General features: G+C 70.7%; 48 protein-coding genes and 2 tRNA genes (2 of these 50 running past the window's edge). 23 read left to right on the forward strand and 27 right to left on the reverse strand.

Going from position 1 to position 57,671, the window contains the following annotated elements:
• A protein-coding gene (locus tag SCK26_RS18680; RefSeq protein ID WP_318202445.1) for an RES family NAD+ phosphorylase crosses the window boundary here: on the forward strand, positions 1 to 118 show its 3' portion. Its footprint begins 551 nt before the window's first position; 118 of the gene's 669 nt are visible here — the last part of the coding sequence; the start codon falls outside the window, past its left edge; the stop codon is at positions 116 to 118.
• Positions 119 to 209: 91 nt separating this feature from the next.
• Here SCK26_RS18680 and SCK26_RS18685 read toward each other — a convergent pair.
• Positions 210 to 282, reverse strand: a tRNA-Ala gene (locus tag SCK26_RS18685).
• A gap of 182 nt (positions 283 to 464) precedes the next feature.
• Between SCK26_RS18685 and SCK26_RS18690 the strand changes: the two genes are divergently transcribed.
• Entirely contained in the window at positions 465 to 1,013 is a 549-nt protein-coding gene (locus tag SCK26_RS18690) for a helix-turn-helix domain-containing protein (protein WP_318202446.1), read from the forward strand.
• Between the two features lie 98 nt (positions 1,014 to 1,111).
• Positions 1,112 to 2,461 (forward strand): serine/threonine-protein kinase, encoded by a 1,350-nt coding sequence (locus SCK26_RS18695; RefSeq protein WP_318202447.1) that lies wholly within the window; start codon positions 1,112 to 1,114, stop codon positions 2,459 to 2,461.
• Positions 2,462 to 2,477: 16 nt separating this feature from the next.
• Here SCK26_RS18695 and SCK26_RS18700 read toward each other — a convergent pair whose 3' ends face one another.
• Both SCK26_RS18700 and SCK26_RS18705 read right to left on the reverse strand, forming a co-directional pair.
• Positions 2,478 to 3,764, reverse strand: a complete 1,287-nt coding sequence (locus SCK26_RS18700; protein ID WP_412080858.1) for a hypothetical protein — start codon at positions 3,762 to 3,764, stop codon at positions 2,478 to 2,480.
• Between the two features lie 283 nt (positions 3,765 to 4,047).
• On the reverse strand, positions 4,048 to 4,176 hold the full coding sequence (locus SCK26_RS18705; protein WP_003999697.1) for a DLW-39 family protein: 129 nt from the start codon (positions 4,174 to 4,176) through the stop codon (positions 4,048 to 4,050).
• A gap of 350 nt (positions 4,177 to 4,526) precedes the next feature.
• Here SCK26_RS18705 and SCK26_RS18710 point away from each other — a divergent pair, with 350 nt between their 5' ends.
• A complete protein-coding gene (locus tag SCK26_RS18710; protein ID WP_318202449.1) occupies positions 4,527 to 4,925 on the forward strand; it encodes a DUF6344 domain-containing protein in 399 nt (132 codons plus the stop codon).
• A 186-nt stretch (positions 4,926 to 5,111) separates the two neighbouring features.
• Entirely contained in the window at positions 5,112 to 5,903 is a 792-nt protein-coding gene (locus SCK26_RS18715) for a glycosyltransferase family 2 protein (protein ID WP_318202450.1), read from the forward strand.
• Here the strand turns inward: SCK26_RS18715 and SCK26_RS18720 are convergent.
• Complete coding sequence (locus SCK26_RS18720) at positions 5,884 to 6,150, reverse strand: ferredoxin (protein ID WP_318202451.1); 267 nt, start codon at positions 6,148 to 6,150, stop codon at positions 5,884 to 5,886. The two genes, SCK26_RS18715 and SCK26_RS18720, sit on opposite strands and share 20 nt — an antisense overlap.
• A 479-nt stretch (positions 6,151 to 6,629) precedes the next feature.
• Between SCK26_RS18720 and SCK26_RS18725 the strand changes: the two genes are divergently transcribed.
• Together SCK26_RS18725 and SCK26_RS18730 are read left to right on the forward strand one after the other, a co-directional pair.
• Positions 6,630 to 10,820 (forward strand): hypothetical protein, encoded by a 4,191-nt coding sequence (locus SCK26_RS18725; RefSeq protein WP_318202452.1) that lies wholly within the window; start codon positions 6,630 to 6,632, stop codon positions 10,818 to 10,820.
• Between the two features lie 240 nt (positions 10,821 to 11,060).
• The gene (locus SCK26_RS18730) at positions 11,061 to 11,492 is read left to right on the forward strand and encodes a hypothetical protein (protein ID WP_318202453.1); all 432 of its coding nucleotides are present in this window, start codon (positions 11,061 to 11,063) and stop codon (positions 11,490 to 11,492) included.
• A gap of 79 nt (positions 11,493 to 11,571) precedes the next feature.
• Here the strand turns inward: SCK26_RS18730 and SCK26_RS18735 are convergent.
• From SCK26_RS18735 to dnaA, 9 genes are all read right to left on the reverse strand, one after another.
• Positions 11,572 to 11,648: transfer RNA gene (locus SCK26_RS18735), tRNA-Ile, on the reverse strand.
• Positions 11,649 to 11,760: 112 nt separating this feature from the next.
• The gene (locus tag SCK26_RS18740) at positions 11,761 to 12,480 is read right to left on the reverse strand and encodes a DUF3566 domain-containing protein (protein WP_318202454.1); all 720 of its coding nucleotides are present in this window, start codon (positions 12,478 to 12,480) and stop codon (positions 11,761 to 11,763) included.
• Between the two features lie 18 nt (positions 12,481 to 12,498).
• Positions 12,499 to 15,093, reverse strand: a complete 2,595-nt coding sequence (gene gyrA / locus SCK26_RS18745) for a DNA gyrase subunit A (protein WP_318202455.1) — start codon at positions 15,091 to 15,093, stop codon at positions 12,499 to 12,501.
• Positions 15,094 to 15,135: 42 nt separating this feature from the next.
• On the reverse strand, positions 15,136 to 17,217 hold the full coding sequence (gene gyrB / locus SCK26_RS18750) for a DNA topoisomerase (ATP-hydrolyzing) subunit B (RefSeq protein ID WP_318202456.1): 2,082 nt from the start codon (positions 17,215 to 17,217) through the stop codon (positions 15,136 to 15,138).
• 374 nt (positions 17,218 to 17,591) lie between these two features.
• Positions 17,592 to 18,128 (reverse strand): DUF721 domain-containing protein, encoded by a 537-nt coding sequence (locus SCK26_RS18755; protein ID WP_318202457.1) that lies wholly within the window; start codon positions 18,126 to 18,128, stop codon positions 17,592 to 17,594.
• The gene (gene recF / locus SCK26_RS18760; RefSeq protein ID WP_318202458.1) at positions 18,125 to 19,246 is read right to left on the reverse strand and encodes a DNA replication/repair protein RecF; all 1,122 of its coding nucleotides are present in this window, start codon (positions 19,244 to 19,246) and stop codon (positions 18,125 to 18,127) included. The genes SCK26_RS18755 and recF overlap by 4 nt, the downstream gene beginning before the upstream one ends.
• A 31-nt stretch (positions 19,247 to 19,277) precedes the next feature.
• Positions 19,278 to 20,153 (reverse strand): phosphogluconate dehydrogenase (NAD(+)-dependent, decarboxylating), encoded by an 876-nt coding sequence (gnd, locus tag SCK26_RS18765; protein ID WP_318202459.1) that lies wholly within the window; start codon positions 20,151 to 20,153, stop codon positions 19,278 to 19,280.
• A 233-nt stretch (positions 20,154 to 20,386) separates the two neighbouring features.
• On the reverse strand, positions 20,387 to 21,517 hold the full coding sequence (gene dnaN / locus SCK26_RS18770) for a DNA polymerase III subunit beta (RefSeq protein ID WP_318202460.1): 1,131 nt from the start codon (positions 21,515 to 21,517) through the stop codon (positions 20,387 to 20,389).
• Positions 21,518 to 22,694: 1,177 nt separating this feature from the next.
• The gene (dnaA, locus tag SCK26_RS18775; protein WP_318202461.1) at positions 22,695 to 24,617 is read right to left on the reverse strand and encodes a chromosomal replication initiator protein DnaA; all 1,923 of its coding nucleotides are present in this window, start codon (positions 24,615 to 24,617) and stop codon (positions 22,695 to 22,697) included.
• Between the two features lie 371 nt (positions 24,618 to 24,988).
• On the opposite strand from dnaA, the gene rpmH reads away from it, so the two are divergent.
• The 9 genes from rpmH to SCK26_RS18820 all read left to right on the forward strand — a co-directional run bounded on the left by rpmH (position 24,989) and on the right by SCK26_RS18820 (position 31,857).
• A complete protein-coding gene (gene rpmH, locus SCK26_RS18780) occupies positions 24,989 to 25,126 on the forward strand; it encodes a 50S ribosomal protein L34 (RefSeq protein WP_003956500.1) in 138 nt (45 codons plus the stop codon).
• A gap of 21 nt (positions 25,127 to 25,147) precedes the next feature.
• The gene (gene rnpA, locus SCK26_RS18785; protein WP_318202462.1) at positions 25,148 to 25,519 is read left to right on the forward strand and encodes a ribonuclease P protein component; all 372 of its coding nucleotides are present in this window, start codon (positions 25,148 to 25,150) and stop codon (positions 25,517 to 25,519) included.
• Positions 25,516 to 25,881: a membrane protein insertion efficiency factor YidD gene (gene yidD, locus SCK26_RS18790; protein WP_078637607.1), complete on the forward strand. Its 366-nt coding sequence runs from the start codon at positions 25,516 to 25,518 to the stop codon at positions 25,879 to 25,881. Before rnpA ends, yidD begins: the two co-directional genes overlap by 4 nt.
• Before the next feature lie 3 nt (positions 25,882 to 25,884).
• Complete coding sequence (gene yidC, locus SCK26_RS18795) at positions 25,885 to 27,156, forward strand: membrane protein insertase YidC (RefSeq protein WP_318202463.1); 1,272 nt, start codon at positions 25,885 to 25,887, stop codon at positions 27,154 to 27,156.
• A 15-nt stretch (positions 27,157 to 27,171) separates the two neighbouring features.
• A complete protein-coding gene (locus SCK26_RS18800; RefSeq protein WP_318202464.1) occupies positions 27,172 to 27,684 on the forward strand; it encodes a protein jag in 513 nt (170 codons plus the stop codon).
• Positions 27,685 to 27,799: 115 nt separating this feature from the next.
• Positions 27,800 to 28,516: a 16S rRNA (guanine(527)-N(7))-methyltransferase RsmG gene (gene rsmG, locus SCK26_RS18805; RefSeq protein WP_318202465.1), complete on the forward strand. Its 717-nt coding sequence runs from the start codon at positions 27,800 to 27,802 to the stop codon at positions 28,514 to 28,516.
• A 354-nt stretch (positions 28,517 to 28,870) separates the two neighbouring features.
• Complete coding sequence (locus SCK26_RS18810; protein WP_318206043.1) at positions 28,871 to 29,944, forward strand: ParA family protein; 1,074 nt, start codon at positions 28,871 to 28,873, stop codon at positions 29,942 to 29,944.
• Positions 29,941 to 31,041 (forward strand): ParB/RepB/Spo0J family partition protein, encoded by a 1,101-nt coding sequence (locus SCK26_RS18815; protein WP_318202466.1) that lies wholly within the window; start codon positions 29,941 to 29,943, stop codon positions 31,039 to 31,041. Before SCK26_RS18810 ends, SCK26_RS18815 begins: the two co-directional genes overlap by 4 nt.
• A 198-nt stretch (positions 31,042 to 31,239) precedes the next feature.
• Positions 31,240 to 31,857, forward strand: coding sequence for a GNAT family N-acetyltransferase (locus tag SCK26_RS18820; protein ID WP_318202467.1), 618 nt, complete (start codon positions 31,240 to 31,242; stop codon positions 31,855 to 31,857).
• A gap of 50 nt (positions 31,858 to 31,907) precedes the next feature.
• On the opposite strand, the gene trxA is transcribed toward SCK26_RS18820, so the two are convergent.
• The 7 genes from trxA to SCK26_RS18855 form a co-directional block, all read right to left on the reverse strand.
• Positions 31,908 to 32,240 (reverse strand): thioredoxin, encoded by a 333-nt coding sequence (trxA, locus tag SCK26_RS18825; protein WP_318202468.1) that lies wholly within the window; start codon positions 32,238 to 32,240, stop codon positions 31,908 to 31,910.
• 48 nt (positions 32,241 to 32,288) lie between these two features.
• The gene (gene trxB, locus SCK26_RS18830; RefSeq protein WP_318202469.1) at positions 32,289 to 33,257 is read right to left on the reverse strand and encodes a thioredoxin-disulfide reductase; all 969 of its coding nucleotides are present in this window, start codon (positions 33,255 to 33,257) and stop codon (positions 32,289 to 32,291) included.
• 153 nt (positions 33,258 to 33,410) lie between these two features.
• Positions 33,411 to 34,346 (reverse strand): zf-HC2 domain-containing protein, encoded by a 936-nt coding sequence (locus tag SCK26_RS18835; RefSeq protein WP_318202470.1) that lies wholly within the window; start codon positions 34,344 to 34,346, stop codon positions 33,411 to 33,413.
• Entirely contained in the window at positions 34,343 to 35,092 is a 750-nt protein-coding gene (sigM, locus tag SCK26_RS18840; RefSeq protein WP_318202471.1) for an RNA polymerase sigma factor SigM, read from the reverse strand. The genes SCK26_RS18835 and sigM overlap by 4 nt, the downstream gene beginning before the upstream one ends.
• Before the next feature lie 26 nt (positions 35,093 to 35,118).
• A complete protein-coding gene (locus SCK26_RS18845; protein WP_318202472.1) occupies positions 35,119 to 36,840 on the reverse strand; it encodes a protein kinase family protein in 1,722 nt (573 codons plus the stop codon).
• Between the two features lie 118 nt (positions 36,841 to 36,958).
• A complete protein-coding gene (gene murJ / locus SCK26_RS18850; RefSeq protein ID WP_318202473.1) occupies positions 36,959 to 39,298 on the reverse strand; it encodes a murein biosynthesis integral membrane protein MurJ in 2,340 nt (779 codons plus the stop codon).
• Positions 39,299 to 39,343: 45 nt separating this feature from the next.
• Positions 39,344 to 41,713: a DUF6049 family protein gene (locus SCK26_RS18855; RefSeq protein WP_318202474.1), complete on the reverse strand. Its 2,370-nt coding sequence runs from the start codon at positions 41,711 to 41,713 to the stop codon at positions 39,344 to 39,346.
• Between the two features lie 296 nt (positions 41,714 to 42,009).
• On the opposite strand from SCK26_RS18855, the gene SCK26_RS18860 reads away from it, so the two are divergent.
• Positions 42,010 to 43,452, forward strand: a complete 1,443-nt coding sequence (locus SCK26_RS18860) for a CCA tRNA nucleotidyltransferase (RefSeq protein ID WP_318202475.1) — start codon at positions 42,010 to 42,012, stop codon at positions 43,450 to 43,452.
• Between the two features lie 124 nt (positions 43,453 to 43,576).
• Here SCK26_RS18860 and SCK26_RS18865 read toward each other — a convergent pair whose 3' ends face one another.
• From SCK26_RS18865 to SCK26_RS18875, 3 genes are all read right to left on the reverse strand, one after another.
• On the reverse strand, positions 43,577 to 44,839 hold the full coding sequence (locus tag SCK26_RS18865) for an MFS transporter (RefSeq protein ID WP_318202476.1): 1,263 nt from the start codon (positions 44,837 to 44,839) through the stop codon (positions 43,577 to 43,579).
• A gap of 99 nt (positions 44,840 to 44,938) precedes the next feature.
• On the reverse strand, positions 44,939 to 46,021 hold the full coding sequence (locus SCK26_RS18870; RefSeq protein ID WP_318202477.1) for an inositol-3-phosphate synthase: 1,083 nt from the start codon (positions 46,019 to 46,021) through the stop codon (positions 44,939 to 44,941).
• 43 nt (positions 46,022 to 46,064) lie between these two features.
• Positions 46,065 to 46,748 carry a PadR family transcriptional regulator gene (locus SCK26_RS18875; RefSeq protein ID WP_318202478.1) on the reverse strand — a complete coding sequence of 228 codons (684 nt, stop codon included), beginning with the start codon at positions 46,746 to 46,748 and terminating at the stop codon, positions 46,065 to 46,067.
• A 788-nt stretch (positions 46,749 to 47,536) separates the two neighbouring features.
• Between SCK26_RS18875 and SCK26_RS18880 the strand changes: the two genes are divergently transcribed.
• Both SCK26_RS18880 and SCK26_RS18885 read left to right on the forward strand, forming a co-directional pair.
• The gene (locus SCK26_RS18880; RefSeq protein WP_318202479.1) at positions 47,537 to 49,864 is read left to right on the forward strand and encodes a transglycosylase domain-containing protein; all 2,328 of its coding nucleotides are present in this window, start codon (positions 47,537 to 47,539) and stop codon (positions 49,862 to 49,864) included.
• A 143-nt stretch (positions 49,865 to 50,007) separates the two neighbouring features.
• On the forward strand, positions 50,008 to 51,561 hold the full coding sequence (locus SCK26_RS18885; RefSeq protein ID WP_318202480.1) for a glycosyltransferase family 87 protein: 1,554 nt from the start codon (positions 50,008 to 50,010) through the stop codon (positions 51,559 to 51,561).
• Between the two features lie 90 nt (positions 51,562 to 51,651).
• Here the strand turns inward: SCK26_RS18885 and SCK26_RS18890 are convergent, their stop codons facing one another.
• The 3 genes from SCK26_RS18890 to SCK26_RS18900 form a co-directional block, all read right to left on the reverse strand.
• Positions 51,652 to 52,683, reverse strand: a complete 1,032-nt coding sequence (locus SCK26_RS18890; protein ID WP_318202481.1) for an alanine racemase — start codon at positions 52,681 to 52,683, stop codon at positions 51,652 to 51,654.
• Between the two features lie 85 nt (positions 52,684 to 52,768).
• Positions 52,769 to 53,887 carry a lipid II:glycine glycyltransferase FemX gene (locus SCK26_RS18895; RefSeq protein ID WP_318202482.1) on the reverse strand — a complete coding sequence of 373 codons (1,119 nt, stop codon included), beginning with the start codon at positions 53,885 to 53,887 and terminating at the stop codon, positions 52,769 to 52,771.
• A 118-nt stretch (positions 53,888 to 54,005) separates the two neighbouring features.
• The gene (locus tag SCK26_RS18900; protein WP_318202483.1) at positions 54,006 to 54,320 is read right to left on the reverse strand and encodes a hypothetical protein; all 315 of its coding nucleotides are present in this window, start codon (positions 54,318 to 54,320) and stop codon (positions 54,006 to 54,008) included.
• A 273-nt stretch (positions 54,321 to 54,593) separates the two neighbouring features.
• Between SCK26_RS18900 and rpsF the strand changes: the two genes are divergently transcribed.
• From rpsF to rplI, 4 genes are all read left to right on the forward strand, one after another.
• Positions 54,594 to 54,884, forward strand: coding sequence for a 30S ribosomal protein S6 (gene rpsF, locus SCK26_RS18905; RefSeq protein WP_003991486.1), 291 nt, complete (start codon positions 54,594 to 54,596; stop codon positions 54,882 to 54,884).
• An 80-nt stretch (positions 54,885 to 54,964) separates the two neighbouring features.
• On the forward strand, positions 54,965 to 55,552 hold the full coding sequence (locus tag SCK26_RS18910) for a single-stranded DNA-binding protein (protein WP_318202484.1): 588 nt from the start codon (positions 54,965 to 54,967) through the stop codon (positions 55,550 to 55,552).
• A gap of 81 nt (positions 55,553 to 55,633) precedes the next feature.
• Positions 55,634 to 55,870 (forward strand): 30S ribosomal protein S18, encoded by a 237-nt coding sequence (rpsR, locus tag SCK26_RS18915; protein ID WP_003949403.1) that lies wholly within the window; start codon positions 55,634 to 55,636, stop codon positions 55,868 to 55,870.
• Positions 55,871 to 55,888: 18 nt separating this feature from the next.
• Positions 55,889 to 56,335, forward strand: a complete 447-nt coding sequence (gene rplI, locus SCK26_RS18920; protein WP_030938854.1) for a 50S ribosomal protein L9 — start codon at positions 55,889 to 55,891, stop codon at positions 56,333 to 56,335.
• Positions 56,336 to 56,527: 192 nt separating this feature from the next.
• Here the strand turns inward: rplI and SCK26_RS18925 are convergent, their stop codons facing one another.
• A protein-coding gene (locus tag SCK26_RS18925; RefSeq protein ID WP_318202485.1) for an MATE family efflux transporter crosses the window boundary here: on the reverse strand, positions 56,528 to 57,671 show its 3' portion. It continues 194 nt past the right edge of the window; only the last 1,144 of its 1,338 coding nucleotides appear in the window; its start codon lies beyond the right edge, outside the window; the stop codon is at positions 56,528 to 56,530.

Consider the following 57,671-nt stretch of genomic DNA (forward strand, 5'->3'; position numbering starts at 1 on the left):
GCTCGACGCCCTGCCGTACCGCAGCATCCCGGACCTCGGCTCCCCGGCCGGCATCGAGGAGACCAACCAACTCCTGGAACCCCTCCGCGCGGCCGTCAGACACCCTCTGCACCGCTGACGCGGCGGCATCGTCGGCCACGGCGTGTCCGCCCACACCGGCAAAAACCCCTCTGACCGGCGTTTCCGCAGGTCAGAGGGGTTTCATGAAGTGGAGCCTAGGGGAGTCGAACCCCTGACATCCGCCATGCAAAGACGGCGCTCTACCAACTGAGCTAAGGCCCCGGGAGGCAGCGACCGGCCGGATGGAACGGGTTCCGGCGGGTGCCGCAGACCAGAGTACCGGGTCACCCCCCGTATCCCGCAAAAAGATTGGGGGTCCCCGTGGATGACCACCCTCCGTAGGATGCTCGACGTGGTTCGCTACAGCGAACCGCGGTTTTCAGGGGAAGCGATGGGGAGACGCAATGGACGCCGCACAGCAGGAAGCCACCGCGAGAGCGCGGGAGCTGCAGCGGAACTGGTACGGGGAGCCGTTGGGGGCGCTCTTCCGTAAGCTCATCGACGATCTCGGGCTGAACCAGGCGCGGCTCGCGGCGGTCCTCGGCCTGTCCGCCCCGATGCTCTCCCAGCTGATGAGCGGCCAGCGCGCGAAGATCGGCAACCCCGCCGTCGTCCAGCGGGTGCAGCTGTTGCAGGAGTTGGCGTCCCAGGTCGCGGACGGCAGCGTCAGCGCGGCCGAGGCGACCGGGCGCATGGAGGAGATCAAGAAGTCGCAAGGGGGATCCGTGCTCAGCAACACCACCCAGACCACCGGAAGCTCGGGCGCGCCCACGGTCAAGCGCGTGGTCCGGGAGATCCAGTCGCTGCTGCGCTCGGTGGCCGCCGCGGGCGACATCATCGACGCCGCCGACGCGCTCGCGCCGAGCCACCCCGAACTCGCCGAGTTCCTCCGGGTCTACGGCGCCGGCCGCACCGCCGACGCCGTCGCGCACTACCAGTCCCACCAGAACTGAGCCACGGGCCGGCGCGCCGCGAGGACTGATCCGGCCGGCGCACGGGCACGGGGCACAGCGGGGGGCGCACAGGGCCAGGAGGAGGAGCGGCGGCTGCCATGGGTGAGGTCTTCGCCGGCCGGTACGAGCTGGCCGACCCGGTCGGACGCGGTGGCGTGGGCGCCGTATGGCGGGCCTGGGACCACCGCCGGCGGCGTTACGTGGCCGCCAAGGTCCTCCAGCAGAGCGACGCCCATTCCCTGCTCCGCTTCGTCCGGGAGCAGGGCCTGCGCATCGACCACCCGCACGTCCTCGCCCCGCACAGCTGGGCCGCCGACGACGACAAGGTGCTGTTCACCATGGACCTGGTCACCGGCGGCTCCCTGGTCCACCTGGTCGGCGACTACGGCCCGCTGCCGCCCGTCTTCGTGTGCACGCTGCTCGACCAGTTGCTGTCCGGGCTCGCCGCCGTCCACGCCGAGGGCGTCGTCCACCGGGACGTCAAGCCCGCCAACCTCCTCCTCGAAGCCACCGGCACCGGCCGTCCCCGGCTCCGGCTGTCCGACTTCGGCATCGCCATGCGGCTCGGCGAACCCCGGCTGACGGAGACCAACCTCGTGGTGGGCACGCCCGGTTACCTCGCTCCGGAGCAGATGCTCGGCGCCGAACCCGACTTCCCGGCCGACCTGTTCGCCGTGGGCCTGGTCGCCCTCTATCTCCTCGAAGGCGCCAAGCCGGACACCAAGGAACTCGTGCGGTACTTCCTGGAGCACGGCACGCCCGGCCCGCCCAAGGGCATCCCGGAACCGCTCTGGGGGGTCGTCTCCTCGCTGCTCCAGCCCGATCCGGCACGCCGTTTCCGGACGGCCACGGGGGCGCGCAAGGCGCTCGCCGCCGCGGCGGAACTCCTGCCGGAGCCGGGTCCGGACGACGAAATCATCGAGATATTCGACCAACTCGGGCCCCTCCCGCCCGGCTTCGGCCCCGACGGCCCGCTCCGGCGGGCGTCCGGCGTGGCCTTGGAACCGATCCCGGGCCTTCCTCCGGCAACCGCCTTTGCGAACACCCCGGAAGAGGCCCGGCACACCGGTACGGGCCCAGGCCCGGGCCCGCGTACCGGCACGAGCCCCAGCGCGTCCACGCCTCCCACCGGGACCCTGTCGGACACCGGAAGCTTCCGCCTGCCCCCGCCCCGGCAGACCCCCGTCCCGCCCGCACCCCCGGCACCGCCCCCCTTCCCGCCGCCAGGACCGCTGCCGGACTCCCCGCCGGCCCCGCCCGCCGGCCCCGCCACCGCCGCCTACACCGCCCGCGACCCCCGCCCGGCGCCCTCGCCTCCGTCCGGCCGGCGCCGCCGGGCGCGGCGCGCGCTGCGCCGTCCCGGGCCGCCGGCGAAGGCCGTGATCCCGATCCTGCTGCTGGCGCTCGTCTGCTACGCGGTGGGTTTCTGGGCGCTGACCCGCCGCTGAGCGGTCCGCCCGGCCGTCACCGGGCCCGCGCGTGCGCCCGCCGGGCCGCCACCGTCCAGCCGCCGAGGACCAGCAGCAGCGCGGTCCCGGTGCCGATCCCGCCGACGGCGACCAGCCGCATCGTCCCGCCGCCGCCTCGCCCGCCGTCTCCCGGACCCGGGTCCGCGCCCGTGGCCCCGTGCGCGAAACCTCCGGCCAGTGCGGCGGCACGGTCCTGGTCGGTGACCGTGAAGACGTCCTGCGGCACGGGACCGCCGTCGTATCCGGGAGCCGCGTGGGCCCGGCCGTCCACCCGCACCCGCAGGGTCACCTCGTACGGCCCCGGCCCGAACGGCTCGGCCAGCCGGGTGCTGAGGTGCACGACGAGGTAGTAGTCACCGGCGAACCGTACGGAGGTCACGCCGGCCGGGACGGCGTACCGGTTGGCGTACTCCACCGGCGGCAGCGGCCGCAGGGCGGTGGTCCTGGCGGTGCCGGTGTAGCCGGTGGAGGCGTCGTCGACCAGGGCGCGGACGGGGTTGTGGAGGGAGAGGGTCAGGGCGCCGCCGACATAGCCGTGGCCCCGGGCGCCGCCCAGCTCGGCGGAGGCGTGCAGCCGCCGTCCCCAGTCCATCGGGACCTTGTAGAACCGGGTCTCGCCCGGTGCGAGGGCCGTGCGCCAGACGCCTTGGCCCGTGGGGCGGGCGGTCGCGAACCCGGTGCCGCCGGAGCGCTCCAGCGGCCGGCCGGAGGGGGGTTCGGGGGTGGCGGAGTCCCAGGTGCGCGGCGGGGCCGTGGCACCGGAGCGGACCAGGCCCGGTTCCGTGACGGGCGCGATCTCCAGGTCCCAGCGCCCGTCCCGGTCCGCCGCGCCCGGGGCGCCGGCGTCGAGCCGTTCGACGAGCAGGTAGTACGTGCCCCCGCCCCGGCACAGCGCCTTGCCGGTCTCGCGCTGGCCCACGGCCGTGACCGGGCGCGGGCTGATCCCGGCGCCGAAGCGGGCGGAGGAGTAGGAGCAGGAGGTGCCGTCGGCGTCCCGCAGCGAGACCCGGATGCCGTCGGTGGCGGAGACGGCGGCGTCCGGCGGCGGTACGGCGGTGACGGGGACGTAGGCCGTGTCCGCGGCGGTGAGCCGGAGCCGGTAGTAGAGCCCGGCGTTGCGGGGCAGGGAGCTGCGGTAGGTGTGGCGGGCGTCCAGCAGGGCCGCGCCCGCGGTGCCGGGCGCGCCCGCGACGCCACGGGCGCCGGGCGTGAAGGCGTACCCGTCACCGGCCCGCGCGGCGGCCGGCCGGGCGGCCACGGTCCAGAGAACGAGCAGCGCGATCACCACGCACCGGACCGCTCCGGTCCGCCCCCAGCCCCGCACGCGCCGCACCCCCAGTCGTCCGACAACCGCACCGCGGGCTCATCCTGCCCCGGCCGGCCCCGCGCCATCCGGGCAACGCGTACACCCGTCCGGAACGCCCGGCCCGTCCGCCGCCGTCCCGGCCCGGCCTACCCCGGCCCGCGGGTCCCCGCAACACGGGACGGCCGCCGGAAACGCAGAACCCCGGCCGCTCGGGCGACCGGGGTCTGTACAGATTCGGTATCGGCTTCGGTACCGGGACTCACGAACCCGTGGGCACGGAGTCAGTCGCCTCCGTCCACAGGTCCTGTTCGGCGCGATCCGCCTGGATCTGGCGGTACACGAGGAGCCCGCCGATGGCGGCCAGTGCGACCAGGAGCAGCTTCTTCACCGCGCGACCTCGTCTTTCCTTGACGTGAGGGACCTCTGGCGCCCGACTATACACACCGACCGATATCGGTCGGTGACCTGCGTCGGCGCCCAACTCCCGCCCCCGGCGGCCCACTAGACGGGGCCGGACGCCGTCCCGGCCGGAGCGTGACCGCACCTCCACGGACGGTTACCTTTGCTCCCGCTTCGCTCGCACTCATCGGCTTTTGGGGTTTTTCTTCCCTCTTGCGTCCATACGAGTGGTGTTCATCGGAACATCGACGCGCCACGGGCGTCGGTCCACCACATCGCGACCCTCATACACATCATGAACAAAGTACGCAAATCGCCCGACCCGAAAGTGAGGGGACCATGACCCGGACCAAGGTCATGAAGCTGTGGACCGCCATCGTCACCGCCTTCCTCGCGCTGTGCACGGCGCTCGGACTCGTCTCCGCCGGCACCGCCGCCGCCGCCCCGGCCGGACCCCGGACCGAGACCACCGGAACCGGCACCGGCACCGCGCACCGCACGCCCGTGACGATCCCGGCACCGCACCACTGGGCCTGGTCCCATGCCAGGGCCCTGCCCCCCACGATGAAGCAGCGGATCCGGGCCGAGGCCCACGGAAAGTCCCCGAGCTGCCGGCACCGGCCGCTGGACGAGACCGAACAGACCGATCCGGAACTCCAGAAGCAGCCCCGGGCCCGGGCCCGCAACCAGAACGAGACACCGGCCCCCGACCACGCCCCGGCGGCGCTCGACTGCTGAGCCCCCGCCCCTCACGCAGTACCGCAACGTCTCGACAACAAGGCGACTTGCGTACGCACCAGTCGACACGGAGGACCCCCGGCCGATCCGGCCGGGGGTCTCGCGCTGTTTTCGGGGCCCTGGCGTTCCCGGACCCGGCGTAGGCCATGCTGGCAGCGACGACACGCCCCTACCCACGGAAAGGTGGTGAGCGCTGCCGTGAGCCGGCGCGTCACCGTAGTCACCGCTGTCCACGGCCCGTCCGCCCGGTTCCTGCCGGACGCGTACGCCTCCCTGTGCGCGCAGCGGCTGCCCGCGGGCTGGGAGTGGGAGTGGGCCGTGCAGGAGGACGGTACGACGGACGAGGTCCGCCCGTACGTCCCGGACGACGCGCGGGTGACGTTCCGCCAGGGCCGGCCGGGCGGTCCCGGCGTGGCCCGGACGATCGCGCTGGCCCGCGCCGAGGGCGCCTACGTCAAGGTGCTGGACGCCGACGACCGGCTGACCCCGGGCGCGCTCGCCCGCGACCTTGCCGTGCTGGAGGCGCACCCGGCCGTCGGCTGGGCCACATCCCGCGTGCTGGACCTGCTGCCCGACGGTTCCACGGCCGGCTTTCCCGGCGACCCCGACGACGGCCCGCTCGAACCCGGTACGGTCCTCGACCGCTGGGAGCGCGACGGCTTCCGCCTGCCGGTCCATCCGGCGACCCTGTGCGTCCGGCGCGAACTGCTGCTGGCGCTGGGCGGCTGGATGGCGCTGCCGGCCTCGGAGGACACCGGGCTGCTGCTGGCGCTGGACGCGGTGAGCCGCGGCTGGTTCTCGGCGCAGGCCGGGCTGCTGTACCGCAAGTGGGACGGGCAGGCCACGGGTCAGGCGGCCCATGTCGACCCCGCCGAGCGGACGGCCCGCACGGCGGTCGCGGCGGCCCGGGCCCGCGCGCTCGCCGGCCTCGGCTGGACCTGGCCGCCGGCGCCGCCCGCTACTCCCGCACCCGCGTAGCGTCCCGCTCCCCGGACACCTCGGCCCGCTCCACGGACACCTCGGCCCGCTCCACGGGCGCGATGGCCTGCGAGGGGCACGCCTCGGCCGCCGCCCGGACCGCCTCGCGTATCCGCGGATCACCGAGGGCGCCGGCGGCTGCGGGACGGACGACGCCGTAGCCGTCCTCGAACGCGAACACGGCCGGCGCCCGGTGCGCGCACTCGGCCGAGCCGTAGCACAGGGAGCGGTCGACGGAGACCTCCATGCGTCCTCCAGCCCTCGGCGGTGGCCTTCAGGACGTCACTGCCCACCGGGCGGCCCGCGCAACCCGCCCGCGGACCGAACGCCCCCGTCCGCTTCCCGCCCGCCCGGCACCGGTCCCTCCCCTCGCGGGGACCGGTGCCGAACGGTGCGGGAACGTCGACCCGCGCCATGTCGGCGCGGCGCGGATCGAAGTACGGGGACGGTTTCCGGGGCGCCCGCGGGCTCATCCGCCGGGCGCGGCTCAGGTTGGCCGAATATGACCGAGAACGTACGGCGCCATGGGCTGTCTCTCCGAGCACTGAGCCGGTGGCCTGTCCGGACGGTGTGTGACGGGTCAGCTACCGGGTTCGGATCCTGCCATTTGTCACCGCCGACGGGGAGGTTCCGGACCCTGTTCCACCCCTTAACCGCAGGTCAGACGTATAGGGTGAGTTTTCCGGTCCGGACGTCCAGCACGCGGGGGAAGTAAGGGGTGGAACCTTGAGTTCCGACTCAGGGGCACGCACAGCCTTCGCCGAGCGGCTCGCGCTGCTCTACAAGGAGGCCGGAAACCCTCCCCTCAAGAGCGTCGCCCAGGCCGTCGTACGGCTCCAGCGGATCGACGAGCGCGGGCGGCCCGTGCGGGTGTCCGCGCAGCGGATCAGCGACTGGCGGCGGGCCCGGAACGTACCGGCCCAGTTCACCGCCCTGGCGGCGGTCCTGCACATCCTGATCCCGGAGGCCCGGCGGCTGCGTCCGACGCCGGTCTCCGCCGGCCTGTACGACCTCGCCCACTGGCAGCGGCTGTGGGAGCTGGCCGTGGCCGGCCCGGCCGGCGACCGCGTCGCGCCGCCCGCGGAGGAGAACCGGCGGCCGCCCGCCCAGGCACCGCCGGTCGCCGGAGGCGTGTGCCCGTACCGGGGCCTGGCGCCGTACCGGCGCGAGGACGCCCGGTGGTTCTTCGGCCGGGAGCGCAGTACCAAGGCCCTCGTCGCCCAGCTCCGCGCGGCCGAGCGGTCCGGCGGACTGATCATGCTGGTCGGCGCCTCCGGGGCGGGAAAGTCGTCCCTGCTCAACGCCGGCCTCGTCCCGGCGCTCCGGGGCGGCGCCCTGAACGGCACCGGCACCGGCACCGGCACCGGCCCGACGACCGACGCCGGTCCCGGCCCGGCCGTCGCGTCGGCCGACGGCACGGACCCCGCCCGGCAGACCACGTCCACGCCCCTCACCGCCGTCGCCCGCACCGACGGGCCCGAAGACCCCTGCGAGTCCCCCGGCTTCCCCCGCGTCCCCCACCCAGTCCTCCCGCTCGTCCCCGGCGCCGACCCGCTGGGCGAACTGGTCCGCCGGATCCCCGAACTGGCCGCCGTCGCCACCGAGGCGCGCCGGGCCGAACGGGAGGCGGCACAAAACCCGGCGCTGCCGGGCAGCGACGCCCCGCACATCACCCGGGCCGTGCGCGCGGCCGTCACGGCCTGGGCGCGCCGCGCCTGCGCCCCGGACACCCGGCCGGTCCTCATCGTGGACCAGTTCGAGGAGGCGTTCACCCTCTGCGCCGACGAGGCGGACCGGCGCACCTTCATCCAGTTCCTGCACGCGGCCTGCACGCCGCCCGCCGGCTCCGCCGGGCCCGCGCCCGTCCGGGTCGTCCTCGGCATACGGGCCGACTTCTACGAGCAGTGCCTCGGCTATCCGGAACTGGCCGACGCGCTCCAGCACCGGCACATGGTGCTCGGCCCGCTGACCGGCACCGAGCTGCGCGAGGCGGTGACCGGCCCGGCCAAGGCGGTGGGCCTGGAGCTGGAGCCGGGGCTCGCGGAGCTGATCGTGCGCGAGGTGAGCGCCGACGGGCCGCGCGGGGCGCACGACGCGGGCGTGCTGCCACTGCTGTCGCACGCCCTGCTGGCCACCTGGCAGCGCCGCAAGGGCGGGAAGCTGACGCTGGCCGGCTACCGCGCGGCCGGCGGCATCCAGGGCGCGGTGGCGGCGACCGCCGAGCGGGCCTGGTCCGGCCTGGACCCGGCGGCCCGGGCCGCCGCCCGGCTGCTGCTGCTGCGGCTGGTCCGGCTGGGCGAGGACACCCAGGCCACCCGCAGGCGCGGCACCCGGCGCCAGCTCGCCGAGGAGTCCGCGGACCCCGGCAAGACGGAGGAGTCGCTGGAGGCGCTGGTGCGGGCCCGGCTGGTGACGCTGGACGCGGACACCGTGGAGATCACGCACGAGGCGCTGCTGCACGCCTGGCCCCGGCTGCGGCACTGGATCGACGAGGGCCGCGGCGACCACCTGCTGCGCCAGCGGCTGGAGGAGGACGGCCGGGCCTGGGAGGACTCGGGCCGGGACAGCTCGCTGCTGTACCGGGGCTCGCGGCTGGAGCAGGCCCGAAGCTGGGCCCGGTCGGCCGGGGACACGTACCTGACGCGCAGCGCGATGGAGTTCCTGGCCGCCTCGGTACGGCTGCGCAAGCGGACGGTGTTGCTGAGCCGGGCCGCGGTGGCGGCGCTGGTGGTGCTGGCCCTGCTGGCCGCCGGGTCCGCCGTGATCGCCTGGAAGCAGCGCGACGACGCCGTGTTCGCGCAGGTGCTCGCCGAGGCCGACCGGGTCCAGCACAGCGATCCGTCGCTGGCCGCCCAGCTCGACCTGGTCGCGCACCAGCTGCGCCCGGGTGACGAGGGCACCTACAGCCGGCTGCTGTCGATCGTGAACGCGCCGCTGGCCACCCCGCTGTCCGGCCACACCGGTGCCGTCTACCTCACCTCCTTCAGCCCGGACGGCCGCACCCTGGCCACGGCCGGCTACGACCGCACGGTCCGGCTGTGGAACGTGTCCGACCCGCACCGACCGGCCCCGCTCGGAAAGCCGCTGACCGGTCACTCCAGCTGGGTCAGCAGCGCCGTGTTCAGCCCGGACGGCCACACCCTGGCCTCGGCCGGCGACGACGGCACGGTCCGGCTGTGGGACGTGACCGACCCGCGCCGGCCGCGACCGCTCGGCAAGCCACTCGCCGGCCACCAGGGCACGATCTACCTGGTGGCGTTCAGCCCGGACGGCCGCACGCTGGCCACGGCCGGCGAGGACAGCACGGTCCGGCTGTGGGACCTGGCCGACCCGGGCCGGCCGCGGCCGCTCGGGACGCTGCGCGGGCACACGGCCGCGGTGCGCTGCGTCTCCTTCAGCCCGGACGGACGCACGCTCGCCACCGGCGGCGACGACAACACGATCCTGCTGTGGGACGTCGCCGACCGGCACCGGCCGCGACCGCTCACGACGCTGCGCGGACACACGGGCCTGGTGCACTCGGTGGCCTTCGGTCCCGACGGACGCACCCTGGCCAGCGGCAGCGCGGACGACACCATCCGGCTGTGGGACGTGCGCCGCCCCGGCCGCGCGGCGGCGCTCGGCTCCCCGCTGACCGGTCACACCGGGCCGATCTGGTCCGTGGCGTTCAGCCCCGACGGCGGCCGGCTGGCCGCCGCGAGCGCGGACAGCACGGCGAGCCTGTGGAACGTCGCCGACCCGGCGGCCCCGTCCCAGGTCGGCGAGCCGCTCGCGGGCAGCAGCGGGGAGATGTACGCCCTGGGGTTCCGCCCGGACGGCCGTACCCTCGCCACCGGCAGCGGGGACGGCAAGGTACGGCTGTGGTCGGTGCCGACCTCGGACATGGTCGGCCGGAGCGGGGCGTTCCGGCCGGACGGCCGGGTGCTGGCCACGGCCGCCCGGGACGGCAGGCTGCGGCTGTGGAACGTGACGCGGCCCGGCCGGCCGGTGCCGCTGGGCAAGCCGTTCATGCGGTCCGACGGCGACCAGCGCTCGCTCGTGTTCTCGCCCGACGGCCGCGTCCTGGCCGTCCTCACCGGTGCCCGCACGGTGTACCTGTGGGACGTCTCCGACCCCGCCCACCCGGTCGCCGCGGGCCCGCCGCTGACCCTGCGGACCCGCTTCATGGGCCCCGACGCGCTGGCCTACAGCCCGGACGGGCACACCCTGGCCACCGCCTACGACGACCGCACCATCCAGCTGTGGGACGTCTCCGACCCGGCCCGCGCCGTACGGCTCGGCAGGCCGCTCACCGGCCACCGGGGCTATGTCAACGCGCTGGCCTTCAGCCCGGACGGCCACACCCTGGCCGGCGGCAGCGCGGACAGCGCGATCCGCCTGTGGAACGTCACCGACCCCGCGCACGCCGCTCCGCTGGGCAAGCCGCTGACCGAGCACACGGGACCCGTGAACGCGCTGGCCTTCAGCCCGGACGGCCACACCCTGGCCAGCGGCAGCGACGACGACACGGTCCGCCTGTGGAACGTCACGGAGCCCCGGCGCGCGGAGCCGCTCGGCAGGCCGCTCACCGGCCACACCGAGGCGGTCACGTCCCTGACGTTCAGCACCGTCGGCGACACCCTGGCCAGCGGCGGCAACGACAACACGGTCCGCCTGTGGAACATCGCCGACCCGGCCAGGGCGACCCCGATCGGCCAGTCGATGAGCCCCAACGCCAAGACGGGCAACTTTCTCTCCTTCAGCCCCAACAGTCACGCCCTCGGCGTCTCCAGCGGCACCGACACGGTCCGCCTGTGGGACCTGGACGCGGATACGGCGATCCGCCACATCTGCGCGATCACCCGGGGCGTCCTGACGAAGGAGCGCTGGCACGAATACCTGTCGCGCCTCTCCTACGACCCTCCGTGCGGTCGATGATCGGCCAACCTGCCTGATTCATCCTGGACTTGGCCCCACGCAACCGACAACCTTGTTACCCTTGGCCATAGCCCGATCGCTGGTGCATCCCCCGTCGCCAGCGGTCGGGCATTCCCATGCCCCACCGCACTCGGCTGGAGTCGCGGTGCCGAAGGATCGCGGTGATCCTGTCAGTGGAGCGTTGCCGGCGTCGCACGGACCGTGTGCGTCGGTGACCGTGCTGTACAGGAGGTGGCGGCCATGGCAACGATGCCGAGCGAGACGCGGCGAGGGCACGGAGGGCCAGGCGGCAGCGAAGGGCTCGGCGGCGCGTCCCTGTTCGCCGGCGCCGTGATGCTGCTCAGCGGGCCGCTCAGCATTCTCATGGGGGCATCCGGCATCGCACGGGACAACTTGTTCGCCGCGTCCCGGTACGCCTATCGGTTCGACCTGACAGCTTGGGGCTGGCTTCACCTTGTGGTCGGACTGGCACTCGTCATCGCCGGCATAGGCGTCGTGACAAACCGCAGCTGGGGGCGTGGGGCCGGTGCAGTGGCGGCAGGCATCAGCCTGATCACCCAATTCATGTTCGTTCCGTACTACCCGCTGTGGGCCATCCCCGTGATGACACTCGACCTCTTGATCATCTTTGCCCTGACGAGGTTCCCTATCGGAACCAACGGTGGTCGGTGAATACCCGCGCGCCCGGCGGAGCGGAGCGCAGGATGGGTGGCAAAAGACCCCCGGCCCAATGGACCGGGGGTCTTCTCGCTGGTGGGGCTAACAGGATTTGAACCTGTGGCCTCATCCTTATCAGGGATGCGCTCTAACCAACTGAGCTATAGCCCCGCCGCGCTGTGCGGTGTATGTCCCGCGCGCTGACTCCTGAAGATTAGCGCACGAGACCGCCAGTCCCAAAATCGGTTGCCGGGGGACCGTCACGACACCACTGGTCGGCGCGTCACTCGTCCTCCGCGAGGGTCAGCTCGATGCCGCCCACGAAGCCCGCGGAGAGGTTGTAGATGAACGCGCCGAGCGTCGCCAGCGCGGTCGCCAGCACCACGTCGATGACCGCGATGACCGTGGTGAACGTCAGGACGTGCGGAAGGGACAGGAACGCCTGGAGGTCGAAGCCGTTGGCCTCGTTGGAGCCGGTCGCCTCCGAGATCGTGCCGCCGACCGTCGAGAACACCCCCATCGCGTCCATGACCATCCACAGCACCGCCGAGGCGACGATCGTGCAGATGCCGAACGCGATGGACAGCAGGAAGCTGACCTTCATCACCGACCACGGGTCGGCCTTGGCCACCCGCAGCCGCGCCTTGCGGGTACGCGGCGCCGTCGGCCGCATACCGGTGCGCGGCTTGCGCACCGCGCTCTGCGCCGGATAGGCCTGCGGCGGGTGGTACGGGCCGTCGGGCTGCTCCGGGTGCCGCTCGCCGGGCAGCGGCGACGCCGCCCGTGCCTCGCCGGCCGCGGCCGGGCCTCGGGTGTCCGTCACCGTTCCCCCCTGGGGTCCAGACGTACGGGAAGAGTCCGCCTCGGACGCCTTCACCGGCTTCAGGTTGGTCGTGTGCGGGTCGCTCGCACTTGCCGTACGCGCGGCGGAGCCACGGCCGCCGCCGTCCGTTTCCGTACCCGTGGAGGTACCGGCCGATCCGGCGCCCGTGGCTCCGCTCACGATGACTCACTCCTCGTGCTACTCGGCCGAGGGTGCCTCACCCTCGTCCGTGCCGGTGGTCCCGGCATCCTCGGCGGTCTCGTCCACGGCCACGTCGCCGTCGACTTCCTCCGCCTCGCGCCCGGCCTCGGCGTTACGTGCGATACCGACCACGGCATCGCGCTTGCCCAGGTTGATCAGTTGGACGCCCATCGTGTCACGGCCCGTCTCCCTGATCTCGTTGACTCGCGTACGAATCACACCGCCGGAGAGGGTGATCGCGAGGATCTCGTCGTGCTCCTCGACAATCAGCGCGCCGACGAGCGAACCACGGTCCTCCACGATCTTGGCGGCCTTGATGCCGAGGCCGCCGCGACCCTGGACGCGGTACTCGTCGACGGCGGTCCGCTTCGCGTACCCACCGTCGGTGGCAGTGAACACGAACGTACCGGGTCGGACGACATTCATCGAGAGAAGCTCGTCGCCCTCGCGGAAACTCATCCCCTTGACGCCGGAGGTGGCGCGGCCCATCGGGCGAAGGGAATCGTCCGAGGCGGTGAACCGGATCGACTGCGCCTTCTTGCTGATCAGCAGCAGATCGTCCTCGGCGGAGACCAGCTCGGCGCCGATCAGCTCGTCGTCGCCGCCGTCCTCGCGCTCGCGCAGGTTGATCGCGATGACACCGCCGGAGCGGGGCGAATCGTAATCCTTCAGTGGCGTCTTCTTGACCAGACCGGACTTGGTCGCCAGCACCAGGTACGGCGCCGCCTCGTAGTCCCGGATCGCGAGGATCTCGGCGATCGCCTCGTCCGGCTGGAAGGCCAGCAGGTTCGCCACGTGCTGGCCGCGCGCGTCCCGGCCGGCCTCGGGCAGCTCGTACGCCTTCGCCCGGTACACCCGGCCCTTGTTGGTGAAGAACAGCAGCCAGTGGTGCGTGGTGGAGACGAAGAAGTGGTCGACGATGTCGTCTTCCTTCAGCTTCGTGCCGCGCACGCCCTTGCCGCCGCGCTTCTGCGCCCGGTAGTCGTCCGTCTTCGTCCGCTTGACGTAGCCGCCGCGCGTGACGGTGACGACGATGTCCTCCTCGGCGATCAGGTCCTCGATGGACATGTCGCCCTCGTACGGGATCAGCTTGGTCTGGCGGTCGTCGCCGTACTTCTCGACGATCGCGGCCAGCTCCTCGCTGACGATCCCGCGCTGGCGGACCGGCGAGGCCAGGATCTCGTTGTACTCCCTGATCTTCGCCTGGAGCTCGTCGTGCTCCTGGACGATCTTCTGCCGCTCCAGGGCCGCCAGGCGCCGCAGCTGCATCTCCAGGATCGCGTTGGCCTGGATCTCGTCGATCTCCAGCAGGCCCATCAGGCCGCTGCGGGCGATGTCGACGGTGTCGCTGCGCCGGATCAGCGCGATGACCTCGTCGATGGCGTCCAGGGCCTTCAGCAGGCCGCGCAGGATGTGCGCCCGCTCCTCGGCCTTGCGCAGCCGGAACTTCGTCCGGCGGACGATGACCTCGATCTGGTGCGTCACCCAGTGCCGGATGAACGCGTCCAGCGAGAGGGTGCGCGGCACGCCGTCCACCAGCGCCAGCATGTTGGCGCCGAAGTTCGTCTGCAGGTCGGTGTGCTTGTACAGGTTGTTCAGCACGACCTTGGCGACCGCGTCCCGCTTCAGGACGATCACCAGGCGCTGGCCCGTACGGGACGACGTCTCGTCACGGACGTCCGCGATGCCGCCGATCTTGCCGTCCTTGACCAGGTCGGCGATCTTCTGCGCCAGGTTGTCCGGGTTCACCTGGTACGGCAGCTCGGTGACCACCAGGCACTGGCGGCCCTGGATCTCCTCGACCTCGACCACCGCGCGCATCGTGATGGAGCCGCGCCCGGTGCGGTACGCCTCCTCGATGCCCTTGCGGCCCACCACCAGCGCACCGGTGGGGAAGTCCGGGCCCTTGATGCGCTCCATGAGCGCGTCCAGCAGCTCCTCGTGGGAGACGTCCGGGTTCTCCAGGTACCACTGGGCGCCGGCCGCGACCTCGCGCAGGTTGTGCGGCGGGATGTTGGTCGCCATGCCGACCGCGATGCCGGCCGAGCCGTTGATCAGCAGGTTCGGGAAGCGGGCCGGCAGGACGGTCGGCTCCTGGGAGCGGCCGTCGTAGTTGTCCGTGAAGTCGACGGTCTCCTCGTCGATGTCGCGGACCATCTCCATCGACAGCGGCGCCATCTTGCACTCGGTGTACCGCATGGCCGCCGCCGGGTCGTTGCCCGGGGAGCCGAAGTTGCCGTTGGAGTCCACCAGCGGCATCCGCATCGACCACGGCTGGGCGAGGCGCACCAGGGCGTCGTAGATGGAGGAGTCGCCGTGCGGGTGGTAGTTGCCCATGACGTCGCCGACGACACGAGCGCACTTGTAGAAGCCGCGCTCGGGGCGGTAGCCGCCGTCGTACATCGCGTACAGCACACGGCGGTGGACGGGCTTGAGACCGTCCCGGACGTCCGGCAGCGCGCGGGAGACGATGACGGACATCGCGTAGTCGAGGTACGAGCGCTGCATCTCCGTCTCGAGCCCGACGGGCTCGACACGCATCACGATTTCGCCGCCCTCTTCCGGGGTGGCGGGGGTGTTCTCGTCGGCCATTGCTGGTGAGGATCCTTCCTGGTGCGGTCAGCTGAGACCGACTCAGATGTCGAGGAAGCGGACGTCCTTGGCGTTGCGCTGGATGAACTGGCGGCGGGCCTCCACGTCCTCGCCCATGAGGACCGAGAACAGGTCGTCGGCCTGGGCGGCGTCGTCGAGGGTGACCTGGCCGAGGACCCGGTGCTCCTGGTCCATGGTGGTCACGCGCAGCTCCTCGGCGTTCATCTCGCCGAGACCCTTGAAGCGCTGGATGGAGTCCTCGCGGACGCGCTTGCCGCGCTGGCGGCCCATCTCGATCAGGGCGTCGCGCTCACGGTCCGAGTAGGCGTACTCCACGTCGTCCCGGCCCCACTTGATCTTGTACAGCGGCGGGCGGGACAGGTACACGTGCCCGGCCTCGACCAGCGGCCGCATGAAGCGGAACAGGAAGGTCAGCAGCAGGGTGCTGATGTGCTGGCCGTCGACGTCGGCGTCCGCCATCAGGATGATCTTGTGATAGCGGAGCTTCTCGATGTCGAAGTCCTCGTGCACACCCGTGCCGAAGGCCGAGATCAGCGCCTGGATCTCCTGGTTCTGCAGGATCTTGTCGATCCGCGCCTTCTCGACGTTCAGGATCTTGCCGCGGATCGGGAGGATCGCCTGGTACTGCGGGTTCCGGCCGGACTTGGCCGAGCCGCCGGCGGAGTCGCCCTCGACGATGAAGATCTCGCACTTGGCCGGGTCGTTGGACTGGCAGTCGGCCAGCTTGCCCGGCAGCGACGCCGTCTCCAGCAGGCCCTTGCGGCGGGTCAGGTCGCGGGCCTTGCGGGCCGCCACGCGCGCGGTGGCCGCCTGGATGCCCTTGCGGATGATGTCCGCGGCCTCGACCGGGTTGCGGTCCAGCCAGTCGTTGAGGTGTTCGTAGACCGCCTTCTGCACGAAGGTCTTGGCCTCCGTGTTGCCCAGCTTCGTCTTCGTCTGGCCCTCGAACTGCGGCTCGCTCAGCTTGACCGAGATGATCGCGGTCAGACCCTCGCGGATGTCGTCACCGGTGAGATTGTCGTCCTTCTCGCGGAGCAGCTTCTTGTCGCGCGCGTACTTGTTGATCAGGCTGGTCAGGGCCGCGCGGAAGCCCTCTTCGTGGGTGCCGCCCTCGTGGGTGTGGATGATGTTCGCGAAGGAGTACACGCCCTCGCTGTAGCCGCTGTTCCACTGCATGGCGACCTCGAGGGACAGGCTCTTGTCCTTGTCCTCGGCCTCCAGCGAGACGACCGTCGGGTGCACCGCGTCTCCCTTGCGGGAGTTGAGGTACTTCACGAAGTCGACGATGCCGCCCTCGTAGTGGTACGTGACGGCCTTGACCTCGGCCTTCTCGTCGGCGCCCGCCTCGTCCGCGCCGCTGGTGGCCTTCGCCGACTCGCGCTCGTCGGTGAGCCGGATCGTCAGGCCCTTGTTGAGGAACGCCATCTCCTGGAAACGCCGGGACAGCGTCTCGAAGGAGTACTCGGTGGTCTCGAAGATCTCCGGGTCGGCCCAGAAGGTGACCGACGTGCCGGTCTCCTCGGTCGCCTCGTGCTTGACCAGCGGGGCCGTCGGCACACCCATCTTGTAGTCCTGCGTCCAGCGGTGCCCGTCGGTCTTCACCTCGACGGCGACCTTCGTGGACAGCGCGTTCACCACGGACACGCCCACACCGTGCAGACCGCCGGAGACGGCGTACCCGCCGCCGCCGAACTTGCCGCCCGCGTGCAGCACGGTCAGCACGACCTCGAGGGCCGGCTTGCCCTCGGAGGGCACGATGCCCACCGGGATGCCGCGGCCGTTGTCGACGACGCGCACGCCGCCGTCGGCGAGGATCGTGACGTCGATGGTGTCCGCGTAACCGGCCAGCGCCTCGTCGACCGAGTTGTCGACGACCTCGTACACCAGGTGGTGCAGGCCGCGCTCGCCCGTGGAGCCGATGTACATGCCGGGCCGCTTGCGGACCGCGTCCAGCCCTTCGAGCACGGTGATGGCGCTGGCGTCATAGGAGGCGGCGGCCGTGCCGGTCTCGGCGGCCTCGCCGGTCACGCCGGCATCGGTGGACGGGATGTTCTCGTTGGGGTTGCCGGAATCGGCCACGAAGCGCCCTTTCTGGCACAGCACGAGCCGGGCTCGGCGGCAGGTTGCCGGAGCGGCTGCGGCATGTTGCGTTGGTAAGCCTTGATCAGCGTTGCTCAGCTTTTCCCGGGCGGTCCCCACGTTGGGGCGGGATTGCCTTCCAGTCTACCGGTAGCACTGACATCGATGGGGGTTTGCGGGCACCTCAGCTCCCATGTGCCGCCCTGAACCGGTCTCCGCCGGGTCCCGATATACGGATGGGGGCTCCAAGGGGCTCACGGCGGCACTCAGCGCTTCGAGCCGTCAACCCTTGGCTACTGGCGGGTCAGAAGGCCATCCGGGGACGATCCGGGCGCGGTCCGCACCGGGGCATACGGGTACGGCGGCCCTCCCGCGCGGCCGTGCGGACGTGAGGTACGTCACCCGTACGTATCGCCGGGTCCGGTGCTGCCCGGCGCCCGCAGCGGGCCGTAGCGGCGGGCCGGTCCGCCCGGATTGAGCACCTTGATCATCCGTACGCTGCCGTGGCCCAGGTCCTCGTTGAGCCGGGCCACCAGCGCGGGCGCGAGATGGCGCAGCTGGGTCGCCCAGGCCGTGGAGTCGCACGCCACGACCAGCACCCGCTCGTCCTCGTCGTAGCGCTGTGGCACGCAGTGCTTGGCCAGGTCCTCGCCGACGATCTGCGGCCAGCGGCCCATCACCCCGCCGACCGCGGCGGGCGTCTCCCAGCCGCGCTCGGTGATCAGCCGGTTGATCGCCGCCCCCAGCGCCAGCGGGTCACGGCCGTCGGCACGCGCGCCCGAGCGCAGCCCGCCGCCGCGCCGGGCCTGCTTCTTCTGCCGGGCCGCGTCCCCTCGCGCGCGCGCCTGCTCCTTCGCGGCGCGCAACGCCACGCGCGCGAGGTCGACGCCGGAGGGCTCCGGGCCCTTCTGGGGAGCGGGTCCGTCGGTGCTCATACGCGTTCCACCGTCCCGCCGGCCACCGCGTACCGCGCGCCCGCCAGCACGGCGGGTACGTCGTCGTCCACGGCGGCGGTGACCAGCACCTGCTCGCCGGGCGCGACCAGTTCCGCCAGCCGTTCCCGGCGGCGGGCGTCCAGCTCGGCGAAGACGTCGTCCAGGATCAGCACCGGCTCGTTGCCCTCCGCGCGCAGCAGGTCGTAGGAGGCCAGCCGGAGGGCGAGGGCGTAGGACCAGGACTCGCCGTGCGAGGCGTAGCCCTTGGCGGGCAGCTGACCGAGTTTGAGCACCAGGTCGTCCCGGTGCGGTCCGACGAGGGTGACGCCCCGTTCGATCTCCTGCTTGCGCGCCTCGGCCAGGGCCGCCGTCAGCTGCTCGTACAGCTCCTCGCGCGTGTGGCCGTCGCCGGGCGCCGACGGCTTGTACTCCAGCCCGACCGGGCCGCCGCCGGGGGCCAGCTGTTCGTACGCCTTGTCGGCCAGCGGCCGGAGCGCGGCGACGAGGTCCAGCCGCTGGGCGAGCAGCTCGGCGCCCGCGCGCGCCAGGTGCTGGTCCCACACGTCGAGCGTGGACAGGTCCATGGAGCGCCCGCCGTGCCGGCGGGCCAGCGCGGCGGACTTCAGCAGGGTGTTGCGCTGCTTGAGCACCCGCTCGTAGTCCGAGCGCACGCCCGCCATCCGCGGGGACCGCGCGGTGACCAGTTCGTCGAGGAACCTCCGCCGCTCGCCCGGGTCGCCCTTGACGAGGGCGAGGTCCTCCGGCGCGAACAGCACGGTCCGGACGATCCCCAGCACGTCCCGCGGTCTGACCTGCGAGGACCGGTTGATGCGGGCGCGATTGGCCTTGCCCGGGTTCAGCTCCAGCTCGATCAGCTGCTGCCGTTCGCCCTGCCGGACCTGGGCGCGGACGACGGCCCGGTCGGCGCCCATGCGCACCAGCGGCGCGTCGGAGGCGACCCGGTGGCTGCCGAGCGTGGCCAGATACCCGACCGCCTCGACCAGGTTGGTCTTGCCCTGCCCGTTGGGGCCGACGAAGGCGGTGACGCCCGGGTCGAGCGGGACCTCGGCCCGGGCGTACGAGCGGAAGTCGGCCAGCGAAAGATGCGTGACGTGCATGGTCGTCCCGCCGACCTCCTTGTGCTGCGGCTTACTTCTTCTCTACGGCGTGGCCGCCGAACTGGTTGCGCAGCGCGGCGATCATCTTCATCTGCGGCGAGTCCTCCTGCCGGGAGGCGAACCGCGCGAACAGCGAGGCGGTGATCGCCGGCAGCGGCACGGCGTTGTCGATCGCGGCCTCCACCGTCCAGCGTCCCTCGCCGGAGTCCTGTGCGTAACCGCGCAGAGCCTCGAGGTGCTCGTCCTCGTCGAGGGCGTTGACCGCGAGGTCCAGCAGCCAGGAACGGATGACCGTGCCCTCCTGCCAGGAGCGGAAGACCTCGCGGACGTTCTCCACGGAGTCGACCTTCTCCAGCAGCTCCCAGCCCTCGGCGTAGGCCTGCATCATGGCGTACTCGATGCCGTTGTGGACCATCTTCGCGAAGTGGCCTGCGCCGACCTTGCCGGCGTGCACCGCGCCGAAGTCGCCCTCCGGCTTGAGCGCGTCGAAGACCGGCTGCACCTTGGCGACGTTCTCGGCGTCGCCGCCGTACATCAGCGCGTACCCGTTCTCCAGGCCCCACACGCCGCCGGAGACGCCGCAGTCGACGAAGCCTATGCCCTTGGCGGCCAGCTCCTCGGCGTGCCGCTCGTCGTCGGTCCACCGGGAGTTGCCGCCGTCCACGACCACGTCGCCGGGTTCCAGCAGCTCGGCGAGCCGGTCGACGGTCGACTGGGTGGGCTCGCCCGCCGGGACCATCACCCAGACCACGCGCGGGCCGCTGAGCTTGCCCACAAGCTCTTCCAGGCTGTGGACGTCCGCGACGTCCGCGTTGCGGTCGTATCCGATGACGGTGTGGCCCGCGCGGCGGATCCGCTCGCGCATGTTGCCGCCCATCTTGCCGAGGCCGACGAGACCGAGCTCCATCAGTTGTGTTCCTTAGGTCGCTGTGTGGCGTGAGAGGCACCGGGGTGCCGAGCCGAGCCTAAACCCGGACGCTCACGCACAGCTGTGGGCATACGCGCTCATGCGAGGACCCTGCTGACCTGCGGAAACGCAACCGCGGCCCGACGTGCGCCACCCGGCGATCCCGCCCCGGCCCGGCCACGGCCCCGGGCACCCACAGGGACGCCCGGCGCTGTGCACACCTGTGGAAGACGTCAGCCGCTGAGGCGGACCGGCATGATCAGGTACTTGTACGCGTCGTCGGCCTCCGCGTCCAGTGCCGGCTTGCCGCTGAGCAGCGCCGGCTTCGTGGACGTGGTGAACGACAGCTGCGCCACCGGCGAGTCGATCGCGCTCAGGCCGTCCAGCAGGAAGGTCGGGTTGAAGGCGATCGAGATGTCGTCGCCCTCCAGCTGCGCGTCGACCCTTTCCACAGCCTGTGCGTCGTCGCTGGACCCGGCCTCCAGGATCAGCACGCCCTGCTCGAAGCTCAGCCGCACCGGGGTGTTCCGCTCGGCGACCAGGGCCACGCGCTTGACCGCCTCCACGAACGGCGCGGTCTCGATCACGGCGACGGAGTTGAACTCGGTCGGGAACAGCGTCCGGTACTTGGGCAGGTCGCCCTCGAGCAGCCGCGTGGTCGTGCGCCGCCCGGCGCCCTCGAAACCGATCAGGCCCTCACCGGCGCCGGCACCGGCCAGCGCCAGCGTGACGCTGTCCCCGGCGCCCAGCGACTTCGCGGTGTCCAGCAGCGTCTTGGCCGGGACCAGGGCGACGGCGGAGGCGTCCGGGTTCTCCGGCTTCCACAGGAACTCGCGGACCGCGAAGCGGTAGCGGTCGGTGGAGGCCAGGGTGACCGTGTCGCCCTCGATCTCGATGCGCACACCGGTCAGCACCGGCAGCGTGTCGTCACGGCCGGCGGCGATGGCCACCTGCGAGACGGCCGCGGCGAAGACCTCGCCGGGGACGGTGCCGGTCGCGTTCGGCATCTGGGGCAGTGCCGGGTACTCCTCCACGGGCAGGGTGTGGAGGGTGAACCGGGAGGAGCCGCAGACCACGGTCGCCCGTACACCGTCTGTGGAAATCTCCACCGGCCGGTTGGGGAGGGCACGCGAGATGTCGGCGAGCAGCCGGCCGGAGACGAGGACGGTGCCCTCCTCCTCGACCTCGGCCTCGACGTTCACCCGCGCGGAGACCTCGTAGTCGAAGCCCGACAGACTCAGCTGGCCGTCCTCGGCCTTCAGCAGCAGGCCGGCGAGGACAGGCGCCGGCGGACGGGCCGGGAGGCTGCGTGCCGCCCAGGCCACTGCCTCCGCGAGTACGTCGCGTTCCACCCGGATCTTCACCGTAAGCCGCCTCCTGCTGTTGCTACTGAGTCCTCCGACTCGGTGTCACCGCCCGCTGTGACGGGAAGGACACCGGGGACCAGTCTGACGCACGGCACTGACAGTAGGTGCCCGTCGGGGTCAAGTCGGTCCGAGCGGCAGCCGGGCGCGAGAGGGCGAGTTGTGCACAGCCCCCGCTTCAAAACGATTGCCGAACTCTCTCTAGTCGGGAGTAGTAGTAGGGCCTGTGGATACGGTGGATAACCACGTTTGCCCAGCTCAGCGCGGGTTTTTTATCCACCGGTCCTGTGGGTGGAGCCGGTGGAAAACCGGGCCTGTCTGTGGAGAACAGAAAGTTCTGCACACACCGCCCACAGGCTGAGGGCAGTTCTCCCCAGCTGTGTCCCCAGGAATACCCAGGTTTCCCACAGCCCAATCCGGCAGCTTCCTGTGACGCCTTTCACTCGACGTGGTGACCGGGAGCGTCGGGTTGCCGAACAGTGGACAGCCATGTGGAGAAGCCCGGGTTCGCTGGGGACAACCGCCCCCAGCCTGTGGGGTACCGGTGGACAACGCGAGGCCCGGCCTGGGGACGACGGAGTTATCCACAGTCTGTGGAGGACCTTCGTCCACGATTCCACAGGCCCTTGAGCTGGGCCGACGTCCAGGAGCCAGCCTGCCTGTGGACACAGTTCGGGACAACTTCGCAGTCCCCAGTCTGTGGACGGAAGAAAGTCGCCGAATCTGTGGAGGAAGGCCGTAACCAGGCAGGTAATCGAACAAGGGATGACGGTGAGGAAACGGCCCACAGCCCCGCATCCGGCGCCCCGGCCGCCCGGAAAGGCCGCCGAAGGGCCGTTTGGAGGTCGTCGGAGCGGGCCGGAGCGGGCCGGAGGAGCGGCGCGAGGCTGCCGAAGGGCCGCCCGAGGGCCGGACGTCGACGAGCCGGTGGGAGGGCGGTGGAGGGCGGCGAGTCCGGCGAAGGGGCCGTCACCGCGTCGGCCGGCGCGCGGGGACGCCGTGGCACGGAGTCGTTCCGCGGCCGTCCCCTGCCGCGGTGGCACGGACCCGGCGGGACGGGCCGGGGTCCGTGCCACCGTGCGCGCCGCCGGCTGCCTCAAGGAGCGCGCAAACGCCGGAGGGCGCCCCGGCGGCGGTGGTGTGCCCCGGAACGCCCTCCGCGCCCGCGTACGGCGCCTCAGCCGTTCTTGATGCGGTTGGTCAGCTCGGTGACCTGGTTGTAGATCGAGCGCCGCTCGGCCATCAGCGCGCGGATCTTGCGGTCGGCGTGCATCACGGTGGTGTGGTCCCGGCCGCCGAACTGCGCGCCGATCTTCGGCAGCGACAGGTCCGTCAGCTCGCGGCACAGGTACATCGCGATCTGACGCGCGGTGACCAGCGCGCGCCCGCGCGAGGTGCCGCACAGGTCCTCCACCGTCAGCCCGAAGTAGTCCGCGGTGGCCGCCATGATCGCCGGCGCGGTGATCTCCGGCGCGCTGTCCTCGCCACCGGGGATCAGGTCCTTCAGGACGATCTCGGTCAGGCCCAGGTCCACCGGCTGCCGGTTGAGCGAGGCGAACGCCGTCACCCGGATCAGCGCGCCCTCCAGCTCACGGATGTTCCGCGAGATCCGCGAGGCGATGAACTCCAGCACTTCCGGCGGCGCGTTCAGCTGCTCCTGCACCGCCTTCTTGCGCAGGATCGCGATCCGCGTCTCCAGCTCGGGCGGCTGGACGTCGGTGATCAGGCCCCACTCGAAGCGGTTGCGCAGCCGGTCCTCCAGCGTGACCAGCTGCTTGGGCGGCCGGTCGCTGGAGAGCACGATCTGCTTGTTGGCGTTGTGGAGCGTGTTGAAGGTGTGGAAGAACTCCTCCTGCGTCGACTCCTTGTCCGCCAGGAACTGGATGTCGTCGACGAGCAGGATGTCCATCTCGCGGTAGCGCTTGCGGAAGCTGTCGCCCTTGCCGTCGCGGATGGAGTTGATGAACTCGTTGGTGAACTCCTCCGAGCTGACGTACCGCACCCGTGTGCCCGGGTAGAGGCTGCGCGCGTAGTGCCCGATGGCGTGCAGCAGATGGGTCTTGCCGAGCCCGGACTCGCCGTAGATGAACAGCGGGTTGTACGCCTTGGCCGGGGCCTCGGCGACCGCGACCGCGGCCGCGTGCGCGAAGCGGTTGGACGCGCCGATGACGAAGGTGTCGAACAGGTACTTGGGATTCAGCCGCGCGGTCGGCTCGCCGGGACCGCCGGCCGGCGCCGGCTGCGCGGCCGACGGGCCGGAGGCACCCGGGGCGGGCAGGTCCGGGCGGCCGGGGCCGCCGCGGTGCGCCGCCGGGTCGGGCAGCTCCCGGCGGCCCGGCTCGCGCTGGTCGTACTCGGTCCGGGAGTCGTACTCGCCGCGCGCGGACTCGTAGTCCGGGCGCCCGGAGTCGTACTCGCCGCGCTGCCGCTCGTACGGCGGCCGGTCCATGGCCTGCGGGCGGTAGTCCTGGGACGGCGCGCCGTACGCGTCCGCGCCGGAGCCGTAGCCGTCCTGGGACGACGGCGAGGCGTACGGGTCGCGCTCGGGGAAGCCGAGCCGGGGCTGCTGCCAGCCGTAGTCGTCCTGCCCCGAGCGCGGCCAGGCGCCGGGCTCGGGACGCTGGTACTCGGACGGGTAGACCGGGCGGACGGTGGGGAGCTGGTCCGGGCGGGCGCCCGGCTGCTGCTCGGAGCGCGGTTCGCCGCCCGGGTGCTGCTCGCCGCCGCGGGTGCGGCCGTAGCCCTCGTACGGCCCCGAGGGCAGCTCCGGCTCCTCGTAGCGCGGCTTCGCCTGCTGCTGGACGGGCGGCGCCGGCGGTTCGCCCGCGGAGTCGTCCACGGTGATCGCGATCCGGATGGGACGGCCGCACTCCCGGCTCAGGGTCTCGCTGACGACGGGCGCCAGCCGGCCTTCCAGTACGCCCTTCGCGAATTCGTTCGGCACGGCGAGCAGGGCCGTGTCGGCGACCAGCGCGAGCGGCTGGCAGCGCCGGATCCAGTGCTCGTCCTTGGTCTCCACGCCCTGTCCGCGGCCCTCGCCGAGCAGCTGTTCCAGTACTCGCGGCCACACTGCGGCAAGATCGGCAGGTACGTCAGCCACAGGGACACGCTCTCTCACAGGTCCCACGAACGTGTGGTTCAGGGACGGGTCGGGATGAAAATCGGGTCGGGCGGGGATATGGGAACGAATCGGAGTCCAGCCACGGTAGTCAGCGCGGCGGGTACGGTTCAAGTTGTTGTCCCCAGCCTGTGGACAGTGTCCCCCGGCGGCCTCGGTTTGACCGAATGGCGCAGTCCCGCGTACCGTAACCAGGTCGAGTTGTCGATGGCTGCTGCCGCCTGCCTCCGATGGGCACAGGTCACGTCAGGTGATCGGGAAGCGGTGCACTCGGGCGTGACGCGAGCTACTCGTGGGCGCACGGTGACAGCCAGGACGGCACCCCGCCACTACCGATTTTCTGGAGCCCCCGAGTGAGCAAGCGCACCTTCCAGCCGAACAACCGTCGTCGCGCGAAGACCCACGGCTTCCGGCTGCGTATGCGGACCCGCGCCGGCCGCGCGATTCTCGCGTCCCGCCGTAGCAAGGGTCGCGCCCGTCTGTCCGCCTGATCCCGGTCAGGTCATGACATCGTGCTGCCCACCGAGAACCGGCTGAGGCGGCGCGAGGACTTCGCGACCGCGGTGCGACGGGGTCGCCGGGCAGGCCGCCCGACACTCGTCGTCCACCTTCGTAGCGGTGCCACGGACCCGCACGCGCCTGGGGAGAGCGCTCCCCCGACGCGTGCGGGTTTCGTCGTCAGCAAGGCCGTGGGTGGGGCGGTCGTGCGCAACAAAGTCAAGCGCAGACTGCGCCACCTGATGCGTGACCGAGTCGCCCTGTTTCCCCCCGGTAGCCTGGTAGTCGTACGAGCGCTGCCCGAAGCGGGCGACGCAGACCACGCACAGCTGGCCCGAGACCTGGACGCCGCCCTTCAGCGGCTGCTGGGAGGGGGCGCGCGATGAAGTACCCGCTGCTGGCTCTGATCAAGCTGTATCAGTGGACGATCAGTCCACTGCTGGGGCCGGTATGCAAGTACTACCCGTCGTGCTCCCACTACGGCTACACGGCCATCGACCGGCACGGTGCGGTCAAAGGGACCGCACTGACCGCCTGGCGCATCCTCCGGTGCAATCCGTGGTCGCCGGGTGGCGTGGACCATGTTCCGCCGCGTAAGCGTCCGCGGTGGCACGAAATGCTGCGCGACGCCTGGCGCGCACGCAGGGGCGGGTCCTCCGCCGCCGAAACGGCCACCGAAGCGAAGCCACCAACGGAGTCTCCTTCGAGCCCGGCCGCAGAGACCTCGTCCCATGCCCAAGGAGCATGATTAGTGGACACGATTGCCAGCCTTTTCAGTTTCATCACCTGGCCCGTCTCCTGGGTCATCGTCCAGTTCCACAAGGTGTACGGGGCGATCTTCGGACCTGACACCGGGTGGGCCTGGGGCCTGTCCATCGTGTCGCTGGTGATCCTGATCCGCATCTGCCTGATCCCGCTCTTCGTGAAGCAGATCAAGGCGACTCGCGCGATGCAGACGCTCCAGCCGGAGATGAAGAAGATCCAGGAGCGCTACAAGAACGACCGGCAGCGCCAGTCCGAAGAGATGATGAAGCTGTACAAGGAGTCGGGTACCAACCCGCTCTCCTCGTGCCTTCCCATCCTGGCGCAGTCCCCGTTCTTCTTCGCCCTGTACCACGTGCTCGCGGGCATCGCGTCGGGCAAGAAGATCGGTGTCATCAACGCCGACCTGCTCGAGAGCGCGCGGAACGCGCACATCTTCGGCGCTCCGCTGGCCGCCAAGTTCTTCAGCAGCGAGAGCCAGGTCAGCGCCCTGCACGCCTCGCTGACCGATGTCCGCATCGTGACCGCGATCATGATCGTGCTGATGTCGGCGTCGCAGTTCTACACGCAGCGCCAGCTGATGACGAAGAACGTCGACACCACCGTGAAGACGCCGTTCATGCAGCAGCAGAAGATGCTGATGTACGTCTTCCCGATCATGTTCGCCGTCCTCGGTGTGAACTTCCCGGTCGGTGTCCTCATCTACTGGCTGACCACCAACGTGTGGACCATGGGCCAGCAGATGTACGTCATCCACAACAACCCGACCCCGGGTTCCAAGGCCCAGGCCGCCTACCTGGAGCGCCTGACCAAGCACGTCACGCAGCACGGCAAGATCCGCCGGCGCAGCGAGAAGGCCATCGTGAAGGCGATCGTCGCCAAGGGCCGCGACCGCAACGAGTTCGAGCGCAAGTTCGTCAACGCGCTCAGCAAGGCGGGCCTCGCCGCCCAGGCCGACGGCACCGTGACGAAGAGCGCGGCCCAGGCGGCGGCGCAGACCGATGAAGGCGCGGCCACCGGCACGGCCACGGACACGGCCGCCGCCCGGCGTCAGCAGCCCAAGCGCCAGAGCAAGTCCCAGCGTCAGTCCGGGACCAGGGCGGGAGACTCCCCGTCGCTGGAGAAGTCCGACGAGCCGCAGGACACCAAGCCCGCGGCTGCCAAGCAGCCCCAGAAGCCCGGCTCCGGCACCCGCAGCAAGGCCCAGTCCGGCCAGCGCAAGGGTGGCCCGCAGCGGCCCAAGTCCCCGTCCAAGAAGTAAGAAGGAGCCCATCCCGTGACGGAAGGCACCACCTCCGCCGCTGCCGAGGGTGCAGACACCCTCACCCGCCTGGAGCAGGAGGGTGAGATCGCGGCGGACTACCTGGAGGGTCTGCTGGACATCGCCGACCTCGACGGCGACATCGACATGGACGTCGAGGCCGACCGCGCCTCCGTGTCGATCATCAGCGACACCGGCAGCCGTGACCTGCAGAAGCTGGTCGGCCGGGACGGCGAGGTGCTGGAGGCGCTGCAGGAGCTGACGCGGCTGGCCGTGCACCGGGAGACCGGCGACCGCAGCCGGCTCATGCTGGACATCGCGGGCTACCGCGCCAAGAAGCGCACCGAGCTGTCCGAGCTGGGTGCCAAGGCCGCGGCCGAGGTGAAGAGCACCGGCGAGCCCATGAAGCTCAAGCCGATGTCCCCGTTCGAGCGCAAGGTCGTGCACGACGCGGTCAAGGCCGCGGGGCTGCGCAGCGAGTCCGAGGGCGAGGAGCCGCAGCGGTTCGTCGTCGTGCTGCCCGCCTGATCGACCCCCGTTCCACCGGCCCCGTCTGTTGAGCAGGCGGGGCCGCGTTTTGTCAGCCTGGTAGTTCTGGTGGCCGGCGCGCGACGCGCCGGCGCTGTACGGAAGGACGGTCCCCGTGACGGAGGCAGCGGAGCTTCCCCCCGCGCCCGAGCAGGCGCGGGAAGTGTTTGGTGATCGCTTCGCCGATGCGGTCCGCTATGCGGAGCTGCTCGCCGAGGCAGGTGTGCAGCGCGGCCTGATCGGTCCGCGGGAAGTGCCCCGCCTGTGGGAGCGGCACCTGCTGAACTGTGCGGTGCTCTCCGAGGCCGTCCCCGAAGGGGTGACGGTCTGCGACGTCGGCTCCGGCGCCGGGCTGCCCGGCATCCCGCTGGCCCTGGTCCGCGACGACCTGAACATCACCCTGCTGGAGCCCCTGCTGCGGCGCACCAACTTCCTCACCGAGGTCGTCGAGCTGCTCGGCCTGGACCATGTCACCGTGGTGCGTGGCCGCGCCGAGGAAGTGATGGGCAAGCTGCCGCCGGTCCATGTGGTGACGGCGCGTGCCGTGGCCCCGCTGGACCGCCTGGCCACCTGGGGCATCCCGCTGCTGCGCCCGTACGGCGAGATGCTCGCGCTCAAGGGCGACACCGCCGAGGAGGAGCTGAAGGCGGCGGCCACCGCGCTGAGTAAGCTCGGAGCGGTGCAGACGTCGATCCTGCACGTGGGTGAAGGCGTGGTGGATCCGCTGTCCACCGTGGTCCGCGTGGAGGTCGGCGAGAGCCCGGGCGGTGTGCGCTTCGCCGCGAAGCGCGCCAAGGCGGCCCGTACGGGCCGAGTCCGTCGTCGGCGGTGAACCGGAGGACGGACAGGTGTGAGCCGGCCGGCCGGAGGGCCGGCCGGCGCTGATCCGTCCTGACGACGAGACGTACTCCACACAAGGTGCCGAACCGGGACAAGCCGGAGTGTCGCGGAGGTCCGGCCGCAGCCGCTGTGCATCGTGTTTCACGTGAAACGTCGCTCACTGCTGCACGGCATCATCAGTCGTGGCCGCGCCGCGGCCGAACCGCGCGACCGCAAGCCTCTCGGCGCGCTCGGAGAGGAGCCCGTCTCCTCGGAGACCTCATCCCCTTCCGGGGGGACGGAGTTGTCCACAGAGGTGGATTTCTCCACAGATCGCCAGGCCTCACTGGTTCACCACCCCGAAGACATGGGAGGCTCTGTTCATCGCGAGCCTGAAGTCGAGGAGAGTGAATCCTTGCGGTCCGACGCCAACATCGCGGGACCGATGACCGATCCGGTCCCCGGTCCCCGTACCGAGTCGATGGGGGCGGATGTTTCACGTGAAACACCGCCTCCGATGGACGACACTCCCATCGGTCGTGCGGCCCAACTGGCGGTGGAGGCTCTGGGCCGCGCCGGCGCAGGTCTGCCACGACCGGAGCAGACCCGAATCATCGTGGTCGCCAACCAGAAGGGTGGCGTGGGCAAGACGACGACGACCGTCAACCTTGCCGCTTCGCTGGCTCTGCACGGTGCCCGGGTCCTGGTGATCGACCTCGACCCGCAGGGCAACGCGTCCACCGCCCTCGGGATCGACCACCACGCCGAAGTCCCTTCGATCTACGACGTGCTCGTGGAGAGCAGGCCGCTCTCCGAGGTCGTCCAGCCCGTCCTCGACGTCGAGGGCCTGTTCTGCGCACCGGCCACCATCGACCTCGCCGGTGCGGAGATCGAGCTGGTGTCCCTGGTGGCGCGGGAGAGCCGGCTGCAGCGGGCCATCCAGGCGTACGAGCAGCCGTTGGACTACATCCTCATCGACTGCCCGCCCTCACTGGGCCTGCTGACGGTCAACGCGCTCGTCGCGGGCGCCGAGGTACTGATCCCGATCCAGTGCGAGTACTACGCACTGGAGGGCCTCGGCCAGCTCCTGCGCAATGTCGACCTGGTGCGGGGACACCTCAACCCCACCCTGCATGTGTCGACCATCCTGCTCACCATGTACGACGGCCGGACGCGTCTCGCCTCGCAGGTCGCGGAAGAGGTGCGCAGCCACTTCGGTGACGAGGTGCTGCGGACGAGCATTCCCCGCTCGGTCCGTATCTCCGAGGCGCCGAGCTACGGGCAGACGGTGCTGACTTACGATCCAGGATCGAGCGGCGCCCTCTCGTACCTCGAGGCGGCCCGGGAAATCGCGCTGAGGGGCGTCGGCATCAGCTATGACGCGAGCCAGGCCCACATCGGCGCCCAGAAAGACCAGAGCATGGTGGAGGGGATTCAGTGAGTGAACGACGGAGGGGGCTGGGCCGTGGTCTCGGCGCGCTGATCCCCGCTGCCCCGACGGAGAGGACGCCGGCCCCGGCGGCGCTGGGAGGCGGAGGATCCACCTCCCCCGCGGCCGTGCCGGTACTGACGAGCGACCGGGGGGTGGCCGCGGCCAAGGTGGCCACACTGCCGCCCGCCGCCCAGGAGATCCAGACGGTCTCGGCGAGTCCCGCGGTCGAGATGCCCGCGCCGCCGATGGGCGCCCACTTCGCCGAGATCCCCCTCGACGCCATCACGCCGAACCCGCGCCAGCCGCGCGAGGTGTTCGACGAGGACGCGCTTCAGGAGCTGGTCACCTCCATCAAGGAGGTCGGCCTTCTGCAGCCCGTGGTGGTACGGCAGCTGGGGCCCGGCCGCTATGAGCTGATCATGGGCGAGCGCCGCTGGCGCGCGTGCCGTGAGGCCGGTCTGGAGGCCATCCCGGCCATCGTGCGGGCCACGGAGGACGAGAAGCTCCTCCTGGACGCGCTGCTGGAGAACCTGCACCGTGCGCAGCTGAACCCGATCGAGGAGGCCGCTGCCTACGACCAGCTGCTGAAGGACTTCAACTGCACGCACGACCAGCTGGCCGACCGGATCGGGCGCTCCCGCCCGCAGGTCTCCAACACGCTGCGTCTGCTGAAGCTGTCGCCGACCGTTCAGAAGCGGGTGGCCGCCGGGGTGCTCTCGGCCGGCCACGCCCGGGCGTTGCTGGCGGTGGAGGACTCCGAGGAGCAGGACCGGCTGGCGCACCGGATCGTGGCCGAGGGCCTGTCGGTGCGGTCCGTGGAAGAGATCGTGACGCTCATGGGCTCACGGCCGCAGAAGGCCTCGCGGTCCCGGGGGCCCAGGGCGGGTTCCGTGCCCTCTCCGGCGCTGAACGAGCTGGCCACGCGGCTCTCGGACCGCTTCGAGACCCGGGTGAAGGTCGAGCTGGGCCAGAAGAAGGGCAAGATCACCGTCGAGTTCGCCTCGGCTGAGGATCTCGAGAGGATCCTCAGCACCTTCGCCCCGGGCGAGAAGCTGGCTCTCCAGAAGAGCCTCCAGGACGGCGACGGCGGCGAGACGCAGGACTGATTCCCAGGCGTTCGCGCCTGCCGGGTCAGTGGAGCGGGCCGTGTCCGGTGTGTACCGGATCACGGCCCGCTCTTTGCTTTGACACGGTATCGAGTGAATCGGATCGTGGATACGATGCGATCAGTTAGGGCATATCCACCGGTCAGTAGCTGACAGCCGCTCGCGACGCGGCGGCGAAGGAAGCGAGGATCAGCCTTCATGGGGCGTCGGCTCGTGCCGCTCACTCTGGACAACCTTCAGGACCTTCCCCAACACTGTCGCTCCTGTGTCTTCTGGGAGCTGGACCCGGTCAGCGGCGAGGCGGCGGTGACGGCGGGCACCACCGCGCTGGAGAAGGAAGCCTGGATCTCCGCCGTCCTGCTGGACTGGGGATCGTGCGGGCGGGTGGTGTACGTCGATGACGTTCCGGCGGGTTTCGTGCTCTACGCCCCGCCGGCCTATGTCCCGCGCTCGACGGCCTTCCCGACGAGCCCGCTCTCGCCGGACGCCGTACAGCTGATCACAGGGTCCGTGCTGCCCGGCTATCAGGGGCAGGGCCTGGGCCGGGTGCTGGTGCAGACGGTCGCCAAGGATCTGCTGCGCCGGGGCTTCAAGGCGATCGAGGCGTTCGGCGACGCCCGCTGGCAGCAGCCCGCGTGCCTGCTGCCCGCCGACCATCTGCTGGCCGTGGGCTTCAAGACCGTCCGGCAGCATCCCGCCCATCCACGGCTGCGGCTGGAACTGCGGTCCACGCTCTCCTGGAAGGAAGACGTGGAGATGGCACTCGACCGGCTTCTGGGAGCGGTGCAGAAGGAACCCGCGCTGAGGCCGCTATAGCGAAAGGGCCGACCCGTTCGGGTCGGCCCTTTCATGTTTCACGTGAAACGTCACTTCGTGATGAACTCATCGAGGTCGCGAAGGAGCGCCGCCTTGGGCTTGGCGCCCACGATGGTCTTGGCGACGTCGCCGCCCTGGTAGACGTTCAGGGTCGGAATGGACATGACGCCGTACTTGGCGGCCGTGTCCGGGTTCTCGTCGATGTTGAGCTTGACGATCTGGATCTTGTCGCCGTGCTCCGCGGCGATCGCCTCCAGGGACGGGGCGATCATGCGGCACGGGCCGCACCACTCGGCCCAGAAGTCCACCAGAACGGGCTTGTCGCTCTTGAGGACTTCCTCCTCGAAGGTGTCGTCGGTCACGGTCTTCACGTTGCCGGCCACAGTGGGCTCCTTAGCTCGGTTACGCGGTGGGGCGGGGGAAGGGGAAGGTCAGACGGTCGTCTTCTCGGGCTCCGCCTGGTCCTCGTCCGCGAGGGCGGCGAGGAACCGCTCGGCGTCCAGAGCGGCGGAGCACCCGGTGCCGGCCGCGGTGATCGCCTGGCGGTAGGTGTGGTCGACCACGTCACCGGCGGCGAAGACACCGGTCACGTTGGTACGGGTGGACGGCGAGGCGACCTTCAGGTAGCCCTCCTCGTCCAGGTCCAGCTGGCCCTTGAACAGCTCGGTGCGCGGGTCGTGACCGATCGCGATGAACAGGCCCGTCACGGGCAGCTCGGACAGCTCGCCGGTCTTGAGGTTCCGCAGCTTCAGCCCGGAGAGCTTCTGCTCGCCCTGGATCTCGGCGACCTCGCTGTCCCAGACGAACTTGATCTTCGGGTCGGCGAAGGCACGCTCCTGCATCGCCTTGGAAGCGCGCAGGGTGTCCCGGCGGTGGACGATCGTCACCGACTTGGCGAACCGCGAGAGGAACGTGGCCTCCTCCATCGCGGTGTCGCCGCCGCCGATCACGGCGATGTCGTGGTCCTTGAAGAAGAACCCGTCACAGGTGGCGCACCAGGAGACACCGCGGCCCGAGAGCGCGTCCTCGTTCGGCAGGCCCAGCTTGCGGTGCTGGGAGCCGGTGGTGACGATGACGGCCTTCGCCCGGTGGACGGTGCCGGCGGTGTCGGTGACGGTCTTGATCTCACCGGTCAGGTCGACGGAGACGATGTCGTCCGGAACGAGTTCGGCACCGAAGCGCTCGGCCTGGGCTCGCATGTTGTCCATGAGGTCCGGCCCCATGATGCCGTCGCGGAAGCCCGGGAAGTTCTCCACCTCGGTGGTGTTCATCAGCGCACCGCCCGCGGTGACGGCGCCTTCGAACACCAAGGGCTTCAGCGACGCACGGGCGGTGTACAGCGCCGCCGTGTAGCCTGCGGGCCCGGAGCCGATGATGATCACATTACGGACATCGCTCACGGCTTGATTCCTCGTCTCTGGTCTGCGTCAGTCGACCGGGGTGGGCCCCTTTCGGGACTCACACCCCACCCAACGGATCCTACGGGGCGTGCATTCCCGGTGTGGCCGGGCACACGCCTGCCCCAGGGCGGCCGAAGGGGTGGTCCAGCGGACTCAACGACGGGCGAGGGACTGCCGTAGCAGGACGGCACCGGCAGACGCCGTCCGCCGCTGGACACAACTCGCGTCGACCACATAGGCCGTGACCCGCTCGCTGTCGTGGACATCGGTCACGACCACGAGATAGGCCGCCCTGCCCGCGTACGTCCCCATCTTGGCGCCGAGGACGTCGGTGCTCGGACGCAGGGCCTGCCGGACGCATGCGGGGACCGGGACGGCGGTCTGGAGCAGGGTGTTCGGGCCTTCGACGGATCCGGACGAGCGCGACCCGTCGCCGGGACGTTCCCGGTGCCCGTCATCGCCCTGCGGCAGTGACTTCCCGGCGGTGAGGAGGGAGCGGGCCTGGCGCTCCACGCTGTCCCCGGAGAAGGTGCCGGCCGAGGCGGTCGGTGTCCCATGGGCCGACGGGTGATCGGTGTTGTCGGAGAGGGACGCCACGATCAGGCCGCCGGCGCCCAGGACCGCGGCCGTGAGAACGGCGCCCAGGACGAACCGTCCGCGCCGCCGTCCGCGCCCGGACCCCTTGCGCCCCGGCCCGGTCGCCGCACGAGGACGGCCGGCCGGGCGGTCGGCGGCCGGATCGACAGGACGCTCGGCAGGTTGGTGCGCGGCGGGCGATGTTTCACGTGAAACATGGCTCGCGGTGTCCTCGGTGCCGACAGCCGGTGTGGTCTCGGCGACGAGGGCGGCCTCGGCGGCGAGAGCGGCGTCGAGGCGTGCGGTGACATCGTCCGGCATGCGCTGCGGCGCCGGCAGGGACCCGAGCAGGTCCCGGATCTCCTCCAGTGAGGCGTATACGTCCGCGCACGAGGCGCAGCCGTCCAGATGGCGCCGCACGTCCCTGTCCCGGTCCGGCGCGAGCAGGCCCTCGGTGAGGTCGGAGATCTCCGCGACGTCCGGGTGCCCGGCCGTCTCCGTCGTCGACGTCACGCTCGCCCACCTCCGCCCTTCACTACCGCTGAATCGCTCGGTTCCGCGCCCTCAGGGCGTTCGCTCGGTGACCCCGTCGCCGGTGGGACGGATGGCCCCTGCCCCCGGTTCCGCCCCGGATCGCTTTCCCCGCCGCTCCCGGTACCGACCCGTGGAGGACGTCCGGCGCCCTCGGGCCGCAGATGCGTGAGCAGCGGCAGCAGCCTGGCCCGGCCACGGGCGCACCGGCTCTTCACCGTGCCCGTGGGCACCTCCAGGATCCGCGCGGCTTCCGCCACGGGGTAGCCCTGCATGTCCACCAGGACGAGAGCGGCGCGCTGCTCCGGCGGAAGAGTGCCGAGTGCTTCGAGGAGCTGGCGGTGCACGTCGTTCCGCTCCGCCGGCGCCGAGGCGGACTCGTGCGGCTCCAGCAGCTGTTCCAGCCGCGCCGTGTCGTCCACCGGAGCCGTCTTCCGGGAAGCGGCCTTCCGTGCCCGGTCCAGGCAGGCGTTCACCGTGATCCGGTGCAGCCAGGTGGTGACGGCGGACTGGCCCCGGAAGGTGTGGGCGGCCCGGTAGGCGGACACCAGGGCGTCCTGGACCGCGTCCGCCGCCTCTTCGCGGTCTCTCAGGGTCCGCAGGGCCACCGCCCAGAGCCGGTCCCGGTGCCGCCGCACGATCTCGCCGAAGGCCTCGGGGTCGCCTTCCACGTGGCGGGTGAGCAGGTCCCGGTCGCCCACCGCGTCGTACCCGGCGCCCTGCGCCATCTGCCCCCTCCGGTCCGGGTGAGACGTCAGCCCGTGAACTTCACTTCACCGATGGCCTGCTTGAAGCCGGCGCTGGCGTACAGGGTGGAGTCGTAGCCCGAATTCGGCACGGCCGTCAGCCAGACGAGGACGTACTGCGTCTTGACCTGCTTGGTGGCCTTCACCGTGGCGGTGGTTCCCGTGGTCGTGGCGTCGCCGATTCTCGTCATGGACTCCAGCGAGGCCGGCGCCAGCGAGTCCGTGGCGTACAGCTCGACCGTCGTGTGGTCGCCGCCGTAGCGGAGGGCGACGGTGGCCGTGCTGATCTTCTTGGCGGAGCCGAGGTCGTACACGATGCCGACGCCCGGCTTGTACGGGGCGATCGTCGGGCCCTCGTTGAAGCTTTTGGTCTTCCAGTACGTCGACGCGTCACCGTCGTAGGTGTTGGGGACGTTGCCGGGGCTCTGGGCACCGCCCTTGGCGACGAACTCCTGACCGTTCTGGATCTTTATCGGGACCGGCTTCGGCTTCGCGGCGTTCTTGTCGCCGCCGTCCGTCGTCTGGCTCTTGTTGGTGTCGTCCGATTTGCCGCCCCGATCCATCAGGGCGTCCGCCAGCTGCCAGCTGCCCAGACCGAGGGCCGCGATGAGCAGGGCCGACACCGCCCACTTCAAGGCCTTGCCGGTGCGGCTCTGCAGCGGGGGCGGCGGCGGCACGAGGGGCTGGGTGGCGCCGGCGTGCGGTGCCGGGCGGCCGTAACTGCCCTGCTGGTAGGTCGTGTGCTGGTACTCCGGCGGCGCGGCGAACGCCGGCTCGGGCGGGCGGATGCGCGGCATCTCGCCGATCGCCTTCACCAGCTCCTCCGGCGTGGTGCACGGCGCCTCGTGCCGGGAGGCCGTGGCCCCGTCGTTGACGAGGGCACGCATGGTCAGCTCGGACAGGCCGCGGTGCACACCGGCCCGTACCTGGTCCGGGGCGATGAGACCGATGTCCTTGGGGAGGCCGGCCAGGCCGTAGGCGTCGCTCTCGTAGGGCCAGCGCTGGGTCAGCGCCGCGTACAGCAGGGCGCCGATGGCCTCGGTGTCGGTGCGCTGCGGGGTGTCGGAGCCGATGCCGCGCAGCGCCGCGTTCACGGCGAGGCCGCGGATGCGCCACTGCCCGGTGGAGGTGCGCAGGACGGCGTTCGGGTTCAGCCGCAGATGGGCGAGGCCCTCCCGGTGCGCGGCGGCCATGGCCGCGGAGACCTGACTGACCATCTGGTAGGCGTCGTGCGGCTCCAGCGGGCCGCCGGCGAGGAGAGTGGACAGCTCGGTGGCGTCGGGCAGCCACTCGTGGACGACGTAGACGAGGTCGTTCTCCTCGACGGCGTCGAGGACCTGGACGAAGCGCGGGTCGCCGAGGAGCGCGGAGGAACGGGCGGCGGCGAGGACGGAGCGGGCTCGGGCGTGGCCGGCGGGCAGGACGTGGACACCGACGGCGCGGCGGAGTTTCTCGTCGACCGCGCGCCAACTGCTGAACCCGTCCAGACGGGTGACGCACTCCTCCAGCCGGTAGCGCCTGGCGAGCTTGTGACCGCTGTGCAGCTCCGGAGAGGAGGCCTTCCGTCCGGGACCCTCGGTACCGCCGCTTCCCTGTGCCTCGTCGCTGTCCGTGTCCCGCTCCGGGTTCTTGGCCACCCCGTCGGCCGTGGACTGGTCCGCCTTGGCGGTCAGCGGTTGCTCCCCGCTGGTGTCTGCCACGTCGACGGCAGCTGTGCTCCGTTCCGCCACCGTCGTCCCTGCCTCCCCATCCGTTGCACACTGTCCGACGCCGAAACCAATTGTGCCCACAGTCGGCCGCTATGCACGACACACGGCGGCGGACGATGGTTGTGCGCCTACCCCTGCCTCACCGCCCCAGACGTCCCCGCACCATTCCGACGAGCGAGTTGAGTTCCTCGATGCGCATCCGGCGGGCGGCGACGAAGAAGACGCCGAACAGTACGGCACCGCCGGCGATCAGCGCGGCGAAGGAGCCGACGACGCCCAGGCCCAGAGTGTGCCCGACGCCGTAGCAGGCCGCGCCGCTGAGCAGGGCGGCCGGCACCGAGGCGATTCCCAGGCGCGCGTACGTGCGCAGCACCCGGGCCCCGTCCAGGTCCCCGCCCAGCCGCTTGCGCAGCCGGCGCCAGGCGACGCCCACCCCGATGGCGTAGGCGAGGCCGTAGGCGGCGGCCATGCCCGCGACCGCCCAGCGCGCCGGCAGCAGGAAGTAGCAGAGCGCTGAGGCGCCGGCGTTCACGGCGGCCACGATGACCGTGTTGTAGAAGGGGGTGCGGGTGTCCTCGTAGGCGTAGAAGGCGCGCAGGACGACGTACTGCACGGAGTACGGGATCAGGCCGAGGCCGAAGGCCATCAGCATGTACCCCATGTTGGTGGCCGCGCCGGTGCCGGCGGAGCCGAAGATCAGCGTGCACATCGGGACGCCGAGCGAGACGAATCCGAACGCGATGGGCACGATGGCGACCGCCGTGGTGCGCAGTCCCTGGGAGATGTCGTCGCGGACGGCACCCGCGTCGCCCTCGGACGCCGAGCGCGCGAGACGCGGCAGCAGCGCGGCCATCAGGGACACGGTGATGATGGCCTGCGGCAGGCCCCAGATCAGCTGGGCGTTGGCGTAGGCGGCGAAGCCGGTGCCCTTGATGTCGGAGTCGGCGCCGGCGGCGGTCGACAGCTGGGTCACCACCATGGCGCCCGCCTGGTTGGCGAGGACGAACAGGACCGTCCACTTGGCGAGCATCGCGGCCCTGCCCAGGCCGTGGCCCTTCCAGTCGAAGCGCAGCCGGATCCGGAAGCCGGTCTCCCGCAGATAGGGGATCATCGCCAGGGCCTGGACGACCAGGCCCAGCAGCACACCGACGCCGAGCAGCCGCTGGCCCTCCGGCGGGATGCTGGTGACGTCCATGTGGGAGTTGGCGGCGGTGCCGTAGACCCAGATGAACATGCCGAGCGTCACGATGATGACGATGTTGTTCAGGACCGGGGTCCACATCATCGCGCCGAACTTCCCGCGCGCGTTGAGGATCTGACCCATCACCACGTGGATGCCCATGAAGAAGATCGAGGGCAGGAAGTAGCGGGTGAAGGTGACCGCGACCTCGTTGGCCGCCGGGTTGCTGGCCACGGGGTTGGCCAGCAGCCGCACCAGCAGCGGCGCGGCGAACATCGCGAGGCCGGTCAGCGCGGCCAGCGCGACCATCACCAGGGTCAGCAGCCGGTTGGCGAAGGCCTCGCCGCCGTCCTCGTCCTCCTTCATGGAGCGCACGAGCTGCGGCACGAAGACGGAGTTCAGTCCGCCGCCGACGGTGAGGATGTAGATCATCGTCGGCAGCTGGTAGGCCACCTGGAAGGAGTCGGCGAGGAAGCCGAGGCCGAGCGCGGCGGCGATCAGCGCGGAGCGGATGAAACCGGTCAGGCGGGAGACCATCGTGCCCGCCGCCATGACGGCGCTGGACTTCAGCAGTCCGGCGGCCTTCCCGCCCTTCTTCACGGGAGCCGCGGGGGCCACGGCGGGAGCGTCTACGGCCGCGGGGACCTCCGACTGGAGGGAGCCGGGGTCCGCGGTGGCGGCCGGCGCGGGCACCGGGGGCTGCGGGTATCCGGGCGCGGAGGGTCCGGCCGGGTAGCCGCCGCCGGTGTACGCGTGGCCCTGCTGCGGGCTCTGTCCGTACTGCTGCGGGTACTGGCCGCCGGGGGCGGCCGGGGGGTCCATCGGCGCGTGTCCGCCGCCGTGCTGCTGGTCCTTGAAGAGATGCGCGAAGGCGTCCGGCTCGTGGTACTCCTCGCCGGAGTGCGTGACCAGGTCGTCGACGCCCACGAACTGCGTCGTGCGCGGGTCCTCGCCGTACGGCAGGTACTGGGTGGCGGCGCCCGGCTCCGGCGCGGGCGGCTGCGCCCACACGCGCGGGTCGGGTGCGTAGGGCGACTGGGCGGGCGGAGCGTACGGCTGCTGCTGCGGGTCGTAGGTGCCCGGAGGTGGCGGCGGGTGCGCGGCGCGGTCGTAGAGCGCCTCGGCGACCGGGTCCTGGGCGGCCAGGTCGTGCGCCCGGTAGGGATCCTGCTCGTAGGCGTCCTGGAGATACATGTCCGCCGCGTGCTGCGGCGGCACCTGGCCGGGCTCGGGCGGTGGCTCGGGGTAGCCCGAGCCGGCCGCGCCCTGGCCGCGGTCACCGTCGTACGGCGCGTTCATGCTTACCCCACCTCATCGTCCCGGGCCCACCGGCCACGACATCGCTCAACGGTCCACTCTCTCACCCGTCCCGGACGGGTCGGTGCTTTCCGGTGCGGTGTCCGGCGCAGGGTCACTCGGCTGCTCCGGGTCGTCTGCCCCGAAGGAGTCGGACTCTCCCGGGAGACGGCCTCCGGGTGCCCCGGGGTTCCCGGGCTCCTCAGGGCCCTGCGGCGCCGTGCCGGGGCCGTCGTCCTCGGGCTGCCGGGCGGCGGCGCGCTTGCGCTGGGTGTACATCCGGAAGCCGGCGAGGACGAGGAGCAGGACGCCGCCGCCGATGACCAGCATCACGGTGGGCGTGACCTCGGTGACCTTCACGTCGAAGGTGACGGGGGCGCCGTAGGCCTCGCCGTCCTCGGTGTACAGCTGGGCGATGACCGTGACCCGGCCGTTGGCGTTGGCCGAGGTGGTGAACTTCACCGACTGGCTGTGCCCGCCGGAGATCTCCACGGGCTGTTCGTCGTAGGCCTTGCCGCCGATCTTCAGGCGGGTCGGCATGGTCGACTCCAGGCGCAGCACCAGATGGCCGACGGGCTGGACCAGGTTGTTCTGGACGGTCACCGGGATGGTGGCGCTGCGGCCCGAGAGCTTGGTCTCGGACTTGTCGATCAGCTTGACCTCGTCGGCCAGGCCGTCGAGCCATGTCTTCACGCCGTCGCGGTAGCTTCCCGCCGTGCTCCGGTGGCCCCGCCAGGACGTGGACATGTCCCGGTTTATGGCCCGTCCGAACGGGGTGACGACGCGGGACTGGTCGGTGAGGATCACACGGAAGTTGTCGAGCTTGCCCTGGGTGCGGGCGATCTGCTCGAAAACCGTGCGCGGCAGCTCCTGCCGGCGCAGCGAGGAAGGATAGGCGGACGTGGGCGGGACGCGGGTGGTGGCGCCCGGGTCGGGCTTGTCCTTGGAAGTGGCGGTGAGGTCCTGGGACTGGGCCCAGGTGCCGCCCTGGAGCGCCTTGACCGCTGCCGCCATCGCCTGGGCCTGGCTCGCCGTGGGCATGCGCTGCGGGGCGACGAGGATGCTGCGCTGCTTGTCGGTCTGCGTGTTCAGCTCCAGGCTCTGGGCCAGGAACCGCTGCACGGCCAGGGTGGCCGAGCCGGCCTTCGTCAGATCGTCCTCGAACGCCGTGGACAGCCGGCTGTCGGCGACCACGGCCGTGGTGCCCGAGCCGACCGGGCGGGCGGCGGACGGTGTGTACGGCAGCCCGGCGGTCTCCTGGAGGCTGTCGCTGCGGGCGATCACCCGGTCGGCGCCGGCGGACGTCGCGACCTTCATGATCGAACGGTCCACCGCGCCCTCGACCGGCCAGGCGAAGTCGGTGCTCGGTGTGACGTGCAGCACGGTCTTGACGGTGGTGGCGGCGACGTCGGTGGCGTCCTTGAGGTGGCTGAGCGAGCCGGTGACGCTGGTGCCGTTGTGGGCGAGGGAGGCCAGGTCGGGGTCGGCGAAGGGCAGCGCGACGACTTCCTTGCCGGCCACCGCCTTCTGGAGGGCGGCCAGCCACTGCTTGGCGACCGCCTGGTGCTCGCGCGGGCCTGGCGTGCTGGTGCCGTCGGCGCCCTGGAGCCGGTAATTGCCCACGGCCATCGCGTCGACCGAGGCCAGCAGGTCCGGGTCGACCACCCAGGTGACGTCGAGATCCTTACCCAGGTCCACCATCTGGGCCAGCCGGCCGCCGGGCGCCAGGTCCTCGGCCAGGTCGTCGTCGAGGAATTCCGGCGTCTGCAGGTCGCCCGCGCCCGTCTTGGCCGTCATGTGGACCGTGGAGATCAGCGGCCACAGGAACGTCGTCCTGGTCTTGGTGTCGGCGTCCGAGGGCTGCCACGGCAGGAAGGTCCGCCGGATGCCGAGCACCTGCGGCCAGGGCCGGGCGGAGGTCTCGCCGGAGAGGGCGACCCCGAACTCGTAGACCCCGTCGTCGTCGAGGCCGAGCTTGTCGACGGGGACGGAGATGCTGAAGTGCTGGGCGACGCCCGGGGCCAGCTTGTGGAACTTCTCCTCGTACTTGTCGCCGACCTCGGATCCGCTGCCGCTCTGCGGATCGTCGGAGTGGCGGGCGACGGAGTCGATGTCGGAGCGTGTGGTCAGCCGGGGGCCCACCTGGAGGCCCACATGGGCGTCGGTGACGGCCTGCTTGCCGTTGTTGGTCACCGTGCCGGACACGGTCAGTGTGTCGCCGTCCGTGGGGGCACTGGGGCTGAGGGAGTCCAGGGAGACGGACACCGTGTCGGAGGAGGCGGCCTGCGCGGGCGCGGCGGCGGGCAGCTGGAGCAGCCCGGCCAGCAGGGGCGCTCCGGTGAGCAGTGCTCCGGCGCGCCGCAGCCACCGGCGGGCAGGTGAGGCACTGGTCCCCTGGAAGTCAGCCGCCTCGGCCACGCGCTCGCCCGTCCCTCGTCGTGTCAGTGGTCGTCGGAATGTGCGTCCACGCATGGTAACGATGCGCGCTGAAGGGAAGTGCCGCGGTCTCCTTCACAAGATCGCCCAGGGGTCGTGACCCGTCCTCTATATCCAGTATCGAGGGGAGAGCGGTCGTACGCCGCAAGAGCAGCGCTTACGGCCGGTATGCCGGGAGCCGCCCCACCGGACTCGACGGGGCCCTCCGGGGGCCTGCGCGCCGGCGGCCCTTGCCGGTCACGCCGCCCCGGGGCGCGGGGCACGTACCCTCTTCTGTTGTGCCGAACCCCAACGAAGACACTCCCTCCGCCCTGAGCCAGGCGCAGCAGCGCGCGGTCGCCGAGCTGCTGCGGGTGGCCCCTGTCGCCGACGACCTCGCCCGCCGATTCCAGGAAGCCGGGTTCTCGCTCGCCCTGGTCGGCGGGTCCGTCCGTGACGCGCTGCTCGGCCGGCTCGGCAACGACCTGGACTTCACCACGGACGCCCGTCCCGAGGACGTACTGAAGATCGTCCGGCCCTGGGCGGACGCCGTCTGGGAGGTGGGAATCGCCTTCGGCACGGTCGGCGCGCACAAGGGCGGCTACCAGATCGAGATCACCACCTACCGGTCGGAGGCGTACGACCGCACCTCGCGCAAGCCGGAGGTCTCCTATGGCGACTCCATCGAGGAGGACCTGGTTCGCCGCGACTTCACGGTCAACGCGATGGCCGTGGCGCTGCCGGAGAAGACGTTCATCGATCCGCACGGCGGCCTGGAAGACCTCGCCGCGCGGGTGCTGAGGACTCCGGGCACCCCCGAGGAGTCGTTCTCGGACGATCCCCTGCGCATGATGCGGGCCGCGCGGTTCGCCGCCCAGCTGGACTTCACGGTGGCTCCCGAGGTCGTCACCGCCATGACGGAGATGGCCGGACGGATCGAGATCGTCTCGGCGGAGCGGGTCCGGGACGAGCTCAACAAGCTCCTTCTGTCCGCGCACCCGCGCAAGGGGCTGACGCTGCTCGTCGACACCGGGATCGCCGAGTACGTCCTGCCCGAGCTGCCGGCGCTGCGCCTGGAGAGCGACGAGCACCACCGGCACAAGGACGTCTACGAACACACGCTGATCGTGCTGGAGCAGGCGATGGCACTGGAGGAGGACGGTCCGGACCTCACCCTCCGGCTGGCCGCGCTGCTGCACGACATCGGCAAGCCGCGCACCCGCCGCTTCGAGAAGGACGGCCGGGTCTCCTTCCACCACCACGAGGTGGTCGGCGCGAAGATGACCAAGAAGCGCATGACCGCCTTGAAGTACTCCAACGAGCTGGTGAAGGACGTCTCGCGGCTGGTCGAACTCCATCTCCGGTTCCACGGCTACGGCACCGGGGAGTGGACGGACTCGGCGGTCCGCCGCTACGTCCGTGACGCGGGTCCGCTGCTGGACCGTCTGCACAAGCTGACCCGCTCCGACTGCACCACGCGCAACAGGCGCAAGGCGGTGGCACTGTCCCGGGCCTACGACGGCCTGGAGGAGCGGATCGACCAGCTCAAGGAGCAGGAGGAGCTGGACGCGATCCGTCCCGACCTCGACGGCAACCAGATCATGCAGATCCTGGGGGTCGGCCCGGGCCCGGCCGTCGGCCAGGCGTACAAGCACATGCTGGAGCTGCGCCTGGAGAACGGGCCGATGGAGCACGATGTCGCGGTGGCTGCACTCAAGGAGTGGTGGGCCGCGCAGAGCTGAGCCGGGTGCGGAGGGATGTTTCACGTGAAACATCCCTCCGGCAGGGCGATACGAGGGCCGGTGTTTCACGTGAAACACCGGCCCTCGGTCTGTCGTGCCCCGGCCTCGGTACCGGTCCGTCGACTCACCGGGGCCGGATGCGGGCGAGGGTCACGGCGATCAGTCCGTAGACGACGGCGACGAGCATCACCAGCGCCGTCGAGCGGCCGTCCGGCGGGAGCATCAGGGCCGCCACGCCCGCCGCACCGACGAACGCGACGTTGAAGAGGACGTCGTACACGGAGAAGACGCGGCCCCGGAACCCGTCCTCCACGCCCGCCTGGACAATCGTGTCCGTGGCGATCTTGGCTCCCTGGGTGATCAGGCCCAGGACGAAGGCGGCGGCCATGAGCGGTCCGGTGGCGAACGGAAGCCCCAGCGCGGGTTCCAGCACCATGGCCGCGGCGGAGCACCCCGCGATCCAACGGCGGGGGCCGAGCCGTCTCGCCGCCCAGGGCGTCACCACGGCCGCCGCGAAGAACCCCGCACCGGACAGCCCCAGTGCCGCCCCCAGCAGCCGCAACCCCTCCCCTGGGGTGTCGGCCAGGGCATAGCGGCAGAGCATGAGCAGCAGGACGAGGAGCGCTCCGTAGCAGAAGCGCATCAGCGTCATCGCGGCCAGGGCCCAGGCCGCCTCCCGGCGCCGGGGTGCGGCCAGGTGCCGGATGGCCGCCGCCAGCTCACGCGCCGTCCCGGCCAGCGCCGCACCGAGGCGCGGACGGACCGGGTGCCGGTCGGGGCCGAGGAGGCCGGGGGCCAGGCTCAGGGACGCGAGACTCGCGCTCAGGTACAGCAGGGCGCCGCACAGCACCACCACCGTGTCGGAGCCGGACGCCGCCATGCGTACGCCGAGGGCCAGGCCCCCTCCGGCGGTCGCGGCCAGGGTGCCGGCCGTCGGGGAGAGCGAGTTGGCGATCACCAGGCGTTCGGCGTCGACGACCCGGGGCAGGGCGGCGGAGAGCCCGGCGAGCACGAAGCGGTTGACGGCCGTGACACACAGCGCGGAGGCGTAGAACAGCCAGGCAGGTGCGTCGCCGGTGATCAGCACGGCGGTGACCGCCGCCAGCAGGGCCCGCAGCAGATTGCCGTACACGAAGACCTGCCGGCGTCGCCAGCGGTCCAGCAGGACACCGGCGAAGGGACCGACGAGGGAGTAGGGGAGCAGCAGGACCGCCATGGCCGAGGCGATGGCGGTGGCCGAGGCCTGTTTCTCCGGCGAGAAGACGACGTACGCGGCGAGCGCGACCTGGTACACCCCGTCGGCGCCCTGGGACAGGAGGCGGACGCACAGCAGGCGCCGGAAGTGCCGCAGGCTCCACAGCAGACGCAGGTCACGGACGACGGGCATGGCCGACAGCCTCACACATGCGGAAGGTCCCCGGGTCGGCGGACCCGGGGACCTTCACAGCCCTGGCAGGAGCGTTTCGTGCGAGCGGTTCTCAGCGCCTCAGCGCTCGACCTCGCCGCGGATGAACTTCTCGACGTTCTCGCGGGCCTCGTCGTCGAAGTACTGGACCGGCGGGGACTTCATGAAGTACGAGGAGGCCGACAGGATCGGGCCACCGATGCCGCGGTCCTTGGCGATCTTCGCGGCGCGCAGGGCGTCGATGATGACACCGGCGGAGTTCGGGGAGTCCCAGACCTCCAGCTTGTACTCCAGGTTCAGCGGGACGTCACCGAAGGCGCGGCCCTCCAGGCGGACGTAGGCCCACTTGCGGTCGTCCAGCCAGGCCACGTAGTCGGACGGGCCGATGTGGACGTTCTTCTCGCCGAGGTCCCGGTCGGGGATCTGGGAGGTGACGGCCTGCGTCTTGGAGATCTTCTTGGACTCCAGGCGCTCGCGCTCGAGCATGTTCTTGAAGTCCATGTTGCCGCCGACGTTCAGCTGCATCGTGCGGTCGAGGACGACACCGCGGTCCTCGAACAGCTTCGCCATGACGCGGTGCGTGATGGTGGCGCCGACCTGGGACTTGATGTCGTCACCGACGATCGGGACGCCCGCCTCGGTGAACTTGTCCGCCCACTCCTTGGTGCCGGCGATGAAGACCGGGAGGGCGTTGACGAAGGCGACCTTGGCGTCGATGGCGCACTGGGCGTAGAACTTCGCCGCGTCCTCGGAACCCACGGGCAGGTAGCAGACCAGGACGTCGACCTGCTTGTCCTTCAGGACCCGGACGATGTCGACCGGCTCCTCGGCGGACTCCTCGATGGTCTCGCGGTAGTACTTGCCGAGACCGTCGAGGGTGTGGCCGCGCTGGACCGTGACACCGGTGCTGGGCACGTCGCAGATCTTGATGGTGTTGTTCTCGGAGGCGCCGATGGCGTCCGCCAGGTCCAGACCGACCTTCTTGGCGTCGACGTCGAACGCCGCGACGAACTCGACGTCGCGCACGTGGTAGTCACCGAACTGCACGTGCATCAGGCCGGGGACCTTGGACGCCGGGTCGGCGTCCTTGTAGTACTCGACTCCCTGCACCAGCGACGCGGCACAGTTGCCCACGCCGACGATGGCTACGCGAACCGAACCCATTCCGGTTGCTCCCTGTGTGTACGAGTGAGGCCCTGACTGGGTCTCACGTGGCGGTGTCGTCGGGCGTATCCGTGCGGGGAGCCTCCCCGCGACGGGGCAGGCCGCCCGCCGATCCAGTGGTGGTGTCCTGCTGAGCGGCCCCCCCGGACGCGGAACCCCTCAGGTCCCGCCCGGCCCGCTCGCTCTCGATGAGCTCGTTCAGCCAGCGCACTTCGCGCTCCACGGACTCCATTCCGTGGCGCTGGAGCTCGAGCGTGTAGTCGTCGAGGCGCTCCCGGGTGCGCGCCAGCGAGGCGCGCATCTTCTCCAGGCGCTCCTCCAGGCGACTGCGCCGGCCCTCCAGGACGCGCATGCGCACATCGCCCGAGGTCTGCCCGAAGAAGGCGAACCGAGCGGCGAAGTGCTCGTCCTCGTAGGCATCGGGACCGGTCTGCGAGAGCAGCTCCTCGAAGTGCTCCTTGCCTTCCGCCGTCAGCCGGTAAACGATCTTGGCGCGGCGTCCGGCGAGGGGAGCGGCGAGGGCGTCGTCATGCGTGTTTCCGGGCTCCTCGGCCAGCCAGCCGTTGGCGACCAGCGCCTTGAGGCAGGGATAGAGCGTCCCATAGCTGAACGCACGGAACACACCCAGCGACGTGTTCAGCCGTTTGCGCAGCTCGTAGCCGTGCATCGGGGACTCCCGCAGCAGGCCGAGCACGGCGAACTCGAGGATGCCGGAGCGCCGGCTCATCGTCGCCTCCTCTCGGCCCCGCGGGTCGGTCCCGCAGGTCTCACAGTGCCTGTCAGCGTCTTATCTCGCGCTGATGTATCGGTTCGATACATCACGACGATAGAACGACCCGTCACATGCGACAAGGGGGAAGGCGGTGAACGGGATCACATCACCGATTCGTAGGAGGCAAGTTGCCTGTTTTGGGGTGAACTTCGGGGCCCGGTGGGTTTTGGCGGTGCGTAGTCTGTGCGCCATGGACACCACCGGGAACCGCGTGACGCCTGGGGAGCGTCCACGTCCCCGGTGCAGTACGGGTGAATGCGGAACCGACCACATCCGTACTCCGGGGGGACCGGAAACCAGCCGCCGTTCCAGGCGCGCACGGGTGCGCCTGCCCGAGGAGTAATCGTTCGATGAGCGAGCACCGTCGCAAACCGCCGCAGCCGCAGGGAGGCGGACGTGCCGCGGCCCGACGCGGCCAGTCCGGCTCGTCCTCCGGCCGCCGGGCGGCACCGCGAGGCGCCACCGGGTCTCCTGCCGACTCCTATGGGTCTCATTCCTATGAGTCGGAACCCACTGGTCCGGGAGGTGAGGAGCGCTCCTACGGCGGCCGTGCCGAGGCACGCCGCGCGGCGCAGCGAGGCGGCCGCCGCCGTGGCACCGAGAACACGGGCCCAGGAGGCCGGCGCGGCGGTCCGGGCGGGTCGGCCGGCCCCGGACGCGGCAGAGGCCGGGCGACGACGGCGCCCGGCAAGAAGCGGTTCATCGACTACCCCAGGGCCGACAAGGACGGCTGGCGGCGCTGGATGCCGTCCTGGAAGCTGGTCAGCGGGCTGTTCATCGGCTTCGTCGGCAGCGTGGTGGTGATGGTCGGCATCGGCTACGCGATGGTGTCGATCCCGAACGAGAACGACGCGGCCAAGTCGCAGAACAACGTCTACTACTGGGCCGACGGCACGCAGATGGTGGCCACGGGCACCGGCGTCAACCGGCAGAACGTCAGCATCGACCAGATTCCCGAGGCGATGCGGTACGCGGTGATCTCCGCCGAGAACAAGTCCTTCTACGAGGACTCCGGCGTCGACCCCATGGGCATCGCCCGCGCCATGGCCAACATGGCCCGGGGCGGCCAGACGCAGGGTGGCTCGACGATCACCCAGCAGTACGTGAAGAACACGTACCTGAGCCAGGAACAGACCGTCACCCGCAAGTTCAAGGAGATGTTCATCTCCATAAAGGTGGGCACGAAGCTCCAGAAGAACCAGATCCTGCAGGGCTACCTGAACACCTCGTACTTCGGGCGGGGCGCGTACGGCATCCAGGCCGCGGCGCAGACCTACTACGGCAAGAACGCCGTCGACCTGAAGCCGAGCGAGTGCGCCGTCCTCGCCGCGCTGCTCAAGGGCCCGACGTACTACGACCCCGCGGGCAACCAGGACCTCGACAAGACGGCGACCCCACAGGCCAACGAGAAGCGCTCCAAGGAACGCTGGGCCTGGATCCTCGGCGAGATGCACAAGGACAAGCACCTCACCGACGCCCAGTACCAGGAAGCCATCGCCCAGTACCCCAAGCCCGACGGCCGCAAGGCGACCAGGGGCATGACCGGCCAGGTCAGCTATCTGGTCGACACGGCGAAGAAGTACGTCATCGCCCACTCCGACATCACGGAGGCGCAGTTCGACAGGGGCGGCTACCAGATCTACACGACCTTCGAGAAGGACAAGGTCAGCGCGCTGGCCAAGGCCGTGAAGAACGTCCAGAAGGATCGCCTCGACCCCGAGCACCGGGACCTGGACAAGTACGTCCAGTTCGGTGCGGCCTCGGTGAAGCCCAAGGACGGCGCGATCGTCGCGCTGTACGGCGGTGACGGCTACGAGAACGGGCACTTCACCAACAACGCGGACACCTCCGGTGTGCCCGTGGGTTCGACCTGGAAGCCCTTCGTGCTCGCCGCCGCCATGGAATACGGCACGTACAAGTCCGGCGGGCAGGGCGTCTCCCCGCTAAGCAAGTACAACGGCAACGACCATCTCAAGGTCCGCAAGCCGGACGGGACGTACTACCTCAACAAGGACAACTCCTACTTCTACCAGAACAACGAGGGCCCGCATCCCTGGGGCTACATCACCCTGCGCAAGGCGATGGAGCAGTCCATCAACACGCCCTTCGTGCAGCTCGGTGTCGATGTCGGGATGACCAAGGTCCGGGACGTCGCCCAGCACGCCGGCATCCTCCCCCAGAGCATGTCGCAGGACCTGAACCCGTCCTTCGCCATCGGCACGTCCACGCCCAGCGCCATCCGCATGGCCGACGCCTACGCGACCTTCGCCGCGTCCGGCAAGCAGACGGAGCCGTACTCCGTGACCGCCGTCAAGCTCAACGGCACCGACGCGCCCAGCTTCGTCAAGCCGAAGCCGGCGCCCAAGGAGGTGCTGGACGCCAACATCGCCAACAACATCACGGACGTCCTGGAGAACGTCATCCAGAACGGCACCGGCAAGAACGCCAAGGCTCTCGGCCGTACGGCGGCCGGCAAGACCGGCACCACCGACAAGAACAAGTCGGCCTGGTTCGTCGGCTACACCCAGCAGCTGTCGACCTCGGTGGCGATGTTCCGCGAGAACCCCAAGGACCACAAGCTGCTGTCCATGAACGGCACGGCGAACACCGACTCCATCCACGGCGGTGACATCCCGACGTTGGTGTGGACCGAGTACATGAAGGCCGCGCTCAAGGGCAAGAGCGACCCGGGCTTCCCGAAGGCCATCGAGATCGGGACGGTCCAGGACCAGGCGGGCGCCCCCTCGCCGACACCGAGCTTCACTCCCACGCCGAGCCGGACGCCGAGCCACACGCCGACGCCGACGCCCAGCAAGACGACGACCACGCCGTCCCCCTCGGCGAGCGAGACCTGCGGCTTCGGGTGGGGCGACAACTGCGACGGCAACGGCAACGGCGGCGGCAACGGTGGCGGCGATAACGGTGGCGGCATCGGCGGCACGGACACGGGCGGCACCGACGGAGGCACCATGCCGACGCCCTCGGGTACGGAGACCACCGGGACCGGAAACACCCGTGGCAACGGCAACGGTGGCGACGGCGGAGGCTTCTTCGCAGGTCAGGAGGGTTAGACCGGTTTCGGCCGGTTGGCGCGGTTCAGCCCGCCAGGAGTGTTTCACGTGAAACGTGGGCCGTCGCACCCCGAGGTGCGGCGGCCCTTGGCGTATTCCTGGACGGGTACGGCTTCCCGGACAGGTACGGCAGGATGTGCCCCATGCCCAGTGCAGAGACGACGCCCGCGAGCCCGCACGAGCCCGAGTCCGTGCGGTCCGCCGTGGCAGAACCGGTGCAGCCGACCAGGGAGGACGAGGTCGCTGCCGCCGGCAGTGAGCTGATCGGCGGACCTCTGGGGCGGCACGCCTTGCTCGGGGCCTCCTGGTGGACCCCGGTGCGGGCCGTGGCGCTCGTGGCGATCGGTCTGTTCGCCCTCGGCCTGGTCCAGAAGGCGCCTTGCTACAACAGCGCCTGGTTCTTCGGCGCGAGCAGCCAGTACACGCACGCCTGCTACTCGGACATCCCGCACCTCTACCAGGGCCGCGGATTCGCCGACGATCTCGTGCCGTACTTCGACAAGCTCCCCGGCGACATGGACTACCTCGAATACCCGGTGCTCACCGGTCTGTTCATGGAGGTGGCTTCCTGGCTGACCCCGCACAGCGGCTCCATCCAGCACCAGGAACGCTGGTACTGGTTCGTCAACGCCGGGATGCTGATGGTGTGCACCGCCGTCATCGCCGTGTGCGTGGCCCGCACCCATCGCCGGCGCCCCTGGGACGCCCTGCTGGTCGCGCTGGCGCCCGCCTTCGCGCTGACCGCGACCATCAACTGGGACCTGCTCGCGGTGGCGCTGACGGCCGCCGCGATGCTGATGTGGTCGCGGGGCCGGGCCGTTGCCTTCGGTGTCCTCCTGGGCCTCGCCACGGCCGCCAAGCTGTATCCCTTCCTGCTGCTCGGCCCGCTGCTGGTGCTGTGCTGGCGGGCCGGGAAATGGCGCGCGTTCTTCCGGGCACTGGCCGGCGCGGTGGGCGCTTGGCTCGTGGTGAACCTGCCCGTGATGCTCACACACGACGCGACGGGCTTCCACATCCGCGAGGGGTGGGCGAAGTTCTACACCTTCAGCAAGGAACGCGGCGTCGACTTCGGCTCCTTCTGGCTGATCTGGGCGCAGAACTCCAGCGACCCGCCCACCATCGGTTTCGTCAACAACGCGGCCACCGTGCTGGTGGTGCTGTGCTTCCTCGGCATCGCCGCTCTGGCGTTCACCGCGCCGCGCCGGCCGCGCTTCGCCCAGCTCGCCTTCCTGATGGTGGCCGCCTTCGTCCTCACCAACAAGGTCTACTCACCGCAGTACGTCCTGTGGCTGGTGCCGCTGGCGGTCCTCGCCCGGCCCAAGTGGCGGGACTTTTTGATCTGGCAGGCGTGCGAGGTGGCCTACTTCCTGGGCATCTGGATGTACCTCGCCTACACGACCAGCGGAGACGCCCACAAGGGACTGCCGACTCAGGGCTACCACTGGGTGATCGTGGTGCACCTGCTGGGCACGCTGTACCTGTGTGCCGTCGTCGTACGGGACATCCTCATGCCGGAGCGGGACGTGGTGCGCGGCTCCGGGGACGACGATCCCTCGGGCGGGGTGCTCGACGGCGCGGCGGACGCGTTCGCACTCGGAGCGCCGGCCGGTCCGCCGGCGCGGGCCGCCCGGTTCGGGGCGCCGCAGGTGGACTGGGGCCGCCCCGGGACCCCGCCCGCCGACGACCGCCCGCTCTGAGACAGGCGCGCGCTCCGACGGTGTGGGCCACACGGACAGAAGGCCGTATCCGGAACCCCGGATACGGCCTTCCCGCTGTCGAGACGCGCCTCAGCGGTCCACGATGCGGTCGAACTGGGTCGTGGTGTGCCGCAGGTGGGCCACCAGCTCGTCGCCGACCTGCGGCTCGGGGGCGTCCGAGGGCACGAACAGGATCGACACCTGCATGTGCGGTGGCTCGGCGAACCAGCGCTGCTTGCCGCCCCAGACGAACGGGGAGAGGTTCCGGTTGACCGTGGCCAGTCCGGCCCGGGCGACGCCCTTGGCGCGCGGCATGACGCCGTGCAGGGCCTTCGGGGCCTCCAGGCCCACGCCGTGCGACGTACCGCCCGCCACGACCACCAGATAGCCGTCTGAGGCCGCCTTCTGCTGGCGGTAGCCGAACCGGTCGCCCTTCGCCACGCGCGTGACGTCCAGGACCGCGCCGCGGTACTCGGTGGCGTCGTGGTCGCCCAGCCACAGCCGCGTGCCGATACGGGCGCGGAACCGGGTCTGCGGGAACTGCTGCTGGAGGCGGATCAGGTCCTCCGCCTTCAGGTGGCTGACGAACATCGTGTGCAGCGGCAGCCGCGCCGCGCGCAGCCGGTCCATCCAGCCGATGACCTCCTCGACGGCGTCCGAGCCGTCGGTGCGGTCCAGCGGCAGATGGATGGCGAAGCCCTCCAGCCGGACGTTCTCTATGGCCTGGTGCAGCTGCGGCAGGTCGTGCTCGCTGACGCCGTGCCGCTTCATCGAGGACATCACCTCGATGACGACACGGGCGCCCACGAGGCCGTAGACCCCGTCGACGGACGACACCGAGCGGACGACCCGGTCGGGCAGCGGGACGGGCTCCTCGCCGCGCCGGTACGGCGTCAGCACCAGCAGGTCGCCGCCGAAGAAGTCCTTGATGCGCGCGGCCTCGTACGTCGTGCCGACCGCCAGCAGGTCGGCACCGAGCCGTGTGGCCTCCTCCGACAGCCGCTCGTGTCCGAAGCCGTAGCCGTTGCCCTTGCAGACCGGGACGAGCCCTGGGAACTGCTCCTGCACGTGCTTGTGGTGCGCACGCCAGCGCGCGGTGTCGACGTAAAGCGTGAGCGCCATGGCCGGACCCGGGACCTTTCTCGTGGCTGCGGTGGATCTGAGAGGGAAATGCTGTGAAGGCTATGGAACCAAACGCCCGCGCGGCTCAGCGGCGCGACATGTAGATGTCGAGCGCCTTGTGGAGCAGCTTGTTCAGCGGGAAGTCCCATTCGCCGAGGTACTCGGCGGCCTGACCACCGGTGCCCACCTTGAACTGGATCAGGCCGAAGAGGTGGTCCGTCTCGTCTAGCGAGTCGGAGATGCCGCGCAGGTCGTAGACGGTGGCGCCCATCGCGTAGGCGTCGCGCAGCATCCGCCACTGCATGGCGTTCGACGGCCGGACCTCGCGTCCGATGTTGTCGGAGGCGCCGTAGGAGTACCAGACGTGCCCGCCGACGATCAGCATCGTCGCCGCGGAGAGGTTCACGCCGTTGTGGCGCGCGAAGTACAGCCGCATGCGGTTGGGGTCCTCGGTGTTGAGGGCGGTCCACATGCGCTGGAAGTACGACAGCGGGCGCGGCCGGAACCGGTCGCGGACAGCCGTGATCTCGTACAGCCGCTGCCACTCGGGCAGGTCCTGGTAGCCGCCCTGGACGACCTCGACGCCGGCCTTCTCGGCCTTCTTGATGTTGCGGCGCCACAGCTGGTTGAAGTTCTTGTGGACCTCTTCCAGGGAGCGGTTGGCCAGCGGCACCTGGTAGACGTAGCGGGGCTGCACGTCGCCGAAGCCGGCGCCGCCGTCCTCGCCCTGCTGCCAGCCCATGCGACGCAGTTTGTCGGACACCTCGAAGGCGCGCGGCTCGATGTAGTCGGCCTGCAGATCGCGCAGCCGCTTGACGTCCGGGTCCTGGATGCCGCGCTTGATCGTGTCCGCGTTCCAGCGGCGGATGATCACGGGCGGGCCCATCTTCACGGAGAACGCGCCCTGCTGCTTCAGGTGCGCCAGCATCGGCTGGATCCAGTCGTCCAGGTTCGGCGCGTACCAGTTGATGACCGGGCCCTCGGGAAGGTACGCGAGGTAGCGCTTGATCTTGGGCAGCTGGCGGTAGAGGACCAGGCCCACGCCGACCAGGTGGCCGTTCTTGTCGATCCAGCCGAGGTTCTCCGAGCGCCACTCCGCCTTGACATCGGCCCATGCCGGGACCTGCATGTGGCTCGCCGCCGGCAGGCTCTGGATAAAGGCCAGATGCTGCTCGCGACTGATGGTCCTCAGGGTCAGGGTCATTCGGGGCGCTCCTCGGGCTGGTGTGTCCCCATGGGTTCAGGGGCTCCGGCTCTCGCGCCGAAGCCTACTGCGCCTCGCGAGCGCCCCGACTGGGCATACGGGCCTTCAGCCCGGGGAGTCAGCCGACGACACCGCCGAACAGACCACCGTGCGCCATGCCGATCAGGAAGCCGACCCCCGCGGCACCGAGGCCCAGGATCAGGCCGAACCGCTCCCGCGTGGTCACCGAGATCCACTGCCCGTACACGCCGGTGCACAGCGCCACCAGGCCCGCCCACGACGTCAGCAGGTGGAGGCTGTGGAAGAAGGCCGTGATGAAGGACAGCACGCCGAGGACGAGCGTCACCGCCATCAGGGCGTCCTGCAGCGGATGAGGCTTGCCGTCCGAGGCGAAAAGGGAACCGGCGGTGTTGGGTCGCAATGCCTGGGTCATGGGCACCTCCTGCGGAAGGCGGCGCATCGTAGCGCCGCACACACCCGTTGTGTACAGATTGTCCGGCCCGGCGGCCGGATTTCAACCGGAAGCGGGTGTGCGGGTAGTCTGTACCCTCTGCACCGGTGTCTGCCCAGACCTGTACAGGTCACACCGACCGGCTCCCTGAGGGAACCCCGATTGTCAGTGGCGGCCGATACCGTTGCGTACGCATCACAACCCTCCTGCCACGGAACGACCGTGGCCGCTGAGTCCAAAGGAGGTGGGTTCCACATGCGTCACTACGAGGTGATGGTCATCCTCGACCCCGATGTCGAGGAGCGTGCGGTCTCCCCGCTGATCGAAAACTTCCTGTCCGTCGTCCGTGACGGTGGCGGCAAGGTCGAGAAGGTCGACACCTGGGGCCGTCGTCGTCTCGCCTACGAGATCAAGAAGAAGCCCGAGGGCATCTACTCGGTCATCGACCTGCAGGCCGAGCCTGCGGTCGTCAAGGAGCTCGACCGCCAGATGAACCTGAACGAGTCGGTCCTCCGGACCAAGGTCCTCCGCCCCGAGACCCACTGAGCCCCGCGCTCAGCTGATCCCGGGATTCGAGTAGCAGCAACCAAGCAGCCAGAGCAGCAAACCCGCCGAGAGGTTCCCCCATGGCAGGCGAGACCGTCATCACGGTCATCGGCAATCTTGTCGACGACCCCGAGCTGCGCTTCACCCCGTCCGGTGCGGCGGTCGCGAAGTTCCGCGTCGCGTCCACTCCCCGCACTTTCGACCGTCAGACGAACGAGTGGAAGGACGGCGAAAGCCTCTTCCTGACCTGCTCGGTCTGGCGTCAGGCGGCGGAGAACGTCGCCGAGTCGCTCCAGCGAGGCATGCGCGTCATCGTGCAGGGCCGGCTGAAGCAGAGGTCCTACGAGGACCGCGAGGGCGTCAAGCGCACGGTCTACGAGCTGGACGTCGACGAGGTCGGCCCCAGCCTGCGCAACGCCACGGCCAAGGTCACCAAGACCGCCGGTGGCGGTGGCCGCGGTGGCCAGGGCGGTTACAGCGGCGGTGGCGGCCAAGGCGGCGGCCAGGGCGGCGGCTGGGGCGGTGGCCCCGGCGGCGGTCAGGGCGGCGCTCCGGCCGACGACCCGTGGGCCACCGGCGCTCCCGCCGGTGGCGGCAACCAGGGCGGCGGCGGCTGGGGCGGCGGCTCCGGCGGCGGTGGCGGCTACTCGGACGAGCCCCCCTTCTAAGCCTTCGGGCCAGGCCTTCCGGGCCGGTCCGGGCCGAGGGTGGGTCGTTCCCCAACTTCTTGATCACACAGGAGAATCACCATGGCGAAGCCGCCTGTGCGCAAGCCGAAGAAGAAGGTCTGCGCTTTCTGCAAGGACAAGGTCACGTACGTGGACTACAAGGACACGAACATGCTGCGGAAGTTCATTTCCGACCGCGGCAAGATCCGTGCCCGCCGCGTGACCGGCAACTGCACGCAGCACCAGCGTGACGTCGCCACGGCCGTCAAGAACAGCCGTGAGATGGCGCTGCTGCCCTACACCTCCACCGCGCGATAAGGGAAGGGTGACCGACTCATGAAGATCATCCTCACCCACGAGGTCTCCGGCCTCGGTGCCGCGGGCGACGTCGTCGACGTCAAGGACGGTTACGCTCGCAACTACCTGATCCCGCGGAAGTTCGCTATCCGCTGGACCAAGGGTGGCGAGAAGGACGTCGAGCAGATCCGCCGCGCCCGGAAGATCCACGAGATCCAGACCATCGAGCAGGCCAACCAGGTCAAGGCCCAGCTCGAGGGCGTCAAGGTCCGCCTGGCCGTCCGCTCCGGCGACGCCGGTCGTCTCTTCGGTTCCGTCACCCCGGCCGACATCGCGTCCGCGATCAAGGCTTCCGGTGGCCCCGAGGTCGACAAGCGCCGCATCGAGCTGGGCGCTCCGATCAAGACCCTGGGCGCCCACGAGACGTCCGTGCGTCTGCACCCCGAGGTTGCCGCCAAGGTCAACATCGAGGTCGTCGCGGCCTGACCGCCGCGTGATCGCAACGCTCGTGTGAGCTGTTGAGAGGGGCCGCATCCGTGCAGGGTGCGGCCCCTTTGGCATGACCGGACGTCCCGTGTCAGGGGCGGCCACCGCGGCATGTTTCACGTGAAACGGTCAACGGGTCACAGGGCTGGCGGAGCCGTCATCGGGGCCACGAGACCGGCGGGGCGGAAGCGGTCAGCGGGTCGCGCCTGTCACGATCCAGTGGCCTGAGCGCGTCCGCAGCCACAGGGTCAGCATGCGGACCGTCATCATCAGCGTCATCGCCGCCCACACCGCGGTGAGGCCGCCACCGAGCGTGGGCACCAGCAGGGCCACCGGGGCGAAGACCGTCAAGGTGCCGACCATGGCCCAGGCCAGGTAACGCCCGTCCCCCGCGCCCATCAGCACCCCGTCCAGAACGAAGACGATCCCGCAGACGGGCTGCGCGAGCGCCACGAGCAGCAGGGCCGGCAGTGCGGCGCCCTTCACTCCGGAGTCACCGGTGAACAGCGGCAGGAAGAGCGGCCGGGCCACCACGACCAGCACGCCCAGCACGACACCGGTCGCGATACCCCACTGGACCATCCGGCGACAGGCCTGGCGCGCCCCCTGGGCATCGTCCGCGCCGAGGTAGCGGCCGATGATGGCCTGTCCCGCGATCGCTATCGCGTCGAGCGCGAAGGACAGCAGGTTCCACAGCGAGAGGATGATCTGGTGCGCGGCGATGTCGGCGTCTCCGAGGCGGGCCGCGACCGCCGTGGCGATCATGATCATCGCCCGCAGGGAGAGCGTACGGACCAGGAGGGAGACGCCGGCCTGTGCCGAGGCCCGGATGCCGGCGGCATCGGGCCGGAGGGAGGCGCCGTGCCGGCGGGCTCCCCGGACCACCGTCGTCAGGTAGACGGCGGCCATGCCGCACTGCGCGATGACCGTGCCCCAGGCCGAACCGGCGATGCCGAGCCCGGCGCCGTAGACGAGCCCGACGTTGAGGGCGGCGTTGACGACGAAGCCGGCGACGGCGACGTAGAGCGGGGTCCTGGTGTCCTGCAGACCGCGCAGCACTCCGGTCGCGGCCAGGACGATGAGCATCGCGGGAATGCCCAGCGCGGAGATGCGCAGATAGCTGGTGGCGTAGGGAGCCGCGGTGGACGAGGCGCCGAAGAGGTCCACGATGCCGGGGGCCAGCGGGAGGACGACGGCGATGACGGCGAGGCCGAGCAGCAGCGCCAGCCAGATGCCGTCCATGCCCTGTCGGATCGCCGCCGGGAGATCACCGGCGCCGACGCGGCGGGCCACGGCGGCGGTGGTGGCGTAGGCGAGGAAGACGAAGACGCTCACG

The organism is Streptomyces sp. SCL15-4, assembly GCF_033366695.1.
Taxonomy (GTDB): Bacteria; Actinomycetota; Actinomycetes; order Streptomycetales; family Streptomycetaceae; genus Streptomyces.

What these genes read in the sequence shown, in the direction of transcription:
- SCK26_RS18885 (WP_318202480.1), top strand. Translation starts at nt 50,008, where the DNA reads ATGCCCAGTGCAGAGACGACGCCCGCGAGCCCGCACGAGCCCGAGTCC.
- SCK26_RS18895 (WP_318202482.1), bottom strand. Translation starts at nt 53,887, where the DNA reads ATGACCCTGACCCTGAGGACCATCAGTCGCGAGCAGCATCTGGCCTTT.
- SCK26_RS18865 (WP_318202476.1), bottom strand. Translation starts at nt 44,839, where the DNA reads ATGCCCGTCGTCCGTGACCTGCGTCTGCTGTGGAGCCTGCGGCACTTC.
- SCK26_RS18880 (WP_318202479.1), top strand. Translation starts at nt 47,537, where the DNA reads ATGCCGTCCTGGAAGCTGGTCAGCGGGCTGTTCATCGGCTTCGTCGGC.
- SCK26_RS18910 (WP_318202484.1), top strand. Translation starts at nt 54,965, where the DNA reads ATGGCAGGCGAGACCGTCATCACGGTCATCGGCAATCTTGTCGACGAC.
- SCK26_RS18890 (WP_318202481.1), bottom strand. Translation starts at nt 52,683, where the DNA reads ATGGCGCTCACGCTTTACGTCGACACCGCGCGCTGGCGTGCGCACCAC.
- SCK26_RS18900 (WP_318202483.1), bottom strand. Translation starts at nt 54,320, where the DNA reads ATGACCCAGGCATTGCGACCCAACACCGCCGGTTCCCTTTTCGCCTCG.
- rplI (WP_030938854.1), top strand. Translation starts at nt 55,889, where the DNA reads ATGAAGATCATCCTCACCCACGAGGTCTCCGGCCTCGGTGCCGCGGGC.
- gyrA (WP_318202455.1), bottom strand. Translation starts at nt 15,093, where the DNA reads ATGGCCGACGAGAACACCCCCGCCACCCCGGAAGAGGGCGGCGAAATC.
- SCK26_RS18755 (WP_318202457.1), bottom strand. Translation starts at nt 18,128, where the DNA reads ATGAGCACCGACGGACCCGCTCCCCAGAAGGGCCCGGAGCCCTCCGGC.
- SCK26_RS18820 (WP_318202467.1), top strand. Translation starts at nt 31,240, where the DNA reads ATGGGGCGTCGGCTCGTGCCGCTCACTCTGGACAACCTTCAGGACCTT.
- SCK26_RS18810 (WP_318206043.1), top strand. Translation starts at nt 28,871, where the DNA reads ATGGGAGGCTCTGTTCATCGCGAGCCTGAAGTCGAGGAGAGTGAATCC.
- yidD (WP_078637607.1), top strand. Translation starts at nt 25,516, where the DNA reads ATGAAGTACCCGCTGCTGGCTCTGATCAAGCTGTATCAGTGGACGATC.
- sigM (WP_318202471.1), bottom strand. Translation starts at nt 35,092, where the DNA reads ATGGCGCAGGGCGCCGGGTACGACGCGGTGGGCGACCGGGACCTGCTC.
- murJ (WP_318202473.1), bottom strand. Translation starts at nt 39,298, where the DNA reads ATGAACGCGCCGTACGACGGTGACCGCGGCCAGGGCGCGGCCGGCTCG.
- SCK26_RS18695 (WP_318202447.1), top strand. Translation starts at nt 1,112, where the DNA reads ATGGGTGAGGTCTTCGCCGGCCGGTACGAGCTGGCCGACCCGGTCGGA.
- recF (WP_318202458.1), bottom strand. Translation starts at nt 19,246, where the DNA reads ATGCACGTCACGCATCTTTCGCTGGCCGACTTCCGCTCGTACGCCCGG.
- SCK26_RS18710 (WP_318202449.1), top strand. Translation starts at nt 4,527, where the DNA reads ATGACCCGGACCAAGGTCATGAAGCTGTGGACCGCCATCGTCACCGCC.
- gnd (WP_318202459.1), bottom strand. Translation starts at nt 20,153, where the DNA reads ATGGAGCTCGGTCTCGTCGGCCTCGGCAAGATGGGCGGCAACATGCGC.
- SCK26_RS18720 (WP_318202451.1), bottom strand. Translation starts at nt 6,150, where the DNA reads ATGGAGGTCTCCGTCGACCGCTCCCTGTGCTACGGCTCGGCCGAGTGC.
- rpsR (WP_003949403.1), top strand. Translation starts at nt 55,634, where the DNA reads ATGGCGAAGCCGCCTGTGCGCAAGCCGAAGAAGAAGGTCTGCGCTTTC.
- SCK26_RS18730 (WP_318202453.1), top strand. Translation starts at nt 11,061, where the DNA reads ATGGCAACGATGCCGAGCGAGACGCGGCGAGGGCACGGAGGGCCAGGC.
- SCK26_RS18875 (WP_318202478.1), bottom strand. Translation starts at nt 46,748, where the DNA reads ATGAGCCGGCGCTCCGGCATCCTCGAGTTCGCCGTGCTCGGCCTGCTG.
- rpsF (WP_003991486.1), top strand. Translation starts at nt 54,594, where the DNA reads ATGCGTCACTACGAGGTGATGGTCATCCTCGACCCCGATGTCGAGGAG.
- SCK26_RS18690 (WP_318202446.1), top strand. Translation starts at nt 465, where the DNA reads ATGGACGCCGCACAGCAGGAAGCCACCGCGAGAGCGCGGGAGCTGCAG.
- SCK26_RS18870 (WP_318202477.1), bottom strand. Translation starts at nt 46,021, where the DNA reads ATGGGTTCGGTTCGCGTAGCCATCGTCGGCGTGGGCAACTGTGCCGCG.